Below are 56,506 nucleotides of genomic sequence, written 5' to 3'. Positions count from 1 at the left end.
ATCCGCTTCGGCTCGCGCGTCGACATCTACCTCCCCGAGGGTGTCGAGATCGCGGTCGAGGTCGGTCAGAAGACCGTGGCTGGGGTGACTCGCATTGACCGTGATTGACCCGGAGACCCAGGCAGGCTGGGTGCCCGAGGCCGACGAGGCGGACGAGGAGGAGATGCCTCTCTCCCTCCGCCTGTCGATAGCGGACACCCTGACCCTCGGCAACGCCACGTGCGGATTCATGGCGGTGTACTTCACCACCACCGGCATCCTCATCCCGCACCTCACCGGCAGCCAGGAGTCCGGCATGGCCCGCCACAGCGCGGCCACGGCGGTCATCCTCATGCTCTGCGCGGCGGTCTTCGACCTCTTCGACGGGCTGGTGGCGCGCAAGCTGCGCTCCTCCCCCATGGGCGCCGAGCTCGACAACCTGTCGGACCTGATCAGCTTCGGCCTCGCACCGGCGTACTTCGTCCTGGTCTACGGCATGGTCGCCGACGACGCGCACCAGCGGGTGGCGGCGGTCGGCGCGATCGTGGTTCTGCTGGCGGTCGTGCTGCGGCTCGCGAGATTCTCCTGCGTGACCGTCAAGGACGGCATGTTCCAGGGCATGCCCTCGCCGTTCGGCGCGCTGACGGTGGTCTCGATCGTCCTGCTGGAGCTGCCCTTCGTGGCGACGCTCCTGGCGATCCTCGGCACCGCCTGGCTGATGGTGAGCCGCGTGGAGTACCCCAAGCCGCGGGGCCGCCTCGCGGTGGCGATGCTCTCCTGGATCGTCCTGAGCATGGGACTGCTGACCGCCTGGGCCTTCGACGCCCCCAGCGGCCAGCTCCTCCTCCAGACCGGCTGCGCCCTGCAGCTCGTCATGGGCGCGGTGATCCCGCTGTTCGCCACGGCCCGCCGGGTGAACAACTTCCGCGACAACCGGCGCGAGACGCGGGCGGCGCAGCTGCCGTAGCGCACGCCGCCGTACACGGACACGCCGAAGGGCCCGAGCTCGAAACCGAGCTCGGGCCCTTCGGCGTTGCCCGCCGGACACCTCGAACAGCCCCGGGCGGCCGGGCGGCCCTGGCTCTCAGGTGACCGCGGGTGTCCCGGCCGGAATCACATGACCCCGCGGACCCTGACGGCCCCGAGCACCCCGGCGCCCCGGGCGGCCTCAGGGAACCCGGCGCCCCGGGGAAACCCGGTGCCTCAGGCAACCCCGGACAGCCGGGCGGCCCGGGGCCCGGGGGTGCCCCGGACGGAATCACATGGTCCCGGGGACCCTGGCGGCCTCAAGCATCCCGGCGGCCTCGGGGAACCCGGTGCCTCAGGCGACCCCGGACACCGGGCGGCCCTGGACGCCGGGCGGCCCGGGGCCCGGGGGTTCAGGTGACCCCAGGTGCCCCGGACGGAATCACATGGTCCCGGGGACCCTGGCGGCCTCAAGCATCCCGGCGGCCTCGGGGAACCCGGTGCCTCAGGCGACCCCGGACACCGGGCGGCCCTGGACGCCGGGCGGCCCTGGACGCCGGGCGGCCCTGGACGCCGGGCGGCCCTGGACGCCGGGCGGCCCTGGGCCCGGGGGCTCGGGTTTCCCGGACAGATTCACAGATCCCGCGGACCCGAGCGGCCTCAAGCATCCCGGACAACCCTGGCGGCCTCGGGGAACCCGGTGCCCCGGGCGGCCCGGGGGCCTCAGGTCCTCGGGGATGCCGGGGGCCTCGGGTCCTCGGGGATCTCGGGGTCTCAGGTGAGGAAGTCCCGGGCGATCGACTCGGCCACCGTCTCCAGGATCGGGCCCGCCTCCGCGATGCACCGGGCCACGTCGGGTTCGGCGTCGGTCAGGGGGTACGCCCTGCGGATACCGGCCCGGCCCAGCGCCTGAGGCGCCAGCGCGAGGCGCCCGCACACCGCGACGACCTCCTTGTCCGCGGCCCGGGCGGCCGCGGCGACACCCGCGGGCGCCTTGCCGTGCAGGGTCTGCTCGTCCAGCGAGCCCTCCCCGGTGATCACGAGGGACGCCCGCGCCAGCGCCGGCGCGAAGCCCAGCACGTCCAGCATGACCTCGATGCCCGGGCGGAACCGCGCCCCGAGGAGCAGGGCCCCGTAGCCGATGCCGCCCGCCGCGCCGGCCCCCGGCGCCTCGGCGAACTCCGCGGCCCTCGGCCCGACGGCCTCCTCCAGCACTCCGGCGAAGTGCGCCAGCGCCGCGTCCAGCGCGCGCACGTCCTCCGGCGAGGCCCCCTTCTGCGGGCCGTACACCTCGGGGGCGCCCTTCGGCCCGGTCAGCGGGTTGTCCACGTCGCTGGCGAGGACCAGCTCCACCTCGGCCAGCCGCGCGTCCAGGCCCGACAGATCGGCGGACGCCAGCGAGGCGAGCCCGCCGCCGCCCGGCGGCACCGGCACCCCGTCGGCGTCGAGGAAACGCGCCCCGAGCGCGGCCAGCATCCCGGCCCCGCCGTCGGTGGTCGCGCTGCCGCCGACACCGAACACGATCGTGCGGGCACCCTCGTCCAGCGCGGCCCGCAGCAGTTCCCCGGAGCCGTACGTGGACGCCGTGAGCGGCGCGAAGACCCCCTCGGGCAGCCGCTGGAGTCCGCTCGCCTCGGCCATCTCCACCACGGCGGTGCGCCCGCGCAGCGCGAACGCGGCCGTCACCTCGTCGCCGAGAGGCCCGGCGACCCGCACCTCATGGCGCTCGAACCCGGCCGCGACCGCCGCGGCCACCGTCCCGTCACCGCCGTCGGCGACCGGCAGCGCCTCCACCTCCAGGTCCGGCACGACCCGGCGCAGCCCCGCGGTCACCCGCTCGGCGACCTGCACCGCCGTCAACGACCCCTTGAACTTGTCCGCGGCCACGAGCACCCTGCGGGTGCCCTCCAGTGCAGCGTCAGCCACCTTGCCATCCCCTTGCTCTCCGAGCCTTGCGCACGTCAAGGCAGTCGCGCCGCTGCGACCATAACCGCAACGCGACACCGCCGTCATGCCCCCTTCCGATGCGTGGAACCGGGCCACGGCGGGCGGGACGGGCCGCGACGGGGTACACCTTCAGCCATGACCTCTGCGGGCATCGACACGACCCCGACCGCCGCGGCCCTCGCCGACCGCGTCCTCGGGGGCTGGCTCGGCCGGATCGCGGGGAACATGCTCGGCAAGCCGGTCGAGCAGGGCGAGGTGTGGACCCGCGACCGGATCGACGGCTATCTCCGCCGGGCGTCCGCCCTGCCTCTCACCGACTACCTGCCCGAGCCGCCGTCCGAGGCCGACCGGCTCGCGCTGCGCCCCGAGTGGCGTGCGTGCGTACGCGGCCGGATCCACGGCAGCTGCCGCGACGACGACGTCGACTACGCGATCCTCGGCCTGCACCTGCTGGAGCGGCACGGCTTCGCGTTCAGCACCGAGCAGGTCGGCGACCTGTGGCTGCTGTCCCTGCCGTACCTCCAGACGTTCACCGCCGAGCGGGCGGCGTACCGCAACCTGGCGAACGGGCTGCGGCCGCCGCTGACGGCGACGTACGACAATCCCTGCCAGGAGTGGATCGGCGCGCTGATCCGCGCCGACATCTACGGCTGGACCTGCCCCGGCGCGCCGCGCCGGGCGTCCTCGCTGGCCCGCCGGGACGCGGTGCTCTCGCACACGGGGAACGGGGTGTACGGCGCGATGTGGGCGGCGGCGCTGGTCTCGGCGGCGTTCACCGCGGTGTCCGTGCGCGACGCGCTCGACGAGGCGCTGTCGGTGATCCCCGGCGGCAGCAGGCTGGCCCGGACCGTGCGCCGGGTGACCGCGCTGCACGACAGCGGTCTGTCCTGGGAGGCCACGCTGGGCACGCTCGCGGAGGAGACCTCCGGGCTGAGCTGGATCCACACGGTCCCCAACGCCGCCGTGATCACCGCCGGTCTCCTCTACGGCGACGGCGACTTCACGCGCACGATCGCCCTCACCGTCCGCGGCGGTCTCGACACCGACTCCAACGGGGCCACCGCGGGTTCGGTGGCCGGCGTGCTGACGGGCGCGCGGGGGATCCCGCCGCAGTGGACGGACCCGCTGGAGGACACCGTGCGCAGCGCGGTGTTCGGCTTCGACGGCGTGCGCATCAGTGAGCTGGCCGGGCGCACCCTGCGCCTGGTGGGGTCCGGCGGCTGACGGGGCCGTCCGCCGGACCGCCGGTGCGCCCCTGTGCGCCCGTCGTCCGGGCCGGTGCCGGGCGGGCCGGGCTCGTTACCCTTCGGGGATGACCACTGCCGACTTCGCCGCGTACATCGCCGGCCTGCCGCGTGTCCTGGCCGGTGCGGCCGCCCTGTTCCGGGACGCCGAGGGGCGCGTCCTGCTCGTCGAGCCGAACTACCGCGAGGGCTGGGCCCTGCCCGGCGGCACGGTGGAGTCCGACGACGGGGAGACCCCGCGCCAGGGCGCACGGCGGGAGACGGCCGAGGAGATCGGCCTGGACCGGAAGCTCGGGCGGCTGCTCGCGGTGGACTGGGCGCACGGCACGGGACGGCCGCCGCTGGTGGCGTACCTGTACGACGGCGGAGTCCTCGGCGAGGACGACCTGAAGGCGATCCGGCTGCAGGAGACGGAGCTGCTGTCCTGGCGGCTGGTCGCCCGCGAGGACGTCACGGCCCATCTGCCGGGCGCCCTCGGTCTGCGCGTCCTGGCCGCGCTGGACGTCCTGGACTCGGGCTCGGGCACGGCCGAGCTGGAGAACGGCCGCCCGGCCGGCTGACGCCGCGGGTCCGGTTCAGCCCTCCACGTCACGGGGCCGGGCGTCGCGCTCGTGCAGTGCCTCGTCGCGCTCCAGGACCCGCGCCTCGGTGCGGTGCCCGCGCTGGATGTAGTCACGGACGACGAGCTCGACGGCGTCCTGGGGGTTGCCGACCCCGGAGAGCACCATGGCTTCCACGACGAGTTCGGCGTCGAGCGAGATGTTGACCTTGGCCATGCCCGGACGCTAGCAGGCCCGGCTCTCCCGCGGCAGCCCGGTCACTGGTCGCGGCGGTCGAGGACGTCGTAGTGCGCCGATCGCCGGTCGAAGTCCGAGAGCACGGCCCGGGCGGCCGCCGGTACGTGCGCCGTCTCGTAGTCCTCGCCCATGAACGCCTGGACGGACGCGAGGGACTCGAACCACATCAGGGTCATGAACTCCACGTCGTCGTCCCGCTCGCGCCGGACCAGGTCGATCGAGAGGAACCCGGGGATGTCCCGCTCCTCGATCCCGGGGATCACCTCCCCGCGGACGATGCGCTCGTACGCGTCGGCGTTCTCCTCGGTGGTCCAGCCCCGCCACACTCGACAGATCATGGACGGAGTCTAGGCAGGGCGCCGGGGCCGTGTCCGCCGTTCCGCGCGACGCGGCCCGGCCGCCGGCGGCTCCTCCCCCGCACCGGGGCGGCTCGCATAACCGTTCGCCCCGCGCGCGCATGCGGCCTAGGCTCGGCGCATGACCAGGCCGCTTGTCGCCGTCCTCAGCGGAGCGGGGATCTCCACCGACTCCGGCATCCCGGACTACCGCGGGCCCGACGGGCTGTGGCGGAAGGATCCCGGAGCCGAGAAGCTCGTGACGTACGAGTACTACATGGGCGACCCGGAGATCCGGCGGCGGGCGTGGCGGATGCGGCGGGAGAGCCGTGCGCTGGAGGCCGAGCCGAACGCCGCGCACCGGGCCGTGGCCGAGCTGGAGCGGTCCGGGGTGCCGGTGCGGGTGATCACGCAGAACGTGGACGGGCTGCACCAGCTCGCCGGGATGCCCGCCCGCAAGGTGTTCGAACTGCACGGCAGCGCCCGCAGCGTCGTGTGCACGGCGTGTCACGCGCGCGGCCCGATGGAGGACGCGCTCGCCCGGGTCGAGGCCGGTGAGCAGGATCCCGCGTGCCGTGGGTGCGGGGGCGTCCTGAAGCCGGCGACCGTCATGTTCGGTGAGCGGCTCGACCCCGTCGTCCTCGGCGACGCCCTCGCCGTCACCAAGGCGTGCCAGGTCTTCGTCGCCGTCGGCACCAGTCTCCAGGTGCAGCCCGCCGCCGGGCTCGCGGGCGTCGCCGCCGACCACGGGGCCCGGCTGATCATCGTCAACGCCGAGCCGACACCGTACGACGAGCGCGCCGACGAGATCGTGCGCGAGCCCATCGGCACGGCCCTGCCGAAGCTGCTGCGCGGGCTCTCGTCCCGGCCGGCCCCGACGGGTCGATACACCTAGGGTCTGATGCCGTCGCAGGTGATGCGGAGGTGGCGGGGGCCGCGCAGTACGGCGTTCTGCCGGTAGGGGGGCGGGTCCTCCAGGAGGCGGGGGTTCTCCAGCCTGCGGGCCAGTTCCGTGAGGGCGAACTGGGTCTCCAGCCGGGCCAGGGGCGCGCCGAAGCAGCTGTGGATGCCGCTGCCGAGGCCGAGGTGCTGGATGTCGGGGCGGTCCGGGTCGAAGCGGTCCGGGTTCTCGAAGCGCCGGGGGTCGCGGTTGCCGGACGCCAGGACCAGCCAGAGGGCGGATCCCTTGGGGATGGTGACGCCGCGGACCTCGATGTCGGCGAGGGTGGTCCGCTGCGGCACCAGCTGCACCGGCGGCTCGTAGCGCAGCAGTTCCTCGACGAGAGGCACGGCCAGGCGCGGCTCGGTGCGCAGCCGCTGGAGGACGTCGGGGTGGCGCAGCAGGGTCAGCATGCCGTTGGTGATGAGGTTGACCGTGGTCTCGTGTCCCGCGATCAGCAGCAGCGCGGCCGTGCTGAGCAGCTCCATCGTGGTCATCGGGCCGTCCTCGCCCTCGGCCGTCGCCAGCTGGGAGAGCATGTCCTCGCCCGGGTTCTTGCGGCGCTCCTCGATCAGACCGGCCAGGTACATGCCCAGCTGCATACGGGCGTCGTGCGCGTCCTTGCCCCGCTCGGCGGGGTCGGCGTCCGGGTCGGGGTCCAGGCTCGCGGCGAGGGTGTCCGCCCAGACGTGGAAGCGCGCCTCGTCCTCGCGCGGCACTCCGAGCAGCCGGCAGATCACCGTCACCGGGAAGGGGTACGAGAACTGCTCGACCAGGTCGATGCGGCCCGGGTCGCCGATGCCGTCGATGAGGCCGGTGACGATGCCGTGCAGTTCGGGGCGCATCTCGTCGACGCGGCGGGGCGAGTGCGGCGGGCCGAAGGGCCGGTTCGTCATACGGCGCAGCCGGTCGTGCTCCGGCGGGTCGAGCTTCAGGAAGCCCGGCGGCAGGGCGCCCTCCTCCTGGGACGCCCCGGGCAGCGGGTCGGTGGTGTGCGAGGCGAGGTTGCGCGCGTCGGAGCTGATGCGGGGGTCGTGCAGAAGGCTGCGGATCTCGTGGTACGTGCTGATCACGTACGGCCCGTCGTCCTCGTGGTGGACCGGCGTCCTGCGCAGCTCTTCGTAGATCGGGTACGGGTCGGCCCGGTTGGCGTGGTCCAGGATCCGGTGCAGCAGGGATTGCGTCATGGCAGGTCCTCGTGGCCGTGCGGGTCAGTGCGCTGGGGTGAACGTCATCCGGCGGTCGGCCGGCGAGTATCCGCTGAGGGTCACGGTGGGGCCGTGGGTGGGGACCGAGGGGTCGGGGAAGTCCGCGTCGACCGGCCGCTGTCCGTCCGGGTGCCGGTCGACGGTGGGGAACGACGGCGGGAACGGCGCGGTGGCCTCGATCAGCTCCTGGTAGAACGGCAGCCACCGGGCCTGGTCGAAACCGACGGCGCCGATGACACGCCCCTGGTACCCGTAGACGCCGACGAACCGGCGGCTCGCGAGCGACCCTTGCGCGATCAGGATCTCCGTGCCCATCGACGGCACCCCGACCGACTTGATGTTCACCCCGAACTGCGAGGACCAGAAAGCCGGCACCTCCATGTGGGGAATCCGGCCGGCGCTCTCGCTGAGCATGTTGTGCGCCGCGATCTCCGCCTGGGCGACCGCGTTGCCCCAGTGCTCCAGGGACAGGAACTGGTAGCCGAACAGGGGGTGCGGGCAGCGGGCGACGTCACCCGCGGCGTAGATGTCGTCGGTGACGATCCCCCGGATGTCGAAGGCGCGGCAGCCGGCGTCGCAGGCGATGCCCCGGGGGCCGGCCCCGAGCCCGGACCCGGCGAGCCACTCGGTGTTGCGGAGGGCACCGAGGGAGACGATCACGACGTCGGTCTCCACGGCGGAGCCGTCGGACAGATGCGCGGCGCGCACCCGTCCCGCGGCGTCGCCCTCCAGAGCGGTCACCATGACCCCGCACCGCAGGTCCACCCCGTGCTCGCGGTGCATCTCGGCGGCGACCGCGCCGACGACCCCGCCGAGCGCGCCGACCAGGGGTGACGCGCCGCGTTCGGCGACGGTGACGTCGATGCCGCGCTCACGGCAGGCGGAGGCGATCTCCGAGCCGGTGAACCCGGCCCCGATGACGAGCACCCGCCGGGGGCCCTCGGCGAGCCGCCGGGCGAGCGCGGCGCCGTCGTCGCGGGTCCGCATCACGAACACGCCGTCGAGCTCCGCCTCGGCCTCGCGCGGCCACGGCCGTGCCCGGACACCGGTGGCGATCAGCAGCCGGTCGTAGGGCACTTCGCCGCCGTCGGCCAGCCGCACCCGCCGGGCCGCCATGTCCAGGCCGGTGGCCGCCGAGCCGAGCCGCCAGGTCGCGTCGACGAAGCGCAGCCTGGGCAGCGCGGTGCGGCCGGCGTCCGCCCTGCCCAGCAGCACCTGCTTGGACAGCGGGGGCCGGTCGTACGGTTCGTACGGTTCGTCGCCGATCATGGTCAGGGACCCGGTGAAGCCCTTGGCCCGCAGCGTCTCGGCGGCCCGAAGGCCGGCCAGTGAGGCGCCGACGACGACGATCCGGCCGTCCCGCCTGAGCTGCTCCAGCGATCCGTCACCGGGCATCGGACACCGCCTCGGCCGGTACGTCCACGGCGTCCACGAGGATGGCCTGGACGGGGCACGCCGCAGCGGCCTGGGCCAGCTTCTCGCGCTGTGCCTCGTCGGCCTCAGGGTCGTACAGCAGCGCCTCTTCGCCGTGCATGGCGAAGACGTCGGGGGCGAGGAACGCGCACTGGGCGTAGCCCTGACAGCGGTTCAGGTCGACGGCAATCCTTACCACGGGATGGGTCCTCTCCTACGGCCCGGTCAGCCCTCCTGCGCCCACTCTCGGCGGCCGCACGGCATGCGGCGACGAGAAGGAGACCGTTCGGGTGAGCGGTGAGCGGTGCACGATGCGTGGTGGGGGCGGCGGGCGACGAGCCCTGCGGCGCGGCAGGTTCAGGCCGGGGCGGGACGCCGGCCCCGCAGGATGTGCACGCCGAGGACGAGCGCCCATGCCGGCAGGACCAGTTCGGACCAGGGCACGTTCGCCCCCGCCACGAGCAGGGTCAGGCCCGTCAGATAGCCGAGGACGACGAGGGGGCGCGGCAGCACGCCGAGCCGGCGGCCGATGGTCGAGGCCGTGAGGACGAACACCGCCGCCATCCGCATGGCGTACGTGGTCAGCAGGGTGTAGGCGAGATGGCGGCCGAAGGACGAGCCCTGCTGGCCGTCGGCGAACACGCTCCCGGCCGCCGCGCCCGCGGCGAACAGGGTGGCCACGAAGACCAGGCCGCTGCCCAGGAACACGGTGGCGACGAACCGGTCCTCGCCCTCGCCGGCCTGGGCGCGCAGAGCGCCCATGAACCACAGGAACGCGATCCCGGCGAACGGCAGCAGCTCCAGCGCGGTCCGTACGGCGCCGCGCTGTGCGGCGCCGACGGTCGCGTCGCCCCCGTCGGCGCCGCCGGGCAGGGCGATGCGCATCAGGACGATCGCCGCGGCCGTCAGGAGCGCGAACGCCACCCCGGCCACTCCGGCGGCCCGGGGGGTGGCGAGACGCTCGTACCTGCGCCTCATGGTCGCTCGTTCTCCGCCGAAGCGGCCGGCCGCCGGGGCCGGGCCGGGGTGGCCACGGGCTCAGCCGAGGAGGCGGCGCTTCTGCTCCGCGAACTCCTCTTCCGTCAGCACCCCCTGTGCCTTCAGTTCGCCCAGTTCCTTGAGCTGCGACAGCTTGCTCGACATGTCGTCCGCCGCGGGGGCCGCGGGCGCGGGGGCCGGCTGCTGCTGCTCGTACTGCTGCTGCTGTTCGTAGCTCTGCTGCGCCCAGCGGCCGGCCTGGCGGCGTGACACTCGGTTCGACACCGCGGTGGCGGTGCCGGCGACGACGGCGGTGCGCGCGACACCGCGAAGCAGTCCGGGCATGTCCCTCATCTCCTCGTGACGACCTGGTGGTGTGTCCGCCGGTCAGGCGGCCGCGGGTCCGGCACCGGGCGGCGTGGACTCGGCGGCCTCCAGAGAGGCCAGAAGGGCCTGGACCGGGATGCGGCCGCCGGCCACCATCTGGGCCCCGCCGCGGCGCAGCTCACGGGCGAGCGGGGCGGCCCACAGGTTCTCGTAGACCAGGAGGGCCGCGGAGTTGCCCGGCTCGATCGCCGCTCCGGCCTCGTCGAGGTCGTCCCCGCCCATGAGGCCGGAGGAGGCTCCCTCGAAGACGGACAGGTCCACCTCGCCGCCCACGTCGGTCAGCTCCAGGACGGTGACGGTGCCGTCCTCGTCCTTGCGGATGAAGAGGAGGTCGAGGACGCGGATGATGCCGCGGTCCACGAGGTCGACGAGCAGTGGGAGTCCCTTCCCCGTCATCCGGTTCCCCGGGAACTCGACGACCAGGTAGTCGACGGGCCCCATCTCTTCCACGTCGTCACTCATGGTCTCTCCTCATGGGCGGACGTCATCGGGTTCCGGCGTCGTCGCCGGACCACCACCCATTCCACCACCGGGCGGTGGGGCCCGCATGTCGTCGGGCGTGCCGCGGGCGTCAGAAGAGCGCGGCCCCCTGTTCGAAGTCCAGCAGGCGCTGTTTGCGGTCGAGGCCGCCGCCGTAGCCGGTGAGGCTGCCGTCGGAGCCGACGACGCGGTGGCAGGGGACGATGATGCCGACGGGGTTCTTGCCGTTGGCGAGGCCGACCGCTCGGGAGGCCCCCGGGTTGCCGAGGGCGTCGGCGAGTTGGCCGTAGCTGCGGGTCTCTCCGTAGGGGATCCGGGTGAGCTGGTCCCAGACGGCGCGCTGGAACGGGGTCCCCCGGAGGCGGAGTTCAAGGGTGAACTCCTTCAGCTCGCCCGCGAAGTAGGCCCGCAGCTGCTCCGCGGGCTCGTCGAAGAGCGGGTCGTCCTCGCGGGGCCCGAAGGTCTCCTCGGCGGGACGGTGGCGCTGGCCGGCCATGTAGAGGCCGCACAGGACGCCGTCGTCGGCGACGAGGGTGAGCGGACCGTAGGGGCTGTCGACGACCGTGTGCTGCTTCATGGTGTACGTCCTCATACCGGAAGGATGTTGATCGGGTGGCTGTCGGTCGCCCACAGGTACTGCACGGCGTAGGCACGCCACGGCCGCCAGGCCGCCGCGCGGGCGGTGAGGGCGGCCGGGGTGGAGGGCAGCCCCAGTTCCTGCGCGGCGCGGCGGACGCCCAGGTCGGTGGGGAGGAAGGCGTCGGGGTCGCCCAGGGCGCGCATGGCGATGACGTCGGCGGTCCACGGGCCGAAGCCGGGCAGCGCGAGGAGCTGGGCGCGGGCGGCGGCCCAGTCGCTCTCCACGCCCAGGTGCAGGCTGTGGTCGGCGAGCCGGCCCACCAGCGTGGTGAGGGTCGTACGGCGGGTGCGGGGCATCGCGAGCGACTCGGGGTCGACGGCGGCGAGCGCCTCGGGGGTGGGGAACAGATGGGTGAGGCCGCCCTCGGGGTCCTCGACGGGGTCGCCGTGGGCGGTGACCAGCCGGGCGGCGTGGGTGCGGGCGGCGGCCGTGGAGACCTGCTGGCCCAGGACGGCCCGTACGGCGAACTCGGCCTCGTCCACCGTGCGCGGCACCCGGCGGCCGGGCGCCTTGTCCACCAGGGGCGCGAGCAGCGGGTCGGCGCGCAGCTGGTCGTCGACGGCGGCCGGGTCGGCGTCCAGGTCGAGCAGGCGGCGGCAGCGGCTGATGGCGACGGTGAGGTCGCGCAGGTCGCTGAGGGTGAGCCGGCAGGCGATGTGGTCGGGCGCCGGTGTCAGGGCCACGATGCCGTGTCCGTAGGGGAGGCGCAGGGTGCGGCGGTAGGCGCCGTCGCGCCACTCCTCCACGCCGGGGACCGCGGTCGCGGCGAGGTGTCCGAAGAGGTTGTCGGGGTTGAGCGGGGCGCGGAACGGCAGGCGCAGGCTCAGGGCGCCGTTGTGGACGCTCCTGCGGGGCGCGCGGGCGCGCAGCTCGGTGGGGGTGAGGGCGAAGACCTCGCGGACGGTGTCGTTGAAGGTGCGGATCGAGGAGAACCCGGCGGCGAACGCGATGTCCGCCATGGGCAGTCCGGTCGTCTCGATGAGCAACCGCGCGGTCTGGGCGCGCTGGGCGCGGGCCAGGGCCTGGGGTCCCGCGCCCAGCTCGGCGAGGAGCTGGCGTTCGATCTGCCGGGTGCTGTACCCGAGCCGGGCGGCGAGGCCGGGGACGCCCTCGCGGTCCACGGTGCCGTCGGCGATGAGCCGCATGGCGCGGGCCACGAGGTCGGCCCGCCGGTTCCACTCCGGGGAGCCGGGGCTGGTGTCGGGGCGGCAGCGCTTGCAGGCCCGGAACCCTGCCTGCTGGCAGGCGGCGGCGCTCGGCAGGAACGTCATGTTCTCCGGCTTGGGCGGCACCCCCGGGCAGCTCGGCCGGCAGTAGATCCGGGTGGTCAGGACCGCGGTGAAGAACCAGCCGTCGAAGCGTGCGTCCTTGGACTGCACTGCGCGCACGCAGTGCTCCCGGTCGGTGTGCATCCCCTTCTGCATGCGTCCAGCATCCGGTACCGGCGCGGGCGGGGCTGGCGAGAATCCGACATGGACGTCGGCTGTCCTGCACCCACCCGGATCGACCCGGACCGGACCGCCCTCCGGACCGGACCGGGAACCGGAAGCCACGGGGCCGACGGCCGGGACCGCCCTCCGGACGAAGCGAGGCCCGGTCCAACACCGGACCGGGCGAGAAACCGGCCGCACCCCGGGCAGGGACCAGCCGGGACCCGGGCCGGATCAGCCGACCGACCCCGAGCAGGGCCGGAAACCGGCACCGGACGAAGCGAGGCCCGGTCCAACACCGGACCGGGCAAAAAGCCGGCCGCACCCCGGGCGGGGCCGGGTGCCGGACGGGCACGGCCGCCGGGCACCGGAGCCCGGCCGGGGGTCCGCCGGGCTCCGGGCCGGGTCAGGGTCCGCCGGGCTCCGGGCGGTGGCTCGACAGGGCCCAGATGATGAACACGTAGATCGCCATCATGATCACGGACCATACGGGCGCGTACGGCAGGAACAGGAACTGGGCGATCAGGCCGAGGGCGGCGAAGAAGATGCCCGCGAACCTCGCCCACGGGGCCGCCTTGAGCAGGCCCCCTCCGGTGACGGCGACGAGGACGCCCAGGACGACGTGGACCCAGCCCCAGCCGGTGAGGTCCAGCTCGTAGACGTACCTGCCGACACGGGCGTACACGTCGTCGTCCGCGATGGCCGCGATGCCCTGGAGGACGGCGAGGATGCCGCTGCAGAGCATGAGCACCCCGGCGAAGAGGACACCGCTGGAGACCCACGGGTCGGGCTGTCCGGGGCCCGCGGCCGGCTGCCGCCGGTGCTCCGCGCTCCACGCGTTGCCGATGTCGCCCTCGGGGTTCCCTCCGGGCTGCGCCGTCTGCCCGCTCATGGTGCCGTCCCTTCTGTCGCCCCCGGTCCCGATACCGGTCCCTGCGACACCGGTCCCTCCGGTCGTGGTCCCTCCGGTCCTGGTCCCCCTGGCCGCGGTCCTCCCGGAGTGGTCCCGGTCTCCTCCGGCTCCCGGTCCTCGGCCAGGAAGTCGACGACGGTCAGCGCGAACAGCAGGCCGAGTGCCAGGCCGAAGATGACCCAGCCCGTCGGGTACGACCACAGGACGAAGGCGAGCACGGCGGCCGCGACGAGGATCCAGGTGATCCAGGTGCGGTAGCGGTGCACGAACGGACCCACGGGGCCGGTGCGCATGCCCAGCCGGTCGGCGCTGGAGCGGACCGCGCCGATCCCGGAGTGCCACATCTGCCGCAGCCCGGTCGCCCAGCGGCCCGGCCCGGACAGCCAGGCGGCGAGCGCGACGACCACGCCCAGCGTCACCACCATCCGCACCCCGGCCCGTAGATAGCGGATCAGCGTGTCGTACACCGACCCGGCGGCCGGCTGGTTCACCCCGGACGGCAGGGCGTCGAGGTACACGCCCCGGAAGACCGTCAGGGCGATGCCGAGCACCAGTGCCGCGAAGGCGAAGCAGAGGGACGCGGCGACCAGGACCTTGCGGCGGTGGGTGGAGAGGAACACACCGGCCGCGATCAGCAGCACCGAGACGACGGGCAGCCAGAAACCGAGCAGCTGGAGCAGCCGGAAATATGTCTTGATCTTGCCGATGTCGTCGGACTTCACGACGGTGATGCTGGTGTGGATCTCGGGGATCTTCGAGGCGACCGTCAGGCCCGAGTCGACCAGCCGCTGTTTGACCTGCTCCACGACCGGTCCGAGGTCCACCGTGACGGTGTCGTCGTTCAGCTTCACGGTGCCGTCGCCGCCGCCGGTCAGCGCCTCGTCCACGGCGCCGTGGATACGGCGGTTGGCCTCGGTCCAGATCCGCTCGAAGGCGTCGGAGGCGACCACCGCCTCCGCCTTGTCGTGCACGAAGCTCTTGACCGCGCTCTGAAGCGAGTCGCCCACCTTGCCGAGGGCCTTGTCGACCAGCGGCCGGTCCGGCGGAGCCACGTCCGACAGCAGAGCGGGCAGGTCCAGGTGCTGCATCACCGCGTCCGTGACCCGGTTCGCGACCGCGTTCTGCACGTCCTTGTCGGAGGCGAGCGGGGCGACGGTGTCGACGTAGCGGTCGGTGTCGCCGACGATGCTGGAGGTCCAGGCGGCCACCAGGCTCAACGGGGCGAGGACGCAGCCGAGGAAGATGAGCACCACGGAGAAGAAGGCCCGCACACGGTGGTGCTGCGGACGTGCCCGCTCCGCCTCCAGCGCCGCGATGCGGGCGTGCAGACGCTCCAGTTCACTCTCGCTGCGGCCCGCCGGGGCCTCGCCGTCCGCCATGGCGGCTCCCTCCTGTGCGCCGGAGTGATCCGACGCAAGAAGGACAACCCGCCCGGGCGGAGGCGGCGAGCGCTGCCGGGCCGTTCGGGTGAGCGGCCCCGCCCGGTCTCACATGTTGATCATGTGTCCCGCGAGGCCGTGGACGGCCTCCTTGACGGCCTCGCCCAGGGTCGGGTGGGCGTGGACGTTGCGGGCGACCTCGTGGACGGTGAGGTCCCACTGCTGGGCCAGGGTCAGCTCCGGCAGCAGCTCGGTGACGTCCGGGCCGATGAGGTGGCCGCCGATCAGCTCGCCGTACTTCGCGTCGCTGATCAGCTTGACGAAGCCGGTGGTGTCGCCGAGGCCGTGGGACTTGCCGTTGGCGGTGAAGGGGAACTTGGCGACCTTCACGTCGTAGCCCAGCTCGCGGGCCTGGGCCTCGGTGTAGCCGAAGCTGGCGATCTGGGGCTGGCAGTAGGTGGCGCGCGGGATCATCGCGTAGTCGAGCTCCATCGTCTCGGCGTCCGCGAGCGTCTCGGCGGCGATCACGCCCATGGCCTCGGCGGTGTGCGCGAGCATCAGCTTCGCGGTGACGTCGCCGATGGCGTAGATGTGCGGCACGGAGGTACGGCAGCGGCCGTCGACGTCGATCGCCCCGCGCTCGGTGAGGCGTACGCCGGTCTTGTCCAGGCCGTAGCCCTCCACGTTCGGCGCGAAGCCGATGGCCTGGAGCACCTTGTCGGCCTCCAGCACCTGCTGGGAACCGTCCTTGCCGGCCACGGTGACCCGCACCTTGGGGCCGGACTCGTCGATGGCCTCCACACGGGTGGAGGTCAGCACGTCGATGCCCAGCTTGCGGTACTGCTTGGCCAGCTCGGCGGAGACCTCGGCGTCCTCCAGCGGGGCCATGCGGTCCAGGAACTCGACGACCGTGACCTTCACCCCGTAGTTGTGCAGGACGTAGGCGAACTCGATGCCGATCGCGCCCGCGCCCGCGATCACGACCGACTCGGGCAGGTCCTCGGCGAGGATCTGCTCCTCGTAGGTCACCACGCGCGCGCTGCGCTTGGTGCCCGGCAGCAGCTTCGGGGTGGCGCCGGTGGCGATGATGCAGTCCGTGAAGCCGATCGTGCGGGTGTCGCCGTCGTAGCCCGCCACCTGGAGGGTGTTCGCGTCGAGGAAGGTGCCCCGGCCGTCGAACTCCGTGATCTTGTTCTTCTTCATCAGGTAGTGGACGCCCTTGACCCGGCCGTCGGCGACCTTGCGGCTGCGCCGGAACGCCTCGCCGTAGTCGAAGGAGACCGTGCCGTCCACCTTGATGCCGAAGGTCTTCGCCTCGCGCGTGACGATGTGCGCCAGCTCGGCGTTGCGCAGCAGGGCCTTCGTGGGGATGCAGCCGACGTTCAGACAGACGCCGCCCCAGTACTTCTCCTCCACGACGGCGACTTTCTTCCCGAGCTGCGCGGCGCGCACGGCGGCGACGTAACCGCCCGGGCCGGCGCCGAGTACGACTACGTCGAAGTGCTCGTCCTGCTCGTCCATGGTGGTCCTCTTCGGTGACGTGGGAGCGGTTGACCGTTTGGTGCGCAACAGATTGTTTCGCCCGGTCCTGCTCGCCGCCACCGAGCCCCGTCAAAGGTGATCACCCTCTCACCGGTTCGGGGCGGCCCTGCCGATACCGGCGAGCGCGGAGTGCGGGGCGTCGCCGACGGCGAGGTCGCCCACGGTGACCACACCGACCGGACAGCCGCCGCGCTCCACGACGGGCAGTCTGCGCACGGCGTGCGCGCGCATCAGCTCGACGGCGCGGTCGGTGGTGTCGTCGGGGGCGAGTGTGACGACCGGCGGGCGGGTGCACACCGAGCCGACGGCGGTGGCCTCCGGGTCGCGGCCCTCGGCGACGACCCGGACCGCGATGTCGCGGTCGGTCAGCACACCGAACAGGTCGCAGTCGTACGCCACCAGCACGTCGCCGATGTCCTGCTCACGCATCACCTGCGCGGCCCGCGCCACCGTGGTCATCGGTTCGACGGCGGTCGCGCCGGGCGACATCACGTCACGTATCTGCCGGGTCATGGGTGCCTCCCGGGTGGGTGCGGCTGCGGCGGACGGACCGGGGCCGTCTCTCTTCCGGCCCGGGTTTCCCCGGTGCGCGAGGTCACACCGTGTCCCGCCGGGCCGCCCCGCGGCCGCCTCCCGCGGACCGCCCACGCCCGTGCGGTGAGCGCCACGGTGCCGTCCGCGCGGACCGGTGCGGCCGCGGCGAGCGCGTCGCGCACCCGGGCCCGGCCGGCCGGGCCCAGGGAGGCGGCATAGGCCGGTGCCGGGCCCTGGCCGGCGAGGAACGGCTCCCACAGGTCGGCGAAGTCCGTGAACACCGTCGGGATCTCGATGCCGGTGACCGCCACGTCGGCGAGCCCGGCCCCGAGCCATGTCCGCCGGAGGTCCTCGGGGCGGCACGCGCGGAAGCGTCCGCCCTCGTGCAGGGCGTGCGCCGCCGGGTCCGCGCGTACGGCGGCGTCCCAGAAGAGGCGCAGGAAACCCATGCCGTCGGCGTAGTCCCACACATACGCGGCGACCGTGCCGCCCGGCTGCACGGAGCGGGTCATTCCGGCCGCCGCGGCCACCGGGTCGGGGAGGAAGTTCAGCACCAGCGCGGCCACCGCCATGTCGAACGTCCCTGCGCGCACCGGCAGCGCCGTCGCGTCCGCCACGGCGAAGCGGACCGGACCGTGCACCCCCGCACGGGCCGCGGCGACGAACGTCTCCGACCGGTCCGCGCCGAGCACCAGCCGGGGACGGGCCGACTCGGCCACGACCTGCGACAGCACCCCCGTACCGCAGCCCACGTCCAGCCAGCGCAGCCCCTCCCCGGCGGCGCACCAGGGCACGAACTCCCGGGCCACCGGTCTGCTCCAGCGGCCCATGTACCGCTCGTAGGCGGACGCGCCCGCCCATACGTCGAAACGCCGCTCCGGCGTGGCCATGCCTCCACGATCCTCCGCCGCGCACGCCCGCGCAGGGCGGACGCGCCGGAAAGACGGGACGGGGCGGGCGGGCAGGGGCCGCTGTCAGCGGGCCCGGGCCTCGAACGCCCGGTACGCGGTCTCGTCGAACAGCACGAAGCGCACCTCCTCGACCGCGGTGTCCGTGGCACGGACCGTCTCCACGGCGATGCGGGCGGCGTCGTCCATCGGCCAGCCGTAGATCCCGGCGGACACGGCGGGGAACGCGACGGTGCGGGCGCCGAGCTCGTCGGCGACGCGCAGGGACTCGCGGTAGCAGGAGGCGAGCAGCGCGGAGCGGTCCTCGTCGCGGCTGTACACCGGGCCGACGGTGTGGATGACCCACCGGGCGTCGAGGTCCCCGGCGGTGGTGGCGACGGCCTGTCCGGTGGGGAGTCCCTTGCCGTAGTGGCCGGCACGCAGCCGGCGGCAGTCCTCCAGGACGGCGGGGCCGCCGCGGCGGTGGATGGCCCCGTCGACGCCTCCGCCGCCGAGGAGGGAGGAGTTGGCGGCGTTGACGATGGCGTCGGCGGTCTGCCGGGTGATGTCGCCCTGGACGAGCGTGACGGTGGTCATGGCTGCATCGGTCCTCTCTTTCGCCGGCCCTCTCGCCGGCCCTCTCGCCGGATCCGTCTCAGCCCTGTCTCAGGCGTCGCCACACGGCCTTCGCCGCGTTGTGTCCCGACATGCCGTGCACTCCGGGGCCCGGCGGGGTGGCGGACGAGCAGAGGAACACCGCCGGGTGCGGGGTGCGGTACGGCGACAGGGACAGCCGCGGCCGCAGCAGTGCCTGGAGCCCGGTGAACGCGCCGCAGGCGATGTCGCCGCCGACGTAGTTGGCGTTGCGTGCGGCGAGTTCGGGCGGTCCGGCGGTGGCGCGGGCGAGGATGCGGTCGCGGAACCCCGGGGCGAACCGCTCCAGTTGGCGTTCGACGGCGTCGGTGAGGTCCCCGGTCCAGCCGTTCGGCACATGGCCGTACGCCCAGAAGACGTGCTTCCCGGCGGGGGCGCGGGTGGGGTCGACGACGCTGGGCTGCACGGTGATCAGGAACGGCGCCTCGGGGGCGCGGCCCTGGCGGGACGCGGCGCGCAGGGCGGTGTCGATCTCGGCGGCGCTCCCGCCGACCTGGACGGTGCCCGCGCCGCGGGCCTCCTCCGCGGTCCAGGGCACGGGCCCGTCGAGGGCGTAGTCGACCTTGAAGACGGAGGCGCCGTAGCGGTAGCGGTCGTAGCGGTCGCCGAGGCCCGCGATGCGGGCGAGGGCGGTGGGCGAGGTGTCGAAGACGTAGGCGCGCGCGGGCGGCAGGTCGTCGAGGCGCTTGACCTCGTAGCCGGTGTGCAGGACGCCGCCGTGTGCGCGGAGGAGGGAGGCGAGCGCGTCCGAGACGGACTGGGAACCGCCCTCGGCGACGGGCCAGCCCCTCGCGTGCGCGGCGAGCGCGAAGACCAGGCCGATCGCGCCGGTCGCGAGGCCGTCGAGCGGGGCGATGACATGGGCGACGAGCCCGGCGAACAGGGCCTTGGCGCGCTCGTCGTGGAAGCGGCGGGTCAGCCAGGTGGACGGCGGCAGGCCCAGCAGTCCGAAGCGGGCGAGGGTGACCGGGTCGCGAGGCAGCGCGGTCAGCGGCAGGGACATGAAGTCGCGCACGAGGGTGTCCCAGCGCGGCAGGAACGGCTGGACGAGCCTGCGGTAGGCGCCCGCGTCGCGCGGCCCGAACGAGGCGGCCGTCTCGGCGACGGACCGGGACAGGACGGCGGCCGTGCCGTCCGCGAAGGGGTGGGCCATGGGCACGTCGGCGTGCAGCCAGCGCAGTCCGTGGTCCTCCAGCGGCAGGGCACGGAACGCGGGCGAGTTGATGCCGAGGGGGTGGGCGGCCGAGCACGGGTCGTGCCGGAAGCCGGGCAGGGTGAGCTCCTCGGTGCGGGCTCCCCCGCCGACGGTGTCGCACGCCTCGAACAGGGCCACGGAGAAACCCCGGCGGGCCAGCTCGACGGCGGCCGTGAGCCCGTTGGGCCCCGCTCCCACCACGACCGCATCGAACATGGTCGGCACCTTCGGACTCCTTCGTCAGCCGGCGGCCTCGGAGGTTCAGGATATGCCGGAGGCCCTCGCGCCGGGCCGGACCTGCGGGCAGCGGGGCGGACAGCCGGAGGTCGGGCCGGACCGTCGCGGCCCCGTCCGCCCCCGGCGGCGCGGGCCGCTCAGGCGGTGCCCGACAGCAGGCCCCGTACACGCCGGGCGGTGGCGGCGTCCCTGGCCGCCGTGAACGGCAGGGAGTTGCCGCCCGTGACCCGGAACGGCTCGCCGCTCAGGGTGAGATGGGCACCGCCCGCCTCCTCGACCAGCAGCAGACCCGCCGCGTGGTCCCAGGCGGCCTCCCAGGAGAAGGCCGTGGCGTCCGACTCGCCGCGGGCGACGGCGAGATACTCCAGGCCCGCCGACCCGCACGCGCGGGGTGCGACGCCCTCGGTCCACAGGCCGAGCAGGGCCCGCTTCTGCTCGTCCGTCGTGTAGTCCGGGTGCGAGGTGGCGATCCGCAGGTCGCGGCCGGGGGCGGGCGCTCCCGCGTGCAGCCGCTCACCGTCGAGAAAGGCGCCCCGGCCCCTGACGGCGGTGGCCAGTTGGCCGCGGGCGGGCGCGTACGTCCAGGAGGCGAGCGGCACGCCGTGCCGGACGAGGGCGACCAGGGTGCAGAATCCGTCCTCGCCGTGCACGAACTGCCGCGTTCCGTCGACCGGGTCGACGATCCAGACCGGCGCGTCCCCTCTGATCGCGTCGTACGTCGCCGGGTCGGCGTGGACCGCCTCCTCGCCGACGACGACGGAGCCGGGCAGCAGGGCGGCCAGCGCCTTGGTGAGATACAGCTCGGCACGCCGGTCGGCGTCGGTCACCAGATCGTGCGGGCCGCTCTTCTGGTCGATCTCGTGCGCGGCGAGCTGCCGGAAGCGAGGCATGATCTCGGCCTCGGCGGCCTCGCGGACCGCCTCCTCCACGTCGGCCGAGCGGCGGGCGAGAAACTCGTCGATGGTTTCCGTGTCTTCGATCATGCCTCCATGAGAGCACGCGCCACTGACATTCCCCGCCCTGCCCCCGTACGCCGGGTGGACCACGGATGAACTCCGGGTGGCGCCGTTCAGCGTCCCACCGCGTACCCCTGCATCCCGCGCGGGTTCGCCGCCGCCGACAGCACCCCGGTCCGCGGGTCCCGGGCCACCGCGCACAGCCGGCCCTCCGACCAGGCGGCGCCGACGGTGACGTCGTGGCCGCGCCGCCGCAGCCCGGCCACGGTCTCCGCCGGGGTCCGTGACTCCACGGTCACGCTCCCCGGGCGCATCCCGCGCGGGAAGAAGGAGCCGGGGAAGGAGTCGTTGTGCCAGTTCGGGGCGTCGATCGCGCCCTGGAGGTCGAGGCCGCCGCGCACCGGCGGGAGCAGCACGGCGGCGAGGAAGAAGTGCAGCTGCCACTGGTCCTGCTGGTCCCCGCCGGGGGTGCCGAAGGCCAGCACCGGCACCCCGTCGCGCAGCGCGAGGGACGGGGTGAGGGTGGTGCGGGGGCGGCGGCCGGGCGTCAGCGAGTTCGGCAGGCCCTCCTCCAGCCAGGTCATCTGGAGCCGGGTGCCGAGCGGGAAGCCCAGTTCGGGCACGACGGGGTTGGACTGGAGCCAGCCGCCGCTGGGGGTGGCCGAGATCATGTTCCCCCAGCGGTCGACGACGTCGAGGTGGCAGGTGTCGCCCCGGGTGCCTCCGTCGGCGTCCACCCGGGGCTCCCCGGGCACGGGTGATCCGCCCGGACCGGCGTGGGCGGGTCCGGAGACCGTGGGCTCGCCCACGCCGGGCGCGGCCGGGGCCCCCGGACCGGCCGCGGCCGCAGCGCGCGCGTGGGCGGGCAGCCGCGGGGTGCGCCCGCCGGGGCTGCCCGGCCGCAGCCCGTAGGACGCCCGGTCGTCGATCAGTGCGCGCCGTCCGGCGTTGTAGGCGTCCGACAGCAGGTCGGCGACGGGCACCTCGGCGGCGTCCCCGTACCATGCCTCCCGGTCGGCCATGGCGAGCTTGCAGCCTTCGACCAGCAGATGGACGTACTCGGCGGACCCGTACGGCGGCAGCTCCGGCGGCAGCAGGGCGAGCTGCTGGAGCAGGACGGGGCCCTGGCTCCAGGGGCCGGCCTTGCACAGGGTCCAGCCGTCCCGGTCGTAGGTCACCGGGTCCTCGTAGGAGGCGGACCAGCCGGCGAGGTCGGCGGCCGTGAGGGTGCCGCGGTGGTGCTCGCCGCTGGTGTCCAGGGTGGGGCGGGCGGCCTGCCGTACGAGGGCCTCGGCGACGAAGCCGGTGCGCCACACCTCCCGCGCGGCCTCGATCCGCGCCTCCCGGTCCCCGGCCCCGGCGGTCTCGGCCAGCAGCCGTCTCCAGGTGGCGGCGAGGGCGGGGTTGCGCAGCAGCCGGCCGGGCCGGGGCGGGGCGCCGTCCGGCAGATAGACCTCGGCCGACGAGGTCCACTCGGTCTCGAACAGGGCGCGTACGGTCTCCACGGTCGCGCCGACGTTCTCCACGGGCGCGTGTCCGTGCTCGGCGTACCCGACGGCGTACTTCAGGACGTCGGCGAGGTCCTTGGTGCCGTGGTCGCGCAGCAGCAGCATCCAGGCGTCGAAGGCTCCGGGCACGGCGGCGGCGAGCGGGCCGGTGCCGGGCACGAGGCCGAGGCCGAGCCCGCGGTAGCGGGCGACGCTCGCGCCGGCCGGGGCGACTCCCTGCCCGCACAGCACGCGCACCTCGCCGCCCGCGGGGGCGAGCAGGATCGGCACCTCGCCGGCGGGCCCGTTGAGATGCGGCTCGACGACGTGCAGCACGAAAGCGCCCGCCACGGCCGCGTCGAAGGCGTTGCCGCCGTCCTCCAGCACGGCCATCGCCGACTGCGAGGCGAGCCAGTGCGTGGAGGAGACCATGCCGAAGGTGCCCTGGAGGGTGGGACGCGTGGTGAACACGGGCGGACTCCCCTGCGGTGCGGTGACGGCTCGGGTGATCGTATGTGCCGGCGGACCGGTGGCGGCAGACTCTCCACGGGGACATAAACGGACACAAAGGGCGGCGGCCGTTCGTCCCCGTCACCGCCTGCGTACGGAGCGAGTTGGCACTTCCGCCCCACTGCCAGTCGTGTGACACTGGCGTCCCCCCGTCCGCGATGCGGATCGTTTCTGCCGTCCCCCACGAAAAGTGCGCCCGTGCGTTCACTTCCTCTGCCGCTCGCCCTCATCGCACGTCTGACCCCCGTCGCCGTCCTCGCCTGCGCCGGCTGGGCCCTCACCTCCGGCCCCGGGGCCACCCCGTCGGCCGCCCAGGACGCGCCCGGCCGGGACACCGCCGCCCGGTCGTCGTCCGCGCCGTCGTCGACGGCCGTGCCGAAGACGTACGCCGCCGCGCCCGCGCCCTGCACGAGCCTGGCGAAGAAGACGATCACGTCGCTGGTGCCCGGCGCCAAGACCGGCGGCAAGGAGATCCCGTCCTCGGACTCCGACGCGCGGCGCACCTGTTCGTGGAACGCGCTGGAGGGCTACGACTACCGGTGGCTCGACGTGTCCTTCGAGGTGATGGACTCCGAGGAGCAGGCGGGGAGGTCCTACCAGGGCCGGGTCGAGGAGAGGAAGGGCGGCGGCGCGGTCCCGGGCCTCGGTGACGCGGCCTACTCCGTCGTGAACCTCACCACCGAGGACGGCCAGAAGACCCGCGAGGGCGTGGTGCTGGCGCGGGCCGACAACGCGCTGGTGGTCGTCACGTACAACGGCAGCGACTTCGAGTCGAAGGACGCGCCCGGGACGGACGAGATCAACAAGGGAGCCATCAAGGCGGCCAAGGAGGCGGTGGCCGCGCTGGAGGACGGCGGCGCCTGACCGTCCTCCGACGCGCCCCGGTGCGGGCCGGGTTCAGCCGGCGCCGCGGCTGCGGTCCGTCGTCACGGTCAGCAGCAGGTACAGCAGCAGGGACGTGCCGAGGCCGACGGCCCAGCCGTAGTCGGCGAGGGGTTCCAGCGCCGGGACGGGCCGGCCGTCCAGCAGCGGCTCGAAGGAGGCGCCTCCGATCGCGAGGACCCCTCCGGTCAGGAAGGCCACGACGGCACGCCAGTTCCAGCCGCGGTCGTACCAGTAACGGCCGCCCTCGCGGTACAGGTCCACGAGGTCCAGCCGGGTGCGGCGCAGGATCCAGTAGTCGGCGATGAGGATGCCCGCGACCGTGCCGAGCAGTCCGCCGACCAGTCCGAGCCAGGTGAAGATGTAGCCCTGCGGGTCGGAGTACAGCTTCCACGGGAAGATCAGCACGCCGAGGACGCAGGTGGCGAGCGCCCCGGCGCGGAAACTGATCCTCCTGGGCGCGAGGTTGGAGAAGTCGAAGGCCGGGGAGACCAGGTTGGCGGCCACGTTGACCGACAGTGTCGCCACCAGCACGGTCACCAGCGCGTACAGCAGGCCCACCTCGTTGTCGGTGCGGGCCGCCAACTGCACCGGGTCCCAGACGGGTTCGCCGTAGACCGCCTGGGAGCCGGAGGTGACGAGCACCGACAGGAACGCGAACAGTGTCATCGTGGTGGGCAGTCCCAGAGCCTGTCCCCAGGTCTGTGCCTTCTGGCTCCTGCCGTAGCGGGTGAAGTCGGGGATGTTCAGCGACAGGGTGGACCAGAAGCCGATCATGCCCATCAGGGCGGGCCAGAACAGCTTCCAGAAGTCGCCGCCCCAGCCGAGCGCCGAGGGTTGGTCGAACAGCGGGCCGAGGCCGCCGGCCTTGTCGCTCATCCACCACAGCATCACGAACGCGCCGACGAGCACGAAGGGCGCGGCCCAGTTCTCGAAGCGGCGGATGGTCTCCATGCCCCGGTAGATGATGGCGATCTGGATCGCCCAGAAGATCGCGAAGGACAGCCACATGGTCCAGGCGTGTCCGCCGACCTCTCCGGCGTCCGTCCAGCCCGAGCCGATCAGCTTGCCGGCCAGGAAGTAGATCGCCTCGCCGCCGATCCAGGTCTGGATGCCGAACCAGCCGCAGGCCACCAACGCCCTTACGACGGCGGGCAGGTTGGCGCCGCGGATGCCGAACGAGGCGCGGGCGAAGACCGGGAAGGGGATGCCGTACTTGGGCCCGGCGTGCCCGGTCAGCAGCATCGGCACCAGCACGATCACATTGGCGAGGGCGATGGTGAGCACCGCCTGCTTCCAGTCCATGCCGACGGCGATCAGACCGGAGGCCAGCGTCCAGGAGGCGGTGTTGTGGGCCATGCCGACCCACAGGGCGGAGAAGTTGTACGTCGTCCAGGTGCGCCCCGACACGGGGACCGGGAGCAGGTCCTCGTTGGCGTAGGGACCGCTCGGCTGCGGGGAGTCCGGCGCGATCTCCACGCGCCCGTCGGCGAGGGTGACTTGGGTGGTCGGCGGTATGGCCGTGGGAGCGGGGTCGGTCATGGGCAGGCCAATCGGACGAGGGGGACGGGAGAGGCCGTGCGGGCGAAGCCGAGGGGGGTGCGCACCGGGGGTGCGTCCTGGGGCGGGCTGCTGCGCCCGCCGGGCGCGAGGCGCCCTGGCCCCCTCCCCGGGACGGCGGGAAGGGGGAGTTCGCAGGAGAGGGTGGTCAGCCGTTGACGGCCGGGATGATCCGGGAGCCGTAGGCGTCGATCACGGCCTCCTGCGCGTCGTGCATGTTGTACACCGCGAACTGGTCGACGCCCAGCTCGCGCAGCGCGTTCAGCTTCTCGATGTGCTTCTCGGCCGGTCCGATCAGGCAGAACCGGTCGACGATCTCGTCGGGCACGAACTGGGTGTCGGGGTTCCCGGCGCGTCCGTGGTGGGAGTAGTCGTAGCCCTGGCGGGCCTTGATGTACTCGGTGAGTTCGTCGGGGACCTGCGCGGAGTGCTCGCCGTACCGGGAGACCAGGTCGGCCACGTGGTTGCCGACCATCCCCCCGAACCAGCGGCACTGCTCGCGGGCGTGGGCGAGCGCCTCGGGCGAGTCGTCCTCGGTGACGTAGGCGGGGGCGGCGACGCAGACCGTCACCGCGTCCGGGTCGCGTCCGGCGTCCGCCGCGGCGGTCTTCACGGCCTTGACCATGTACTCGGTGAGGTAGAGGTCGGCGAGCTGGAGGATGAACCCGTCGGCCTCCTCGCCGGTCATCTTCAGCGCCTTCGGCCCGTACGCGGCCATCCACACCGGCAGTTCGGCGCCGGGCCTGATCCACGGGAAGCTGACGACCGTGCCGCCGCCGAGGTCGGCCTCCTCTCCGCGGCCCAGTGCCCGGATGACCTTCATGGCGTCGCTGATGCGGGCGAGGGTGTTGGGCTTGCGGCCGGCCACCCGCATCGCGGAGTCGCCGCGGCCGATGCCGCAGACCGTGCGGTTGCCGAACATGTCGTTGAGGGTGGCGAAGGTGGAGGCGGTGACCTCCCAGGTGCGGGTGCCCGGGTTGGTCACCATGGGCCCGACCTTCAGCCGGGTGGTGTTGGCCAGGATCTGGCTGTGGATGACGAACGGCTCCTGCCAGAGCACGGCGGAGTCGAAGGTCCAGCCGTAGCCGAAGCCGTTGCGCTCGGCGCGTTTCATCAGGCTGATCACCCGCGACGCGGGCGGGTCCGTCTGGAGGACGAGTCCGAAGTCCATGGCACCGCTCCTAGGTGAGGTACTGGCAGGTGGAGCGCGGGGTGTAGACGCCGTGTCCGGCACGGCCCGTGTACTCCCGCTCGGTGATGACGGGGACGCCGCGCGAGAGCACCGTCTCGACCCGGCCGGTGAGCCGCTTTCCCTCGTACGCCGAGTAGTCGACGTTCATGTGGTGCGTCTCGGCGGAGACGACCTGCTCGGCCCGCGGGTCGTAGATCACCACGTCGGCGTCCGCGCCCGGCGCGATCGTGCCCTTCTTCGGGTACATGCCGAACATCCGGGCCGGGGTCGCGCAGGCGATCTCGATCCAGCGGCGGCGGGAGATGTGCCCGTCCACGACGGCCTGGTGGAGCAGGTCCATACGGTTCTCCACGCCCGGCAGCCCATTGGGGATCTTGGAGAAGTCGCCGCGGCCCAGGTCCTTCTGGCCGACGAAACAGAAGGGGCAGTGGTCGGTGGAGACGACCTGGAGGTCGTTGGTGCGCAGTCCCTGCCACAGTTTCGCCTGGTGCTCGCGCGGTCTGAGCGGGGTGCTGCACACGTACTTGGCGCCCTCGAAGTCCGGCTCGGCAAGATTGTCGGTGGACAGGAACAGATACTGCGGGCAGGTCTCGCCGAAGACGTTCAGGCCCTCGTCGCGGGCCCGGGTGAGCTCCGCGACCGCCTCCGCCGCCGAGACGTGCACGACGTACAGGGGTGCTCCGGCGACCTGGGCGAGCCTGATCGCCCGGTGGGTGGCCTCGGCCTCCAGCAGCGCCTTGCGGACCTCGCCGTGGAAACGCGGGTCGGTCTCGCCGCGGGCCAGGGCCTGCTCCACCAGGACGTCGATCGCGATGCCGTTCTCTGCGTGCATCATGATCAGGCCGCCGTTCTCGGCGGAGCGCTGCATGGCGCGCAGGATCTGGCCGTCGTCGCTGTAGAAGACACCCGGATAGGCCATGAACTGCTTGAAGGAGGTGACGCCCTCCTCCACGAGGTGGTCCATCTCCTTGAGCGTCTCCTGGTTCACATCGGAGACGATCATGTGGAAGCCGTAGTCGATCGCGCAGTTGCCCTCGGCCTTGGCGTGCCAGGTGTCCAGGCCCTCGCGCAGCCCGTGGCCCACGCTCTGCACGGCGAAGTCGACGATCGTGGTCGTGCCGCCGTGCGCCGCCGCGCGGGTGCCGGTCTCGAAGGTGTCCGAGGCGAAGGTGCCGCCGAAGGGCAGCTCCATGTGGGTGTGGACGTCGACGCCGCCGGGGATGACGTACTTCCCCGTGGCGTCGAACGTCGTGTCCGCGGTGAAGGACTCCGCGGCGGGGGTGCCGGAGGCGGCGAGGGCGGCGACACGGCCGTCCTCTATCAGGACGTCTGCATGGATTTCGTCGGAGGCCGTGATGACTAGGCCGCCGCGGATCACTGTACGGCTCATGGGTCGCTCCTCGCCGATTGCGTCTGCGGGTTGTCCGTGGCTTGTCGCGCGGTTCCCCGCGCCCCTGGGTGCGCCGCCCTCGGGGCGTCCCTCAGGGCGCGGTCAGCGGTCCGTACGTTCCGGGCGCCCGGTCCCGGTAGAACTGCCAGCGGTCCCTCACCTCCCTGAGCTTGGCCATGTCCAGGTCGCGGACGACCAGTTCGGGCTCCTTGTCGCTGGCCGGCTCGCCGACGAACCCGGCCTCCGGGTCGACGAAGTACGACGTCCCGTAGAAGTCGTTGTCGCCGTACTCCTCCACCCCGACCCGGTTGATCGCGCCGACGAAGTACTCGTTCGCCACGGCCGCCGCGGGCTGCTCCAGCTGCCACAGGTAGCCGGACAGGCCGCGCGAGGTGGCGGAGGGGTTGAAGACGATCTCGGCGCCCGCGAGCCCGAGGGCACGCCAGCCCTCGGGGAAGTGGCGGTCGTAGCAGATGTAGACGCCGACCTTGCCGACAGCCGTGTCGAAGACGGGCCAGCCGCTGTTGCCGGGGCGGAAGTAGAACTTCTCCCAGAAGCCGCGGACCTGCGGGATGTGGGTCTTGCGGTACTTGCCGAGGTAGGAGCCGTCCGCGTCGATCACGGCCGCGGTGTTGTAGAGGACGCCCGGCTGCTCCTCCTCGTACATCGGCAGCACGAGCACGATGCCCAGTTCCTTCGCGAGGGCCTGGAAGCGGCGGACGACCGGCCCCTCGGGGATCTGCTCGGCGTACGCGTAGAAGGCGGGGTCCTGGACCTGGCAGAAGTACGGTCCGTAGAACAGCTCCTGGAAGCAGAGGACTTGGGCGCCCTGCGCGGCGGCGTCGCGGGCCGCCTGCTCGTGGACCTGGATCATCGACTCCTTGTCGCCGGTCCAGGCGGTCTGGAAGACGGCGGCGCGGATCACTCGGCTCATCGGGACCTCCGGTAGCTCGGTGTGCGGTGAGCCTAGAAAGTCCGCGCGGCCGAGGTGAGTTGCACCGTGTCACGTCCGCGCAGGTGCGGCGTGGCACCGTGTCACCCTGGCCCGACCTCATGTTTCCTCACCGTTCTCCCAGGTCGTCGCGTGTTTCACCCCTGTTGCACATCGTGCGCGAGGAGCGCGATGTGCACCGAGGCGGCCTGCTCGAAGTCGTCGAGGTCGACGCCGAGCCGGGTCTGTATCGCCTCCAGACGCCGGTAGAGCGCGGGCCGGGAGACATGATGGAGCTGTGCGGTACGGGACTTGTTGCGTCCCGTCGCCAGATACGTGCGCAGCACGGCGAGCAGATCGTCGTCCGCCGCGCGCAGCAGTCCGTCCAGCTCCCGTTCGGCGAAGGACTGCACATGCGGGTCGTCGCGCAGCAGCCGGACCAGCCCGCGCAGACGGACGTCCTTCAGGCGGACCACCGCAGGCAGTTCGAGCGCGTCCGAGGAGTCGGCCACGGCGTCCGCGACGTGCCGGGCCTCGCGCAGTCCCGCCGGTACGGCGTCCCAGTCGGGGCGGGCCGCGGCGGCGGCCACGACCGGTGCCGGGCCCTCCTGCCGCAGCCGGGCCGCGAAGTGCCGGGCGAGGGCGTCGGCGTCCTGGTCGCGGGCCAGACTGAGCAGGACGGCTGTCGTGCCGTCGGCGAGTCCGGCGACCAGTCCGGGCAGGCCGACCAGGCGCAGCACCCGGTCGAGCCGCTGCGGCCCCGCCCCGCGCACCACGAGCGGCACGAACGTGCGCCGGTTGACGGGGAGTCCGGCGGCGCGCGCCCGCGGCAGCAGCTGCCTCGCGGGGACGGCACCGCGGACCAGGTCGGTCAGCAGGCTCTGCGCGGACTGCTCCTCCCAGGAGGCCGCGGAGCCGCCGCCGAGCATGCGGTGCAGGACGAGGGCCTCGGCGGCGCGGTCGGCGAGGAGGCGTCCGGCGGCGGTGTCGCCGCGGAACCCGCACAGCACGATCCGGCCCCACCGCTCCCCGCGTCCGCCCAGTTCGGCGCGGATCCAGCCGTCGCCCTGCCGCCCGCCGGCCTGGCGGGCGATGCGCTCCCAGTCGCGCAGGACGTCGTCCACGGCCGGCCGCTCCCCCGCCGTGGCCAGCACGCGGTGCGCGAGGTTGGTGACGACGACGGGGCAGCCGCTGTGCTGGGCGACCTCGTCGAGAAGCGCCTGGAGGGGGGCGCCGCCCGTGATGAGGCCGGTGAGGGCGGTACGGACGGACTCGGACAGACTGACGGCGGCGAACTTGCGCCGTACCAGCCGGGACTGGACCTCCTCGGTCAGCTCGGCGAAGGGAAAGGGCCGGTGCAGTACGACCAGGGGCAGACCGCACCGCTCGGCCGTACGGCGCATCACGGCCGGCGGGGCCGGGAAGGCCCGGCCGAGTCCGAGGACGACGGCCGCGGCCTCCGCACGGTGCAGGGAGCGGATGTACTCGGCCTGCTTGTGCTCGTCCCCGGCGAGCAGCACGCCGGTGGTCAGGACCATCTCGCCGCCGCTGAGCATCACCCCGACGTCGGCGGCCTCGGCGACGTGCACCCAGCGCACGGGCCGGTCGAGGTGGTCCGCCCCGGCCACCACCTCGGGCTCCCCGGCGAGCACCCGTTCCAGACCGAGGACCTGACGGACCGACAGCGCGGGCTCCAGGGACTCCAGGGCGGTGGTCATGGCGGCGCTCCCTCGTTCACTCGGTGCTACCGGATGCTCCTCAGAGCGCTGTCGAGGATCGCGGCGCCCTCCTCGGCCTCCGCGACGGTCAGGGAGAGCGGTGGGGCGATCCGCAGGGCGCTGGTGCTGTGGCCGCCGCCCTTGCCGATCAGCAGGCCGCCCTCGCGGGCCGCCTCCAGCACGGCGGCCGCGGCCCCGGGGTCGGCCTCGTCGGTGCCGGGCCGGGTCAGCTCGACGCCGATCATCAGTCCGCGGCCGCGTACCTCCCGTACGGCCGGGACCTGCGCGGCGACGGCCCGCAACCGCTCGACGAGCAGTCCGCCGACCCGGCGGGCGTTGCCCTGGAGGTCGTGCTCCAGCAGGTAGTTGAGATTGGCGAGGCCGGCGGCCATGGTGACCTGGGTGCCGCCGAAGGTGGAGATGCTGTTGGCGTCCAGGCAGTTCATGATCTCGGAGCGGGCGATCACCCCGCCGACGGACATGCCGTTGCCGATGCCCTTGGCGAAGGTGACGATGTCCGGCGGGCCGGACCGTGCGTGCGCCTGCCAGCCCCAGAAGTGCTCGCCGGTGCGGCCCCAGCCGGTCTGCACCTCGTCGGCGATCCACAGCACGCCCTGCTCGGCGAGCACCTCGCGGAAGGCGGCGTAGAGGCCGTCGGGCGGTGAGGTGAAGCCGCCGACGCCCTGGATCGGCTCGGCGATCAGCGCGGCGGGCGGACGGGTGTGGCCGAGCAGGTCCTTGAGGTCCTCGACGCACGCGGCGACGAAGTCGCCGTCGGACAGAGCCGCGTACGGGCCCCGGGTGCGCACCCCGCCGTGGACGTACAGCGTCTGCAGCGGGGACAGCGTGGTCGGGGACCAGCCGCGGTTCCCGGTGATGCCGACCGCGCTGAAGGAGCGGCCGTGGTAGCTGTTGCGCATCGCCAGGACGGTGTTGCTGCGCCGGTACGTCGTGGCGAGCAGCAGGGCGGTGTCGTTGGCCTCGGTGCCGGAGGTGGTGAAGAACACCCGGGCGTCCGGGATGCCGCTCAACTGGGCGATGCGTTCGGCCAGTTCGACCATCGGCCGGTTGAGGTAGAGCGTGGAGGAGTGGATGATCCGCCCGGCCTGCTCGCTCACGGCCTTGGTGACCTCGGGCAGGGCGTGGGCGGTCATGGTGGTGAGGATGCCGCCGAAGAAGTCCAGGTAGCGGTTGCCGTCCGCGTCCCAGACGTACCGGCCCTCGCCGTGGGTGATCTCCAGCGGGTCCTCGTAGTAGAGGGCGAGCCAGTCGGGGAGCACGGCGCGGTGGCGGCCCAGCAGGTCGTCGGTCACGGCTGCACCAGCCCTTCGTAGGCGTCGGGCCGGCGGTCGCGGTAGAAGGCCCACTGCTGCCGGACCTCGTCGATCACGTCGAGGTCGAGGTCCCTGACGACGAGTTCCTCCTTGGTGTCGCTCGCGGTGTCGCCGACGAACTGTCCGCGCGGGTCGACGAAGTACGACGTGCCGTAGAAGTCGTTGTCGCCGTACTCCTCCCGGCCGACGCGGTTGATCGCGGCGACGAAGTACTCGTTGGCGACGGCGGCGGCGGGCTGTTCGAGGCGCCACAGGTACGACGACAGGCCGCGGTGGGTGGCGGAGGGGTTGTAGACGAGCTGGGCGCCGTTCAGGCCCAGCTGGCGCCAGCCCTCCGGGAAGTGGCGGTCGTAGCAGATGTAGACGCCGACCTTGCCCACGGCGGTGTCGAAGACGGGCCAGCCGAGGTTTCCGGGTTTGAAGTAGTACTTCTCCCAGAAGCCCTTCACCTGGGGGATGTGGTGCTTGCGGTACTTGCCGAGGTAGGTGCCGTCGGCGTCGATCACGGCCGCGGTGTTGTAGTAGAAACCGGACTGCTCGACCTCGAACACCGGCACGACCACGACCATGCCGGTCTCGCGGGCCAGGTCCTGCATACGGCGGGCGGTCGGGCCGTCGGGGACCGGCTCGGCCCAGCGGTAGTGCTCGGGTTCCTGGACCTGGCAGAAGTAGGGGCTGTTGAAGACCTCCTGGAAGCCGATGACCTTGGCTCCCTGCCGGGCCGCCTCGCGGGCGTGCTCCTCGTGTTTCGCCACCATGGACTCGGTGTCGCCGGTCCAGGTGGCCTGGACCAGAGCGGCACGGACGACGTTCGCCATGAGCTGCTCCTTCGACGGGACGTCAGCGCCTCTACGCCCGTAGAACAGGGCGTAGAGGGATGAACGTATGCCTACCCGAGGGCCTTGCCAAGACCATTGTCGTCAACCCGCGCGGTCGGCACCGTTTGCCACTCCCGTGGGTGAGTCGCGCGTGCGCGGGGCGGCGGGCCGGGTGCGCGCCGCCGGCCTTCCGGCCCGGCGCCCGCCCTCAGGCCGCGAGGCCGGCGACGCGCAGGGCGTGCAGCAGGTCCCGGTAGCGCGGGCCGGACACGCCCTCGGCGGCCTCCAGCAGCAGCGGCACCAGGGTGGGCGGGTCCTCGGCGGCGCTGCGGGCGGCCTCCTCGGGGGTTCGGACGCGGACGTAGGCGTCGAGCAGCGCGCGGACGTCGCGGTGCCGTCCGTCGGCCTCCAGCGCCACGACGGCCCGTCCGACCTCGCCGGCCGGCCGGACCACGCCCTGCCGCAGGATCTGCTGCCCGTCGGCGTCCCGGCCGGCCCCGGCCAGCGCGTCCGCCGCGTCGACCAGCCGGTCGGCGGGCAGCGAGGCCGCCTCCCACAGCAGGGTCGCCCAGTCCGCTCCGAGTCCGGCCCGCTCCAGCTCTCCGGCGAGCGCCGGCAGCCGGGCGGCGGGCCAGTGCGCGGCCTCGGCCAGCAGCGCGTGCGCCTCGCCGCTGCGGCCCTCGCCGCGCAGGTGCGCCAGCGTCCGGACGACCCCGGCGATCTCGGCCCGGGGCTCGCCGCCGCCGGCCCGGGCCTCGCCGCCCTCCGCCCGCGGCGGGGCGGCCGTGTGCCGCGGCTCCTGCGCGACCCCCGCGAACCTGGCTCCCCGGGGCGTACGCCTTCCGTTCCCGTCGCGCCCCGGCATCTCGGGCACCACCACCTCCGGCACGGCCCCTGCCCCCTCCTCCTCGCCCGCCCCGGCGAACCGGGCCCCGCCACGACGCCGCTTGCGCGGTCCGGGGACGGGGAGTTCCGGGGTCTCCGGACCGGAGGGCGCACGCCAGACCGCCCGCCCCGGCCGACCCCGGCCGGACTCGGGAACGCCGGAACCGGAAGGCATGCCCTCGGCCGCCTCCCACGACCGCGTCCCGCCCGGTTCGGACAGGCCGGAGCCGGAAGGCGTGCCCTCGTCTCCTCGTCCCGGCCGCATCCCGGCCTGCGCGGACGGGCCCGGGCCGGAGGGCGCGCTCCCGGTCGCCCGTCCCGGCTGTGCCCCGCCCGGGCCGGGCAGGGCGCCGGCCCCCTCCTCCGGCGCCCCGTCACCGCCTCTCGGGGTACGGCCGTCGTCGTCCCCCGGCGCCCGGCCGTACCCGGTCCGCGGGCCCCGGCCCCGGCCGCCCTGCGGGGTCCGGCCCTCGGGAAGCCGCGCGTACGGGGTGTCCGGGCCCCGGGCGAGGTCCAGCGCGGCCGTCCGGCGGCGCAGCTCCGCGCACCGGGCCGTCGCGCGGGCGTGGTCGTCATGGGCCCAGGCGAGGTCGACACGCAGGGACTCGGACCGCTCGCCCGTCGCCGTGGCGAGGGCGTGGGTGAGGGCGGCCACGCGTTCGGCGGCGTACTTCTGTTCGCGGAGCATCACGTCGAGACGGTCGCCCAGGGCCTCGCGGCCGCCGGGGAGACGGTCGTGGGCGATCAGCGCGGCCGCGTGCAGGGCGCGGGCCCGTTCCTCCTCCCCGGCCGCGGCGGCGGGGCCGTGCTCCGCGGCGACGTCCTGGAGCAGTGCCTCCACCACGTCCCAGGGCGGCACCTCACGCCCGTCGAGGCAGGCCCGCATGCCGTCGGGGTCGCGCTGCCAGAACACCCCGTACCAGCCACCGCCGTCGAGGCGGGCCAGCAGGCCGTCCAGGTAGTCCGCGAACTCCCGTACCTGATCCGGGAGTTGATCCACTGTCATCGTACGACCCCCGCTAGACCGGAGCATTCCGGGTCGCTAGCGAACACCAGCCGTGTTACGTCCCGGCTACAGGGAGTTTTCAACGGGGGCGCAGGGACCTCAGACCGGCACGAGCTCGCAGCTCACCACGAGTTCGTCCATCGACAGTCCGAGCACACGCGCCAGCGCGGCCACGGTGAAGAAGGCCGGCGTCGGCGCCCGCCCCGTCTCGATCTTGCGGAGCGTCTCGGCGGAGAGGCCGGCCTGCGCCGCCACCTCCGCCATGCTGCGGCCGCCGCGGGCCTCACGCAGCAGCCGGCCGAGGCGTTCGCCGCGTTCGCGTTCTTCCGGGGTCAGGGGGGTGCGCACCATGACACCATTCTAATACCGGTATAGTAATTGGCATGATGGAGCTCAAGACGGACTCTTCGATCGACGCGATGCACGCCGCCGGCCAGGTCGTCGCACGTGCCCTGACGGCCGTGCGGGAGGCCGCCGACGTGGGCGTCTCCCTGCTGGACCTGGACGAGGTGGCGCGCGGGGTGCTGCGGGAGAGCGGGGCGACCTCCCCCTTCCTCGGCTACCGGCCCTCCTTCGCCACGACCCCGTTCCCCGCGGTGATCTGCGCCTCGGTCAACGACGCGATCGTGCACGGCATCCCGACCGGCTACCGCCTGCGCGACGGCGACCTCCTCTCCGTCGACTGCGGCGCCCAACTCGACGGCTGGGCGGGCGACTCGGCGATCAGCTTCACGGTGGGCCACCCCCGCCCGGAGGACGTGCTGCTGATCGAGACCGCCGAGCGGGCCCTCGCCGCGGGGATCGAGGCCGCCGTCGTCGGCAACCGTGTCGGCGACATCGCGCACGCCGTCGGCTCGGTCTGCCGCGCGGCGGGCTACGGCGTCCCCCAGGGCTTCGGCGGCCACGGCATCGGGCGGCGGATGCACGAGGACCCGCCGGTCCCCAACGAGGGCCGCCCCGGCCGCGGTCCGCGGCTGCGGCACGGCATGGCCCTCGCCATCGAGCCGATGCTCATCGCCTCCGGCCGCGACGGCTACCACGAGGCCGGCGACGGCTGGACACTGCGCACGAACGACGGCTCCCGCGCGGCCCACGCGGAGCACTCGGTGGCGATCACCGACTCCGGACCACGGATCCTGACGGCCCGCTGACCCCACCGGCGCCCCTCGCCGCCGGCCCGACCGGCCCGCCGGCCCCACCGGTGCGCCCTCCACCACCGGTGCGCCCTCCACCGTCGGCCGCTGTCACCGCCCCGTCACCCCGCCGCCCACCCGTGTCGCCGCCCCGTGGGCCCCCGTCGGCCGCCCGTGCCGTCGGCTCCCGAACGCGTCCCCCGGCGCCGCCGGGCTGAAGGTGCCCCCGGTCCCCGTTCGTGCGAAGGTGTTCTACGAACGCGGCCAGGTGTAACCGGCTTTCGCCCGGGTTACCCGTTTCCGGCACGTCGATCAGCGAGGGCGACCCTGCCCGCGCAGGGACGCCGGATGGGAACGCCATGACCAGCGGATTCAGCGGACCGGAGGGGTACGACGCCTTCGGCGAGTTCCTCGCCCGCTTCTTCGGCGGACCCCGCCCCGGGCCCCGTCAGATCAACATCGGCCAGCTGCTCAGCCAGCCCGCGCGGGAGCTGGTGCGCGGTGCCGCCCAGTACGCGGCCGAGCACGGCAGCCGTGACCTGGACACCCAGCACCTGCTGCGCGCGGCACTGTCGGCCGAGCCGACACGGACCCTGCTGAGCCGGGCCGGAGCCGATCCCGACTCGCTGGCCTCGGAGATCGACGAACGCTCCGGCCCGGTCGTGCATCAGCCGGCCGAGGCCCCGCCGCCGACCTCGCTGTCGCTGACCCCGGCCGCCAAGCGCGCGCTGCTCGACGCCCACGAGCTGGCCCGCGCGCGGGGCGCCGGGTACATCGGCCCGGAGCACGTCCTCAGCGCGCTCGCCGCCAACCCCGACTCGGCCGCCGGGCACATCCTCAACGCGGCCCACTTCTCCCCCGGCCCCCTGCCGCCCGAGACCCCGGAGGCGACGGCGCCGCCGCGCGCCGAGGGACGGCCGGGCGGCACGACGCCGACCCTCGACAAGTACGGCCGTGACCTGACAGAACAGGCACGCCAGGGCCGGATCGACCCGGTGATCGGCCGGGACACGGAGATCGAGCAGACCGTCGAGGTGCTGTCCCGGCGGGGCAAGAACAACCCCGTGCTGATCGGCGACGCGGGCGTCGGCAAGACCGCCATCGTCGAGGGCCTCGCCCAGCGGATCGCCGACGGCGACGTGCCGGACATCCTGGCCGGCCGGCGGGTCGTGGCGCTGGACCTGACCGGCGTGGTGGCGGGCACCCGCTACCGGGGCGACTTCGAGGAGCGGCTGAACTCCATCGTCGAGGAGATCCGTGCCCACTCCGACCAGCTGATCGTCTTCATCGACGAGCTGCACACCGTCGTCGGCGCGGGCGGCGGCGGGGAGGGCGGCTCGATGGACGCGGGCAACATCCTCAAGCCCGCGCTGGCCCGCGGCGAGCTGCACGTGGTGGGCGCGACCACGCTGGAGGAGTTCCGGCGCATCGAGAAGGACGCGGCGCTCGCCCGCCGTTTCCAGCCGATCCTGGTGCCCGAGCCGAGCCCCGAGGACGCGCTGGAGATCCTGCGCGGCCTGCGCGACCGCTACGAGGCCCACCACCAGGTCCGCTACACCGACGAGGCGCTGGACGCGGCCGTGGAGCTGTCCGACCGCTATCTCACCGACCGCAGGCTGCCGGACAAGGCGATCGACCTGATCGACCAGGCGGGCGCCCGGGTCCGGCTCCGTTCCCGCACCAAGGGCACCGACGTACGGGCCATGGAACGCGAGGCCGAGCAGCTGACCCGGGACAAGGACCAGGCCGTCGCGGACGAGAGCTACGAGGAGGCCATGCGGCTGCGCGACCGGATCGGCGAGCTGAAGCGGCGGATCGACGAGGCCACCGGCAGCGAGGCGGCCGACGAGGGCCGGCATCTGGAGGTCACCGCGGAGGCCGTCGCCGAGGTCGTGTCCCGGCAGACCGGCATCCCGGTCAGCCGGCTCACCGAGGAGGAGAAGGACCGGCTGCTGGGCCTGGAGGAGCATCTGCACGAGCGGGTGATCGGCCAGGAGGAGGCCGTCCGGGTGGTCTCCGACGCGGTGCTGCGCTCACGGGCGGGCCTGGCCAGCCCCGACCGCCCCATCGGCAGCTTCCTCTTCCTCGGCCCGACCGGCGTCGGCAAGACCGAACTGGCACGGGCGCTGGCGGAGACGCTGTTCGGCAGCGAGGACCGTATGGTGCGCCTGGACATGAGCGAGTACCAGGAACGGCACACCGTCTCCCGGCTGGTGGGCGCCCCGCCCGGATACGTCGGTCACGAGGAGGCCGGGCAGCTCACCGAGGTCGTGCGCCGCCATCCGTACTCGCTGCTGCTCCTGGACGAGGTGGAGAAGGCCCACCCGGACGTCTTCAACATCCTGCTCCAGGTCCTCGACGACGGCCGGCTCACCGACTCCCAGGGGCGCACGGTCGACTTCACCAACACCGTGATCGTGATGACCAGCAACCTCGGCTCCGAGGCGATCACCCGGGGCGGCGGCGGCATCGGCTTCGGGCCGGGCGGCGAGGCCGACGAGGAGGCGCGTCGCGAGCGGATCCTGCGCCCGCTGCGCGACCACTTCCGGCCCGAGTTCCTCAACCGCATCGACGAGATCGTCGTCTTCCACCGGCTGACCTCCGAGCAGCTGCACCGGATCACCGATCTGCTGCTGGAGCGGACCCAGCGGCTGGTGAACGCGCAGGGCATCTCGGTCGCCTTCACCGACGCGGCCGTCGACTGGCTGTCCCGGCAGGGCTTCCAGCCCGAGTACGGCGCCCGCCCGCTGCGCCGCACCATCCAGCGCGAGGTCGACAACCGGCTGTCGCGGCTGCTGCTCGACGGCAAGGTCGCCGAGGGCGACCGGGTGACGGTGGACGTGGCGGACGGACACCTGGACTTCCGCACGGACCCGGACACCGCGCAGACGACGGCCGGCAGCGCCTAGCGCCGCGACCGGAGAGGTTCACCGGCTCGCGGCACCCGGCACGGGCCTCCCCCGGCCTTCGGCCGGGGGCACCCCCACGCCGCGTCGTCGCATCACCCGAGTGCATCCGGTACGCGGGCGATGCTCCGCCTTGCGATGCTCCCCCACTGCCCGAAAGGCGTGGGGGTACCCCCGGCACCGGACGCCGCGAGCCTTCCGGCAGACCTTTCCGGCCACAGCCCTGGCGCCGCGACCGGCGAGGGCCGGGTGCACGGGCACCCGGCCCGGAACCGGTCAGGGGGCCGGGGCGACCACCATCGCCGAGCCTCCGCCCCGGCGGGTCCGCTCCGCGGCGGCGAGCCACCTGCCGTCCGGCAGCCGCTGCACACCGGTCGCCGCGCCGATCTCCGGGTTGAGCCGGAAGCCGTGCCCGATCGCCTCCAGTTCGGCCCGCAACGGACTGTCGTACAGGCCGGGTTCGAGTTCGGTGGTGACCTGGTTGCGCTGGCTGGCCCGCGGCGCGGCGATGGCGTCGACGAGCGGCAGCCCGCGGTCGAGGAACCCGGTCAGGGTCTGGAGCACGGTGGTGACGATGGTGGCCCCGCCGGGCGAGCCGACCGCGACGACCGGCCGGTCGTGCCGGTCGAGCACGATGGTCGGCGAGATGGACGACCGCGGCCGCTTCCCGGGTCCGGGCAGGTTCGGGTCGTGCACGGCCGGGCTCGCGGGCGCGAAGGAGAAGTCCGTCAGCTCGTTGTTGAGCAGGAAGCCCCGGCCGGGGACGGTGATGCCGCTGCCGCCGGTCTGTTCGATGGTGAGGGTGTAGGCGACGACGTTGCCCCATTTGTCGGCGACCGTCAGATGGGTGGTGTTCTCGCCCTCGTACGTCGTCGGCGCCGCGGTGCCGGGGGAGGCGCAGTCGGCCGGGTGGCGCGGGTCGCCGGGCGCGAGCGGGCTGGTGAGGGCGGTGTCGTCCTTGATCAGGCACGCCCGCGAGTCGGCGTACCGCTGGGAGAGCAGTTCCCTCGCCGGTACGTCCTCGAAGGCGGGGTCGCCGACCCAGCGTCCGCGGTCGGCGAAGGCGATCCGGCTCGCCTCGATGAAGCGGTGCAGGTAGCGGGCCTCGCCCGCTTTCGAGAGGTCGGTGTTCTCCAGGATGTTGAGGGCCTCGCCGACCGTGGTGCCGCCCGAGGAGGAGGGGGCGATGGAGTAGACGCCGAGTCCCCGGTAGGTCGTCCTGGTCGGCGCCTGGACCTTGGCGCGGTAGGCCCTCAGATCCTCGGCGGTGAGCCTGCCCGGGCGGGCGTTCCAGCCGGAGGCCGGGTCCACGGGCGGGTGGTTGACCGTGTCGAGGACGTCACGGCCGAGGCGGCCGCGGTAGAGGGCGTCGACGCCCTTGCGGCCCAGCTCGGCGTAGGTGCGGGCGAGGTCGGGGTTCTTGAACGTGGAGCCCACGGCGGGAAGCTGTCCGCCGGGCAGGAACAGCCCGGCGGTGTCGGGGAAGGCGCGGAAGCGGGTCTCGTTGGCGGCGGTCTGCGCGCGGAAGGTGGCGTCGACGGCGAAGCCGTCACGGGCGAGGCGCTCGGCGGGCCGCAGCAGCGGCGCGAGCGGGCGGCTGCCCCACTTGTCCAGCGCCTTCTGCCAGGTGGCGGGTGTGCCCGGGACGCCGACGCCGAGGCCGCTGGTGACGGCCTCGGCGAAGGCGATCGGCCTGCCGTTCTCCAGGAACAGATCGGTTCCGGCACTCAGCGGGGCGGTCTCGCGGCCGTCGACGGTGTGCACGGTGCGGGACTTCGCGTCGTAGTGGACGAAGTAGCCGCCTCCGCCGATGCCCGCGGAGTAGGGCTCGGTGACCCCGAGCGCGGCGGCGGTGGCGACGGCCGCGTCGACCGCGTTGCCGCCCTTGCGCAGGATCTCGATGCCCGCCGCGGAGGCGTCCGCGTCGACGCTGGCGACCGCTCCTCCGTACCCGGTGGCGACGGGGACCTTCTGGGCCTCCGGGCGGGGGGTGCCCGGCGGCGCCGTCGCTCCCACCGACACGACGGCGGCCGAGACCGCCAGGACCGTCAGTTTCCGTGCGACAGGGCGACGCATCCGCACCTCCAGTCGGGGAGCCGTCCGCGCAGCCTAATCGACACTTCCGTCCCCGTCAGGACCGCGCCCGCGGGGCGGGGCGCGGTCCACCGAACGCGAGTTCGGCCGAAACCGCTAGCATGCGCGCCCATGAGTGACGACCTGCGCAACATCGTTCTGGGCGTGATCGCCGCCGGCCTCAGCGCGGCGCTCGGCTGGCTGGCCCGCACCTATCTGTGGCGCCGGAAGCTGCGCCGCAAGCAGGCGTTCTTCGGACTGCCCGACAACTCCGAGTCGCTGCTGGTGGTCAACCGCGGGGCGGCGGGTCCGGACCTGACGGTGATGCGCTACGACGTGTTCGCTCTGCTCGAACTGGCCGCGCTGATCAAGGACTGCAACGCCCACGCCCAGGTCGTGCCGCACGACACGGCCCGTCAGGGGTTCGGCGAGCGCACCGAGTTCTGCGTCGGCGGTCCGGCCTCCAACCGCCGTATGGCGGCGCATCTGTCCTCGCTGCTGCCGGGGGTGCGGGTGAACGTGGAAGCCGAGCCGACGCCGGACCGCGGCGCCTTCCAGATCGGTTCGGAGCGCTATCGCGCCGAAGCCGGCCGGACGGAGCACGTCCTGCTGGCCCGCCTGACGGTCAGTCAGAGCAACGGCGACCGGCCGGTCTTCCTCTTCTGCGGCCAGACCCCCATCACCAACCAGGCCGCCACCCGCTACCTCGCCCGCCACCACGAACGCCTCGCCCGCAAGCACGGCACGGGCTCGTTCGTCCTGCTGCTGAAGGTCGTCAACTCGGAGGCGTACGGGCCCGACGTGGTCGAACTGGTCGCGGACGTGAGCCGCGCGGCACAGGAGGAACTGCCGGCCCCGGCCCCGAGGTCGTCCCGCCGGGCCGGCTGAGCGGGCCTCAACAGGCCCGCGGGCAAAGATCGTTACTCGTACGTAACTTACCGACGGGTTACCCGTGGTATCCGGCCAAGGTTACCGTCAGGTCACTTTTGCACTGACACGAGTGAGGAGTGACCCGTGCGACCCCACCGCAAGGGACTGCTGCGCATCACCGCTGTCGGCGCCGTCTCCGCGACCCTGATCGCGGGCAGTGCCGTCTGTACCGCCCCCGCCGCCCAGGCGGCCCCGAACCCCGTCCGGTTCGTCGACATCACCGGTGACGGCGGCACCGTGCTGAAGGCCAACGTCGTCATGCCCGCGGGCGCGGACGGCAGCCGCCGCCACCCGCTCCTCGTGCTGCCCACCAGCTGGGGGCTGCCGCAGGCCGAGTACCTCGCCCCGGCCCAGAGGCTCGCCGACTCCGGCTACGTGGTCGTCACCTACAACGTGCGCGGCTTCTGGCAGTCGGGCGGCGAGATCGAGGTCGCCGGGCCGCCGGACCTGGCCGACGCCTCCCGGGTCATCGACTGGGCGCTCGCCCACACCCCCGCCGACCCCGGCCGCATCGGGATGGCCGGCGTCTCCTACGGCGCCGGGATCAGCCTGCTCGCGGCCGCGCACGACCCGCGCGTCAAGGCGGTGGCCGCGCTCAGCGGCTGGGCCGATCTGATCGACTCGATCTACTCCGGCCGGACCCAGCACGTCCAGGCCGGTGCCGTGCTCGACGGAGCCGGCATCGTCACCGGCAGGCCCGGCCCGGAACTCCGCAGCATCTTCAAGGACTTCTACGCCTCGAACCTGGAGAAGGAGCCGGAGCTGATCGCCTGGGGGAAGAAACGTTCCCCCGCGACCTACGTCGACCGTCTCAACAAGAACGGCACCGCGGTGATGCTCGCCAACGCCTGGGGCGACACCGTCTTCCCGCCCGGCCAGTACACCGACTTCTACGAGAGGCTGACGGGCCCCAAGCGGCTCCAGCTGCGACCCGGTGACCATGCCACCGCCGAGATGACGGGCCTGTTCGGGCTGCCCAACGACGTGTGGACCGACACGGGCCGCTGGTTCGACCACCACCTCAAGGGCGCCGGCAACGGGGTCGACCGCGAGCAGCCCGTCCGGCTGAAGCCCCGTACGGGCGGCGCCTACGAGGGCTATCCGGACTGGAAGTCGGTGGCCGCGACACACCGCAAGATCGCCCTCACCGGTACCAGGACCATCCGCGCGAACGTCGACTCGGGCGCCGACGGCGGCATCGTCTTCCTGTCCAGCATCCTCGACCAGGTCGCCCAGCTCCCGCCGATGGCGTACGTGCCCCTGCTCCCCCGGCGCTGGGCCGCCGTATGGCAGTCGGAGAGATACGCCACGGACCGGCACATCCGCGGCACGGCCCGGCTGCACACCACCCTGACGCCGACCGAGGAGAGCGGAACCCTCGTCGCACACCTGTACGACGTGGGCCCGCTCGGCCTCGGCAAGCTGGTCGGCCACGCCCCGTACACCTTCCACGGGCGCACCCCCGGGAAGCCGTTCGGTGTCGACCTGGAGGTGTTCTCCACGGCCTACGACGTCCCGGCAGGGCATCGGCTGGCCCTGGTGGTCGACACGGTCGACCCGCTCTACATCGAGCACAACCCGTCCGGCGCGCAGCTGACCTTCTCCTCGCCGGCGAGCGATCCGTCCTATCTGACGGTCCCGCTGCGCGAGCAGTGATCTCCGGCTGCCGCCGGCCGGGTATGGCTCTGTGTCTGCTGCCCCCCGCGGTCGAGGGGCCGTGGGGGGATTCCCCACCCGGCAGCAGCGTCCCTGGTCCGGCGGCGGCGACCGCGACCGCCTTCACCGAAGGGCCGAAGGTCCGATCGTAGTCGAGGACCGGCCCGGGGCAACGCCCGGTGCGCGTCATCCGGCACCGGGCGGGACGCGCGGACGTGAGGGAGCGCACACCGCCTCAGTGCTTGAGGATCTTCGAAAGGAAGTCCTTGGCGCGGTCGCTGCGCGGGGTGTCGAAGAACTCGTCCGGGCTGCGGTCCTCCACGATGCGGCCGTCCGCCATGAACACCACGCGGTTGGCGGCGGAGCGGGCGAAGCCCATCTCGTGCGTGACGACGACCATCGTCATACCGTCACGGGCCAGTTGCCGCATGACCTCCAGGACCTCGTTGATCATCTCGGGGTCGAGGGCGGAGGTGGGCTCGTCGAAGAGCAGCGCCTTGGGCTCCATGGCGAGGGCGCGGGCGATGGCCACGCGCTGCTGCTGGCCGCCGGAGAGCTGAGCGGGGTACTTGTCGGCCTGGTCGGCGACACCGACCCGGTCGAGCAGTTCGTGCGAACGTTTGTCGGCGTCCTCTTTCTTGCGCTTCCTGACCTTGATCTGACCGAGCGACACATTCTGCAGGACCGTCTTGTGCGCGAAGAGGTTGAAGGACTGGAAGACCATGCCGACATCGGCGCGCAGCGCCGCGAGCGCCTTGCCCTCCGCGGGCAGCGGCCGGCCGTCGAGGGTGATGGTGCCGGACTGGATCGGCTCCAGCCGGTTGATCGCTCTGCACAGGGTCGACTTGCCCGATCCCGACGGGCCGATGACCACCACCACCTCCCCCTTGCCGACCGTGAGGTCGACGTCCTGAAGGACATGCAGTTCCCCGTAGTACTTGTTGACTTCACGCAGCTCGATCAACGGATCGACGACCATGCTCAGCCCCACTCGCTTCCAGCTGTGTCGTGGCTGCCGCAACCTATCCACCGGCGAAGGGGGCCGACCGGCGACACGCACCTCCCGGGTATTAGCCGTATTACCCCACACCCGGCGCGTGCCGGCCGTTCACGCCTCCGCGACCTCCCCGTACAGCTGGGACAGCTCGGGTACGCCGCTGGCCGCCCACTCGTGCCCCGCCGTCACCACGTCGACCTCACGGCCCGAGGCCAGCCGCACCACCGGCCGCCCGTGGGGCCACAGGCCCCAGGCCGCGCCGGGCACGGTCCGCACGATCACCGTGCCCAGGTACAGCCCGGCGTCGTTGCCGAGCCAGGGCAGGACCTCCTCGTCGTCCCGCCAGCGCGGCACCAGCTGGTCCAGCGCCTCCAGCGAGGCCGCCGTGTCGTCGAGCCCCACCCCCGCCTCGGCCGCCTGGGAGCGCAGCAGCTCGCACTCGGACAGCAGCGCGGCGATCCCCTCGGGGTCGGGAGCGCCTCCGTCGGCGGAGAGCACCGCCGCACCGCTCTTCTTCTGCCGGTGGCCGAGAAAAGGGATGTTCATACCTCCAGCGTGGCATTCCCACCGCCATGGGCACCACAGGCGCGCGGGGCACCACTTCCGGGTGATTTCCCGCGGCCCGCACACGGTCGGATTGACGAACACGCAGCGTGTTCGTAGCTTCACTGTGCGCCGCTCCACCGTACAGCGGCCGGTTCGTCTCGTGAGGGAGAGGGAGGATCGGTTGGTACGCCGGAGCCGCCGGATCTCAGCCGCTGCCGTCCTCGTCATGGCCCTCTCGGCCGCGCCGACGACCGCACCGGACGCCACCGCCGATCAGCTCGCACAGCCGCTGGAGCAGCTGTTCGACAACACCGCCGTCAGCGACGACACGGCTCCGTCCGCCGCCGACTTCGACGGCTCGGGATCCTCGCTGTCGGCCCAGGACCTCGCCGCCGCGGGCTGGTCCCCCGGTGCCACCCTCACCGTGCAGGGCGCCGAACTGAGCTGGCCCCGCAAGGTGCCCGGCAGGCCGGACAACGTACGGGCCGCCGGACAGCCGGTGCATGTCACCGGCCGCGGGGACGCCCTCGCCTTCCTGGTCGCCGGAACGGGCGAGGACACCTCCGGCACCGGCACGGTCGCCTACGCCGACGGCACCACCACCGACTACCGCCTCACCGCCCCCGACTGGCGCACCGGCCCGCTCCCCACCAAGGCCGTCGCCCTGCCGCACATCAACACCCCCGGCGGCCAACTCGCTGAGCAGGCACGGCTGTACGTGCTGACCGTGCCGCTCGCGCCGGGCCGCGAGGTCGTCTCCGTACGCCTGCCGTACGCCGGTGACCTGCATGTCTTCGCCCTGTCGGTGCGGTCCGGGTCGCCGGGCTGGACCGGCACCTGGGCGGCCGGCACCTCCGGGCACCCGGCGGTGGGGCCGTGGACCGACGCCACCCTGCGGCTGGTGGTGCACACCTCGGCGGGCGGGCCCCGGGTGCGGCTGCGGTTCGACAACACCTTCGCGGGGGCACCGGTGCGGATCGGCTCCGCGACGGTCGCCGTACAGGCGGAGGGTGCCGGTGCCCGGACCGCTCCGGTGCCGGTGACCTTCCGGGGTGCCGCGGGCGTCTCGCTCCCCGCCGGCGCCCAGGCGTACAGTGATCCCGTCGACTTCGACGTGCCCGCCGACACCAATCTGCTGGTCAGCTTCCGGCTGGCCGGCACCGTGACCGCGCTGCCCGTGCACCGTCTCGCGATGCAGCGCTCCTACGTCAGCGGGCCCGGCGACCACACGGCCGACGTCTCGGGGGCGGCGTTCCCGGCGTCGATCACCTACTGGCCGCTGCTGACCGGTGTGGACGTCGGAGGCGGGCCGGGGTCCGTGGTGCTGCTCGGCGACTCGATCACCGACGGCGGCCGCTCCACCGCCGACACCAACCGGCGCTGGCCGGACGCCCTGTCCGACCTGCTGCGGTCGCGGTCCTCGGCTCTCCGCTACGGAGTGCTCAACCAGGGGATCTCGGCCAACCGCCTCGTCCTCGACATCTATCCCGGCGACGGGACCACCACGGTCCAGGGCGGGGTGAGCGCCCTCAACCGGCTCGACCGTGACGTGTTCGCCCAGACCTCGGTGCGTACGGTCGTCGTCTTCGAGGGCATCAACGACCTTCTGGCGGGCGTCGGCGCCGAGCAGGTGGCCGCCGGGCTGACCGAGGTCGCGGACCGCGCCCGCGCACGGGGGCTGCGGGTGCTCGCGGCGACGCTCCTGCCCTGCGGGGGCGAACCCCGCTGCACACCCGCCCTCCAGGCCGAGCGGGGCGAGCTGAACACCTGGCTGCGGGGCGGAGGCGGCGGGTTCGACGCGCTGCTCGACTTCGACGCCGTGCTGCGCGACCCCGCCGACCCCGGCCGGATGCTGCCGGCCTACGACAGCGGTGACCATCTGCACCCGGGGGACGCCGGGATGGCGGCCCTGGGGGGCTCGGTGGATCCGCTGCTGCTGTGACGCGAGCCCCGGAGGCGCCGCGCGGGCCGCCGCGGGGCGCGGACGCTACCGGACGTCCAGGTCCACGACCACCGGCGCGTGGTCCGAGGCGCCCTTGCCCTTGCGTTCCTCACGGTCCACGTAGGCGTCGGTGACGGCCTTGGCGAACGGCTCGTTGCCGTAGACCAGGTCGATGCGCATGCCCCGGTTCTTGGGGAAGCCGAGCTGGCGGTAGTCCCAGTAGGTGTACGGGTGGTCGTACTTCAGGGGCCGGGGCACCACGTCGGACAGGCCGGTCTCGCGCAGGGAGGCGAGGGCGGCACGCTCGGCGGGGGTGACATGGGTGAGGCCCTCGAAGGCGGCCACGTCGTAGACGTCGTCGTCCGTCGGCGCCACGTTGTAGTCGCCGAGGACCGCGAACGGGCGGTCGCCCGCGGCGTCGCCCGCGACGGTCGCCTTCAGGGCCTCGAACCACTGGAGCTTGTAGGCGTAGTGGGGGTGGTCCACCTCACGGCCGTTGGGCACGTACACCGACCAGATCCGCACCGGTCCGCAGGTCGCCGAGATCGCCCGGGGCTCGACCGAGCCGTCGTAGCCGGGGTCGCCCGGCAGACCCTTGACCACGTCCTCGATGCCGACGCGGGAGAGCACCGCCACGCCGTTCCACCTGCCGGTGGCGTGGACCGCCGACTCGTAGCCCAGCTCGCGCAGCTGGTCGGACGGGAACTGCTCCTCGGAGACCTTGGCCTCCTGGAGGCAGAGCACGTCGGTGCCGCTGCTCTCCAGCCAGGCCAGCAGCCTCGGCAGGCGGGCGGTGATCGAGTTCACGTTCCAGGTCGCGATGCGCATGTCCCACAACCTACCGGGCGGGTACGACAACGCCCGTCAGACGTCCGCGGAGGTCCCGGGCGCGAGCCGGAGGTGCTCGGCACCGCCGAGGGACCCGATCTGACGGTCGTAGATCGGGCGGGCCAGGTCGGTGAGCAGGGCGTCGTGGATGTCGTACGCCCGCTGCGGCCGGACCTCGCGGACGTAGTCGATGACCTCGGAGATCTTGTTCCAGGGCGCCATCACCGGGAGCATCAGCGTCTCCACCGCCCGGCCGGGCACGGTCAGCGCGTCGCCGGGGTGGAAGACCCGGCCGCCGTCGACCAGATAGCCGACGTTGGTGATGCGCGGGATGTCCGGGTGGATCACCGCGTGCAGTTCGCCGTGCACCTCCACCTCGAAGCCGGCCGCGGTGAAGGTGTCACCGTGCCCGACGGTGTGCACCCGGCCGGGGAACGCCGCGGAGATCTGGTCCGCGACCGACTTCAGCGTCCAGATCTCGGCGGCCGGGTTCGCCTCCAGCGCGGCCCGCAGCCGTCCCTCGTCGAAGTGGTCGGGGTGCTCGTGCGTGACGAGGAGGGCGTCCGCGCCGAGCGCCGCGTCCTCCTCGGTGAACCCGCCCGGGTCCAGGACCAGCGTGCGGCCCTCCTTCTCCAGGCGGACACAGGCGTGCGACATCTTGGTCAGCTTCATGACCACCATCCTCCCGCCCGGGCCCGGGGCCCGCTCACTCCTGGGGGGTGGTCTCCTCCCGGATGACCTGCTGGGCCACCCGGAACGCGCTGTTCGCGGCGGGCATCCCGCAGTAGACCGCCGCCTGCATCAGGACCTCCTTGATCTCCGGCGGGGTCAGGCCGTTGCGGAGCGCGGCGCGGGTGTGGACGGCCAGTTCCTCCAGGTGGCCGCCCGCGACGAGCGCGGTGAGGGCGACGCAGCTGCGTGCCCTGCGGTCCAGGCCCGGACGGTCCCAGATCTCGCCCCAGGTGTAACGGGTGAGGAAGTCCTGGAACTCGGCCGAGAAGTCGTCCGCGTACCCGAGGACGGTGTCGACGTGGGCGTCGCCGAGCACCTCGCGGCGGACCTTGAGCCCCACGTCGTACGCGTCCGCCCGGCCGTCCGCCTCCGGCTGTGCCGCGGGCGGGGCGATCTCGGCGATGGGCGCGACCTGCGGGGGCGCCACGGCGACCGGCTGGGCGGGGGCCGCCAGGACCGGCATCTGGCCGGTGGCGGAGTCGGGAGCGGGCTGCCACGCGGTGGAGAAGTGCCGCACCAGCAGGTCGGTGACGGCCGCGGGCTGCTCCACCGGCACCAGGTGCGAGGCGCCCGGGACGACGGCCAGGCGGGCGTCCGGGATCCCGGCGACGAGCGTACGCGCCTCCGCCGGGCCCGTGACCTGGTCCTCCGAGCCCACCAGCACCAGGGTCGGCACCCCGACCCGGGTCAGCTCCGGGCGCACGTCGAACGCGGCCAGCGCCTCGCAGGCCGCGATGTAGCAGCCGGGGTCGGTGGTGCGCACCATCTGCACCGCCCAGTCGGTGATCGCGGGCTGCGAGGCCGCGAACCCGGCGGTGAACCAGCGGTCGGGCGAGGTACGGGCGATGGGGTCGAGCCCGTTCGTCCGGACGATCACCCCGCGCTGGCGGAACTCGTCGGCCGTGCCGAACCGGGGCGAGGCCGCGATCAGCGCCAGCGAGGCGAGGCGCTCGGGGTGCCTCAGGGCCAGCTCGATGCCGACGGCGCCGCCGAGCGCGCAGCCCGCGTAGCCGAACCGCTGCACGCCGAGCCCGTCGAGCGTGGCGAGCAGCCGCCCGGTGATGTCGGCGACCGAGCCCGCCGGGTAGGCGGGGGCGCCGCCGTGCCCGGGCAGGTCGAACCGGAACACCCGCCACTGCCGCGTCAGTTCCGGAACCTGCCGATCCCACATGTGCCACGTCGTCCCGAGGGAGGGGGCCAGGATCAGGACGGGGGCGTCCTCGGGGCCGTCGAAGCGGTACTGCAGGGCAGGGGTATGCGTCTCACTCACTGCTCCACGCTAACCGCAGCCCCCGTCGGCCGGGGCGCGGGCCCCCTTCTCGCGCAAGGAGCTGTGTGCCGTCACCGGGGATCCTCACCTTCCGTTCATGACCGCGGGTGACGGATCGCTCGGACGTACGAAGGGTTCCTGTGCCGTGCCGGTGCCGGTGAGCGCGCCGACCGGGTCGTGGTCGGGGGTGCCGCGGGGCCACCAGTCGTCGGCGCCGGGTTCGGACTCGTAGGCGTACCACAGGCCGTCGCGGCCGAAGCGGAGCTGGACATGACCGCGGGGATGCGTGAGGCGGTTGCCGGTGGGACGGAAGGCGGGGAAGCCGGCAGCGAGGAGCAGGGGGCGGGCGCGGTCGAAGCGGCCGGCCGGCGGGTCCCAGGGCTCCTCCAGGACGGCGAGCGCCTCCGGGCCGCCCTGGCGCCAGGCGGCGACCGCGCGGGCCAGGTCGGCCGGGGTGCGGCCGGTCACGGAGGCGAGCGAGGCGTACAGGGCGCGGCCGGCGGCGGTCAGTCCGGAGCCGGGGCGGGCCGCGGCGAGCCGCACCGCGTCCTGCCACAGGGTCAGTTCACCGACCGGGTCGTGGCCGGTGGCGAGGAGGGCGTGGGCCCGGGCGGCGGCGTCGGTGGCCAGTTGGTCCAGCGCGAGGGGGTCCGGTCCGCCGGGTGCGGCCGGGTACGCGGGGGGCTGCTCGGGGTGCGCGAGGGGCGGCAACGGGGCGGGCAGCGGCGGCCGTTGACGCCGGGCCAGCACCTCGGTGGCGCGGACGCCGGGCGGTCCGGCCGGTTCCCGCTCCTGGGCGGCGCGGGCCGCGGCGGTGGCGTTGCGGCGGGACAGCGCGTCCAGCAGCGCGCGTTCGCCCCGGCCGCGCAGCAGAAGCAGCACGAACGGGTCGGCGTCGAGCAGCCGGGCCGTCTGGTAGCAGAGCGCCGCGGCGTGCTTGCAGGGGTGGCCGCGGTCGGGGCAGCTGCAGTGCGGCTCCAGCTCGCCCGGGCCGGGGAGCAGCGGCACCGCGCCGTCCGCGAGGGAGGGCGGCAGCTCCTTGTCGAGCAGCGCGGCGATGTGCGCGGGGCGCTCGGCGGCGGCGTCCAGGAACCGGTCCCAGTCGGTGTCCTCCAGCGTGCGCAGCCGTACCTGGACGCGGTAGGGGCGCGGGCGGCTGCCCTGGACGTAGGCCAGCACCAGCCCGGGGGTGACCGTGATGGCGTCCACGTGTCCCCCGGTCGCGTACCCCCTGCCCCGCACCAGCCGCCCGACGTCCAGCGCCCCTTCCTCCAGCGCGGCCACCCATGCGTTGCCCCACCAGGTCTCGGCGAGGGGGGCGTCCTCGGCGGGGCCGCCGCCGGGCGGTGCGGGGCGGGTGCGGTCGCGGTCGCGGTCTCGGAACGGGGGGAAGGTGCGGCGCAGGTCGGTGTCGCGGTGGGGGGCGGCCATGGACGGGGCGACGGGGTGCGGGGCGGTGGGGTGCGGGGCCTCCTGTGCGGGCACGGCGGGACCGGGCTCCGGGGCGTGCCCGGCCGTCGGCCCCTGCGCGAGCCCGGAGATCGGCCCCGGACCGAGCCCGGAAACCGGCTCCGGAACGGAACCGGGCCGACGGACGACCGCCGGATCCCGAGGAGAGACGGCCTCCTGCCCGAGCCCGGAAGCCGACTGCGGAACGGGCCCGGGCCGGCGGACGACCGTCAGGTCCCGGAGAGAACCAGCCCCCTGCCCAGCCCCGGAAGCCGACTCCGGAACAGGCCCGGAAACCGGATCCGGAACGGAACCAGGCCGGCGGACGACCGCCGGGTCCCGGAGAGAACCGGTCTCCTGCCCAGCCCCGGAAGCCGACCGCGGAACAGGCCCGGAAACCGGATCCGGAACGGAACCAGGCCGGCGGACGACCGCCGGGTCCCGGAGAGAACCGGTCTCCGGGGTGCCGCGTCGGCGGAGCGCGGCCGTGCGGGCGGGTGCCTCGCGCCGGGGCGGCTCGGTGTCCGGGCGGTCGTCCGTGGCCGGGGCGTCGGTCCGACACGCTTCGTCGCGGGCGGCCAGGGCGGCACGCAGCGCCGCGCGGGCCGCGTCGCCGGGCCGCGAGCCGGCCTGCGCGCCGTGTCCGCCGGTTCCGGTCGGCCCGGCCGGAGCGGAAGTCGTTGTGGGAGTCGCTGTGGGCGGTGTGCCGGCGGCCTCGGCCTCCGGTGCCGGTGTCCCGCGCCGCAGCGCCGCCCTGGCGGCGTCACCGGGACGGGGCGGGCCGCCCTCGGGCCGCACCCGGACCGCCGGGGTCCGCCGGAGCGGCTTCACGGCCTCCGGCTCGGGCGCCGCCCGGCCCCGCGCGGCCCGCAGGGCACGGCGGACCTCCTCGGCGGGGCGGGGCTGTGCACCGGACGAGTCGGGGGGCGTCCGCGGAGCCGCGGTGGTCTGCGGGGAGGGAGCAGGCTGCGGGGAGGAGACCTGGTCCGTCCCCTGGCGCTCCTCGCCGGGCTGTCCCGCCGTCATGGCGTCCTCCGCAGGGAGACGAGGTCGGCCAGCTCACGGTCGGTGAGTTCGGTGAGGGCCGATTCGCCGACGCCGAGGACGGCGTCGGCGAGGGCGCGCTTGGCGGCGAGCATGTCGGCGATGCGGTCCTCGACGGTGCCCTCCGTGATGAGGCGGTGGACCTGGACGGGCTGGGTCTGGCCGATGCGGTAGGCCCGGTCGGTGGCCTGTTCCTCGACGGCCGGGTTCCACCAGCGGTCGAAGTGGACGACATGGCCCGCGCGGGTGAGGTTCAGGCCGGTGCCGGCCGCCTTGAGGGAGAGCACGAGCACCGGGGTGGCGCCGCTCTGGAAGCGGTCGACCATGCGCTCCCGCTCCGGTACCGGGGTGCCTCCGTGCAGCAGGTCCACCGGGATCGCGCGGCCTGCCAGATGGGAGGTGATCAGGCGGGCCATGCCCACGTACTGGGTGAAGACCAGTGCCGAGCCGTCCTCGGACAGCAGCGTGTCCAACAGCTCGTCCAGGAGGGCGAGTTTGCCGGAGCGCGCGGCCTGCCGGGCCGTGTTCGTGGGCCCGGGCTCCTCCTTGAGGTAGAGCGCCGGGTGGTCGCAGATCTGCTTCAGCGCGCCGAGGAGCTTGAGGACCAGTCCGCGCCGGGCGATGCCCTGCGCGGTCTCGATGGCCGCCATCGACTCGCGCACCACCGCCTCGTACAGCGCGGCCTGTTCGCGGGTGAGCGGGACGGGATGGTCGGTCTCGGTCTTCGGCGGCAGCTCCGGCACGATGCCCGGGTCGGACTTCCTGCGGCGCAGCAGGAAGGGGCGGACCAGGCGGGCCAGCCGCTGCGCCGCCTCCTCGTCCTCGCCGGTCTCGACCGCGCGGGCGTGCCGTGCCCGGAAGGACTTGAGGGGGCCGAGCAGGCCCGGAGTGGTCCAGTCGAGCAGGGCCCACAGCTCGGAGAGGTTGTTCTCCACGGGGGTGCCCGTGAGGGCCACGCGCGCGGGGGTGGGGAGGGTGCGCAGCGCCTTGGCGGTGGCGGAGTACGGGTTCTTCACATGCTGGGCCTCGTCGGCGACGACCATGCCCCAGGGCTGTTCGGCCAGGGCCGGGGCGGCGGAGCGCAGGGTGCCGTAGGTGGTGAGGACGAAGCCGCCGTCGAGGCCGGCCAGGCTGCGCTCGGAGCCGTGGAAGCGGCGGACCGGGACGCCGGGCGCGAAGCGGGTGATCTCCCGCTGCCAGTTGCCGAGCAGCGAGGCGGGGCAGACCACCAGGGTCGGTTCGGTGCGGGCCCGCTTGAGGTGCAGGGCGATGACGGTGACGGTCTTGCCGAGGCCCATGTCGTCGGCGAGGCAGCCGCCGAGGCCGAGGGAGGTCATCAGGTCGAGCCAGGCCAGGCCGCGGAGCTGGTAGTCGCGGAGGGTGGCGGCGAGTCCGGCGGGCGGTTCGGCGGGGCTCAGGCCGGCCGTCAGCCGGTCGCGCACGGCGGCGAGCGCCCCGAGCGGCACCGCCTCGACCGTCTCGCCGTCGACCTCGGCGCTGCCGGTGAGCGCGACCGAGAGCGCGTCGACCGGGTCGAGCAGGCCCAGCTCGCGCCTGCGGGCCTTGCGGACGAGGGCGGGGTCCACGAGCACCCACTGACCGCGCAGCCGGACGATCGGGCGGTGGGCCTCGGCGAGCGTGTCCATCTCGGCGTCGCTGAGCGGATCGCCGCCGAGCGCGAGCTGCCAGCGGAACCTCAGCAGTTCCTCGCTCTCGAAGAACCCGGTGCCGTCGGTCGCCGAGCCGGGCGCGGGCCGTACGACGGCGAGCGCGGTGAGGTCGCGGGCCAGGTCGCGGGGCCAGTGGACGGCTACGCCCGCCGCCGCGAGCCGGGTGGCGGCCACCCCGAGGAGGTCGGCGAGCTCCTCCTCGGACAGGGCGAGGACGTCCGGCACGTCCTGCTCGGCGAGCCGGTCCAGCGGCGGCCAGACGCGGGCCGCGCGGCGGACGGCGAGCGCGGCGTCCACGCGGGCGCGCGGGCCGAACGCCGTGTCGGCCTCCCCCGCCCACAGGGCGGCCGCGTCGGCGACGAGAGTGGGGTCGGAGAGGCTGTGGACCTGGACGATCGCGGCGCCCGCGCGACGGCCGTCCGCGTCGTCGTCCGTGTCGAAGACGTCGGACGCGGACAGGTCCAGACGCAGGGAGACGCGCACGCCCGCGTCCGTGCCGGCGGCGACCTCGGCGGCCCAGTCGTGGGCCGCGGGCAGGTACTGGGGGGTGTGGTCGGCGAAGGGCCGGCCGCAGGCGTGCGGGGCGGCGGGGGTGCGGGGCAGGGTGTCGGCGACCGCGTCGAGGAAGGCGCGCATCAGCGCCTCGGGGTCGGGCAGCCGCAAGGGGCCGGGGCCGGGCAGCGGGACGGCGTGGCCCTCGTAGGGCAGGGCGGCGGCGACCGCGCGCAGGTGCGCGATGTCGTCGGGGTCGAGGGGGCCGGCACGCCAGGCGTCGTGGCCCGACGGGGTGAGGCCGGGGAGCAGGCGGCCGCGGGCGGCGAGGCGCAGCGCGTGGACGGCGGCGGCGCCCCAGCAGGCGGTGGCGGGGTGGGCGGCGGGGTCGCGGCGGGCCCGTACCAGCAGCGGCAGGGCCCGGTCGAGCGGCAGGGTGAGCGCGGGGGTCCGGCCGCGGCGGACGCCCTTGCCGTGGGGCCGGACCACCGTCAGCTCGGTGTGCCGGCCGGGTGTCCGCGCGGTGCCCTCCGGGTCCCCGGACGGGGCCGGGTCCCAGAACGCGATCCGGCTGTCGCGCGGGAGGGGGGCGGGCAGGAAGACGGCCGCGAGGCGCACCGGGACGGCCGGCTCCCGGGGTGTGCCCGCGGCAGGCGCCGTCACCCTGTCGCTCATACGTCCTGTCACCTCCCGCCCGTCGTGTCGGATCAGATGTCTTCGACTCTACGGGCGGGGTCTGACAATCGGCCCCGGCGGCCGTCCGGGGCCGTGCGCTCAGGGAACCGTGCGGGAGACGACGTACACGAACGGGTTGTTCGGCTCCGCGAGGTTCACCATCACGTCCTGGGTGGGTGCGGGCTTCTTCTGCTCGTGGACGAGGCCGTACCAGAGGCCGGATCCGCCGAAGTCCCAGCCGGTGATCTTCTGGTCGCGGGCGCTGATGGTGATGTCGCCGCGCTTGAGCTGGGTCCTGCTGGCACCCATGCTGCGCAGGAACTCGTCCAGGTTCGCGTTGGGTGCCTGGAACTGGACGTAGAGACGGCTGGTCTTCCAGTTGTTCGTCTCGTAGTAGGCGACCTTGCCGGACGGGTGCGGGATGGGCACCTGGTAGAGGCGCAGCTGGATCTTCGACGGCCAGTCCTCGGTGAGGCCGCGCGCCGAGTAGCGCTCCTCCTTGTCCTTGCCGCTGGCACGGCTCTGGGCGGCGGAGATCACCAGGTAGCCGGCGGGGATGCCGATGAGCAGCACGATGGTGAGCAGGGTGAGGGCCCGGCGGCGGCGCCGGTGGCGGCGGTCCTCGGTGTCCGTGTCCGGCCGGTCGGCCGGTCCGGACTGGCGTGGCAGGGTTCCCGTCACAGCGACTCCTCCGGGCGGCGGGTCGCCGCGAACCGTTCGTAGCGTTCGTACCGCTCGACGCGGCGGCGCTTGGCGCGGCGGAAGCGGCGGGCGACCAGCCGGGCGAGGTCGGCCGCGCCGACCATGCCGGCCTCGGGGCCGAGCTGGGCGCGGACGATGCGGGCCTCGGGGCGGTAGCCGCGGCCGGTGAGGTGCCGCTTGAACGCGTCCCGCGCGGGGCCGATCAGCAGGTCGTCGGCGGCCGAGACACCGCCGCCGATGACGAAGCAGGAGGGGTCGAGGGCGGCCGCGAGGTTGGCGATGCCGACGCCGAGCCACTGGCCGATGTCCTGGAGCAGCTCGATGCACATGGCGTCGCCCTCGCGGGCCAGCTCGGTGATCATCGGGCCGGTGATGTCGCCGACCTGCCCCTTGACGTGCTCGATGATCCCGTACGCCACCGGGGAGTCGGCCGCGGCCAGCTCCTTGGCCTCGCGCACGAGGGCGTTGCCGGAGCTGTACTGCTCCCAGCAGCCGCGGTTGCCGCACGGGCAGCGGTGGCCGCCGGGCACGACCTGCATATGGCCGAACTCGCCCGCGACGCCGTACTTTCCGCGCTTGACCCGGCCGTCCTCCAGGATCGCGCCGCCGATGCCGGTGCCGAGCGTGATCATCACCAGATGGTCCTCGTCGCGGCCGGCTCCGAAGCGCCACTCCGCCCACGCGGCCGTGTTGGCGTCGTTGTCGAC

The 56,506-nt window shown here is 73.7% G+C and carries 50 protein-coding genes (2 of these 50 only partly in view); 11 read left to right on the top strand and 39 right to left on the bottom strand.

The genetic code is table 11. The features are described from left to right. Window positions 1-108: the final stretch of a phosphatidylserine decarboxylase gene (locus ACIQGV_RS02190; protein ID WP_402489140.1), read on the top strand. The gene continues 549 nt to the left of window position 1, outside the view; the window shows 108 of its 657 coding nt (coding positions 550-657); the start codon falls outside the window, past its left edge; its stop codon occupies window positions 106-108. Between the two features lie 22 nt (window positions 109-130). Beyond that, a complete protein-coding gene (gene pssA, locus ACIQGV_RS02185) occupies window positions 131-946 on the top strand; it encodes a CDP-diacylglycerol--serine O-phosphatidyltransferase (RefSeq protein ID WP_402489506.1) in 816 nt (271 codons plus the stop codon). A 773-nt stretch (window positions 947-1,719) separates the two neighbouring features. Here pssA and ACIQGV_RS02180 read toward each other — a convergent pair. Continuing rightward, window positions 1,720-2,856, bottom strand: coding sequence for a glycerate kinase (locus ACIQGV_RS02180; RefSeq protein ID WP_402489503.1), 1,137 nt, complete (start codon window positions 2,854-2,856; stop codon window positions 1,720-1,722). Window positions 2,857-3,027: 171 nt separating this feature from the next. Here ACIQGV_RS02180 and ACIQGV_RS02175 point away from each other — a divergent pair, with 171 nt between their 5' ends. Beyond that, complete coding sequence (locus tag ACIQGV_RS02175) at window positions 3,028-4,116, top strand: ADP-ribosylglycohydrolase family protein (RefSeq protein WP_402489137.1); 1,089 nt, start codon at window positions 3,028-3,030, stop codon at window positions 4,114-4,116. An 88-nt stretch (window positions 4,117-4,204) separates the two neighbouring features. After that, window positions 4,205-4,696 carry an NUDIX domain-containing protein gene (locus tag ACIQGV_RS02170; protein WP_402489135.1) on the top strand — a complete coding sequence of 164 codons (492 nt, stop codon included), beginning with the start codon at window positions 4,205-4,207 and terminating at the stop codon, window positions 4,694-4,696. A gap of 15 nt (window positions 4,697-4,711) precedes the next feature. Here the strand turns inward: ACIQGV_RS02170 and ACIQGV_RS02165 are convergent, their stop codons facing one another. Then, on the bottom strand, window positions 4,712-4,912 hold the full coding sequence (locus tag ACIQGV_RS02165) for a type II toxin-antitoxin system VapB family antitoxin (RefSeq protein WP_402489133.1): 201 nt from the start codon (window positions 4,910-4,912) through the stop codon (window positions 4,712-4,714). A gap of 41 nt (window positions 4,913-4,953) precedes the next feature. Next, window positions 4,954-5,271 carry an antibiotic biosynthesis monooxygenase family protein gene (locus tag ACIQGV_RS02160; RefSeq protein ID WP_402489131.1) on the bottom strand — a complete coding sequence of 106 codons (318 nt, stop codon included), beginning with the start codon at window positions 5,269-5,271 and terminating at the stop codon, window positions 4,954-4,956. Between the two features lie 139 nt (window positions 5,272-5,410). Between ACIQGV_RS02160 and ACIQGV_RS02155 the strand changes: the two genes are divergently transcribed. Beyond that, a complete protein-coding gene (locus ACIQGV_RS02155) occupies window positions 5,411-6,163 on the top strand; it encodes an SIR2 family NAD-dependent protein deacylase (protein ID WP_402489129.1) in 753 nt (250 codons plus the stop codon). Here the strand turns inward: ACIQGV_RS02155 and ACIQGV_RS02150 are convergent. The 17 genes from ACIQGV_RS02150 to ACIQGV_RS02070 form a co-directional block, all read right to left on the bottom strand. Next, complete coding sequence (locus tag ACIQGV_RS02150; protein ID WP_402489126.1) at window positions 6,160-7,395, bottom strand: cytochrome P450; 1,236 nt, start codon at window positions 7,393-7,395, stop codon at window positions 6,160-6,162. The genes ACIQGV_RS02155 and ACIQGV_RS02150 overlap by 4 nt on opposite strands. 24 nt (window positions 7,396-7,419) lie before the next feature. After that, window positions 7,420-8,811 carry an NAD(P)/FAD-dependent oxidoreductase gene (locus ACIQGV_RS02145; protein WP_402489124.1) on the bottom strand — a complete coding sequence of 464 codons (1,392 nt, stop codon included), beginning with the start codon at window positions 8,809-8,811 and terminating at the stop codon, window positions 7,420-7,422. Beyond that, on the bottom strand, window positions 8,801-9,028 hold the full coding sequence (locus ACIQGV_RS02140) for a ferredoxin (RefSeq protein WP_402489122.1): 228 nt from the start codon (window positions 9,026-9,028) through the stop codon (window positions 8,801-8,803). Before ACIQGV_RS02140 ends, ACIQGV_RS02145 begins: the two co-directional genes overlap by 11 nt. A gap of 158 nt (window positions 9,029-9,186) precedes the next feature. After that, window positions 9,187-9,807: a hypothetical protein gene (locus tag ACIQGV_RS02135; protein ID WP_402489119.1), complete on the bottom strand. Its 621-nt coding sequence runs from the start codon at window positions 9,805-9,807 to the stop codon at window positions 9,187-9,189. A gap of 60 nt (window positions 9,808-9,867) precedes the next feature. Next, a complete protein-coding gene (locus ACIQGV_RS02130; RefSeq protein ID WP_402489116.1) occupies window positions 9,868-10,152 on the bottom strand; it encodes an SHOCT domain-containing protein in 285 nt (94 codons plus the stop codon). A 42-nt stretch (window positions 10,153-10,194) separates the two neighbouring features. After that, the gene (locus ACIQGV_RS02125) at window positions 10,195-10,656 is read right to left on the bottom strand and encodes a DUF6325 family protein (protein ID WP_402489114.1); all 462 of its coding nucleotides are present in this window, start codon (window positions 10,654-10,656) and stop codon (window positions 10,195-10,197) included. 109 nt (window positions 10,657-10,765) lie between these two features. Then, window positions 10,766-11,251 carry a methylated-DNA--[protein]-cysteine S-methyltransferase gene (locus ACIQGV_RS02120; RefSeq protein ID WP_402489500.1) on the bottom strand — a complete coding sequence of 162 codons (486 nt, stop codon included), beginning with the start codon at window positions 11,249-11,251 and terminating at the stop codon, window positions 10,766-10,768. 11 nt (window positions 11,252-11,262) lie between these two features. Next, window positions 11,263-12,738 (bottom strand): AlkA N-terminal domain-containing protein, encoded by a 1,476-nt coding sequence (locus ACIQGV_RS02115; protein WP_402489111.1) that lies wholly within the window; start codon window positions 12,736-12,738, stop codon window positions 11,263-11,265. A gap of 412 nt (window positions 12,739-13,150) precedes the next feature. Continuing rightward, a complete protein-coding gene (locus tag ACIQGV_RS02110; RefSeq protein ID WP_402489108.1) occupies window positions 13,151-13,636 on the bottom strand; it encodes a hypothetical protein in 486 nt (161 codons plus the stop codon). Further along, entirely contained in the window at window positions 13,633-15,036 is a 1,404-nt protein-coding gene (locus tag ACIQGV_RS02105) for a hypothetical protein (RefSeq protein ID WP_402489106.1), read from the bottom strand. Before ACIQGV_RS02105 ends, ACIQGV_RS02110 begins: the two co-directional genes overlap by 4 nt. 108 nt (window positions 15,037-15,144) lie before the next feature. Continuing rightward, window positions 15,145-16,557 carry a dihydrolipoyl dehydrogenase gene (lpdA, locus tag ACIQGV_RS02100; RefSeq protein WP_402489103.1) on the bottom strand — a complete coding sequence of 471 codons (1,413 nt, stop codon included), beginning with the start codon at window positions 16,555-16,557 and terminating at the stop codon, window positions 15,145-15,147. A 108-nt stretch (window positions 16,558-16,665) separates the two neighbouring features. After that, complete coding sequence (locus ACIQGV_RS02095) at window positions 16,666-17,091, bottom strand: CBS domain-containing protein (protein WP_402489100.1); 426 nt, start codon at window positions 17,089-17,091, stop codon at window positions 16,666-16,668. Continuing rightward, the gene (locus ACIQGV_RS02090; RefSeq protein ID WP_402489098.1) at window positions 17,088-18,002 is read right to left on the bottom strand and encodes a class I SAM-dependent methyltransferase; all 915 of its coding nucleotides are present in this window, start codon (window positions 18,000-18,002) and stop codon (window positions 17,088-17,090) included. The genes ACIQGV_RS02095 and ACIQGV_RS02090 overlap by 4 nt, the downstream gene beginning before the upstream one ends. An 84-nt stretch (window positions 18,003-18,086) precedes the next feature. Further along, window positions 18,087-18,596 (bottom strand): O-acetyl-ADP-ribose deacetylase, encoded by a 510-nt coding sequence (locus ACIQGV_RS02085; protein ID WP_402489096.1) that lies wholly within the window; start codon window positions 18,594-18,596, stop codon window positions 18,087-18,089. 58 nt (window positions 18,597-18,654) lie between these two features. Beyond that, window positions 18,655-20,064: a phytoene desaturase family protein gene (locus ACIQGV_RS02080; RefSeq protein ID WP_402489093.1), complete on the bottom strand. Its 1,410-nt coding sequence runs from the start codon at window positions 20,062-20,064 to the stop codon at window positions 18,655-18,657. A gap of 158 nt (window positions 20,065-20,222) precedes the next feature. Further along, entirely contained in the window at window positions 20,223-21,068 is an 846-nt protein-coding gene (locus ACIQGV_RS02075; RefSeq protein WP_402489090.1) for an inositol monophosphatase family protein, read from the bottom strand. 86 nt (window positions 21,069-21,154) lie between these two features. Continuing rightward, window positions 21,155-22,999, bottom strand: coding sequence for a gamma-glutamyltransferase family protein (locus ACIQGV_RS02070; protein WP_402489087.1), 1,845 nt, complete (start codon window positions 22,997-22,999; stop codon window positions 21,155-21,157). A gap of 237 nt (window positions 23,000-23,236) precedes the next feature. On the opposite strand from ACIQGV_RS02070, the gene ACIQGV_RS02065 reads away from it, so the two are divergent. Beyond that, window positions 23,237-23,902 (top strand): hypothetical protein, encoded by a 666-nt coding sequence (locus tag ACIQGV_RS02065; protein ID WP_402489084.1) that lies wholly within the window; start codon window positions 23,237-23,239, stop codon window positions 23,900-23,902. Between the two features lie 33 nt (window positions 23,903-23,935). On the opposite strand, the gene ACIQGV_RS02060 is transcribed toward ACIQGV_RS02065, so the two are convergent. From ACIQGV_RS02060 to ACIQGV_RS02020, 9 genes are all read right to left on the bottom strand, one after another. Beyond that, complete coding sequence (locus ACIQGV_RS02060) at window positions 23,936-25,462, bottom strand: NCS1 family nucleobase:cation symporter-1 (protein ID WP_402489082.1); 1,527 nt, start codon at window positions 25,460-25,462, stop codon at window positions 23,936-23,938. A gap of 166 nt (window positions 25,463-25,628) precedes the next feature. Continuing rightward, entirely contained in the window at window positions 25,629-26,651 is a 1,023-nt protein-coding gene (locus tag ACIQGV_RS02055; RefSeq protein ID WP_402489079.1) for a TIGR03842 family LLM class F420-dependent oxidoreductase, read from the bottom strand. A 10-nt stretch (window positions 26,652-26,661) separates the two neighbouring features. Further along, on the bottom strand, window positions 26,662-28,062 hold the full coding sequence (hydA, locus tag ACIQGV_RS02050; RefSeq protein WP_402489076.1) for a dihydropyrimidinase: 1,401 nt from the start codon (window positions 28,060-28,062) through the stop codon (window positions 26,662-26,664). A 91-nt stretch (window positions 28,063-28,153) separates the two neighbouring features. Beyond that, a complete protein-coding gene (locus ACIQGV_RS02045) occupies window positions 28,154-28,996 on the bottom strand; it encodes a nitrilase-related carbon-nitrogen hydrolase (protein WP_402489073.1) in 843 nt (280 codons plus the stop codon). 155 nt (window positions 28,997-29,151) lie between these two features. Continuing rightward, on the bottom strand, window positions 29,152-30,711 hold the full coding sequence (locus ACIQGV_RS02040; protein ID WP_402489071.1) for a PucR family transcriptional regulator: 1,560 nt from the start codon (window positions 30,709-30,711) through the stop codon (window positions 29,152-29,154). A gap of 26 nt (window positions 30,712-30,737) precedes the next feature. Beyond that, window positions 30,738-32,024 carry an aspartate aminotransferase family protein gene (locus ACIQGV_RS02035; protein ID WP_402489068.1) on the bottom strand — a complete coding sequence of 429 codons (1,287 nt, stop codon included), beginning with the start codon at window positions 32,022-32,024 and terminating at the stop codon, window positions 30,738-30,740. Next, window positions 32,021-32,863, bottom strand: a complete 843-nt coding sequence (locus tag ACIQGV_RS02030) for a nitrilase-related carbon-nitrogen hydrolase (RefSeq protein ID WP_402489065.1) — start codon at window positions 32,861-32,863, stop codon at window positions 32,021-32,023. Before ACIQGV_RS02030 ends, ACIQGV_RS02035 begins: the two co-directional genes overlap by 4 nt. Before the next feature lie 208 nt (window positions 32,864-33,071). Beyond that, window positions 33,072-34,754: a hypothetical protein gene (locus tag ACIQGV_RS02025; RefSeq protein ID WP_402489063.1), complete on the bottom strand. Its 1,683-nt coding sequence runs from the start codon at window positions 34,752-34,754 to the stop codon at window positions 33,072-33,074. A gap of 99 nt (window positions 34,755-34,853) precedes the next feature. Continuing rightward, on the bottom strand, window positions 34,854-35,105 hold the full coding sequence (locus ACIQGV_RS02020) for a helix-turn-helix domain-containing protein (protein ID WP_402489060.1): 252 nt from the start codon (window positions 35,103-35,105) through the stop codon (window positions 34,854-34,856). A 32-nt stretch (window positions 35,106-35,137) separates the two neighbouring features. On the opposite strand from ACIQGV_RS02020, the gene map reads away from it, so the two are divergent. Then, the gene (map, locus tag ACIQGV_RS02015; protein WP_402489058.1) at window positions 35,138-35,905 is read left to right on the top strand and encodes a type I methionyl aminopeptidase; all 768 of its coding nucleotides are present in this window, start codon (window positions 35,138-35,140) and stop codon (window positions 35,903-35,905) included. A gap of 341 nt (window positions 35,906-36,246) precedes the next feature. After that, a complete protein-coding gene (locus ACIQGV_RS02010) occupies window positions 36,247-38,796 on the top strand; it encodes an ATP-dependent Clp protease ATP-binding subunit (protein WP_402489055.1) in 2,550 nt (849 codons plus the stop codon). A 273-nt stretch (window positions 38,797-39,069) separates the two neighbouring features. Here ACIQGV_RS02010 and ggt read toward each other — a convergent pair whose 3' ends face one another. Beyond that, on the bottom strand, window positions 39,070-40,869 hold the full coding sequence (ggt, locus tag ACIQGV_RS02005) for a gamma-glutamyltransferase (protein WP_402489052.1): 1,800 nt from the start codon (window positions 40,867-40,869) through the stop codon (window positions 39,070-39,072). 129 nt (window positions 40,870-40,998) lie between these two features. Between ggt and ACIQGV_RS02000 the strand changes: the two genes are divergently transcribed. Together ACIQGV_RS02000 and ACIQGV_RS01995 are read left to right on the top strand one after the other, a co-directional pair. After that, a complete protein-coding gene (locus tag ACIQGV_RS02000; protein ID WP_402489050.1) occupies window positions 40,999-41,754 on the top strand; it encodes a hypothetical protein in 756 nt (251 codons plus the stop codon). Between the two features lie 126 nt (window positions 41,755-41,880). Further along, window positions 41,881-43,452, top strand: a complete 1,572-nt coding sequence (locus ACIQGV_RS01995) for an alpha/beta fold hydrolase (RefSeq protein ID WP_402489047.1) — start codon at window positions 41,881-41,883, stop codon at window positions 43,450-43,452. A gap of 235 nt (window positions 43,453-43,687) precedes the next feature. Here ACIQGV_RS01995 and ACIQGV_RS01990 read toward each other — a convergent pair whose 3' ends face one another. Both ACIQGV_RS01990 and ACIQGV_RS01985 read right to left on the bottom strand, forming a co-directional pair. Continuing rightward, window positions 43,688-44,431 (bottom strand): amino acid ABC transporter ATP-binding protein, encoded by a 744-nt coding sequence (locus tag ACIQGV_RS01990; protein WP_402489044.1) that lies wholly within the window; start codon window positions 44,429-44,431, stop codon window positions 43,688-43,690. Window positions 44,432-44,560: 129 nt separating this feature from the next. Continuing rightward, window positions 44,561-44,995 (bottom strand): DUF6278 family protein, encoded by a 435-nt coding sequence (locus tag ACIQGV_RS01985; RefSeq protein WP_402489042.1) that lies wholly within the window; start codon window positions 44,993-44,995, stop codon window positions 44,561-44,563. A 226-nt stretch (window positions 44,996-45,221) separates the two neighbouring features. Between ACIQGV_RS01985 and ACIQGV_RS01980 the strand changes: the two genes are divergently transcribed. Further along, complete coding sequence (locus ACIQGV_RS01980) at window positions 45,222-46,937, top strand: GDSL-type esterase/lipase family protein (RefSeq protein WP_402489039.1); 1,716 nt, start codon at window positions 45,222-45,224, stop codon at window positions 46,935-46,937. 45 nt (window positions 46,938-46,982) lie between these two features. Here the strand turns inward: ACIQGV_RS01980 and ACIQGV_RS01975 are convergent, their stop codons facing one another. From ACIQGV_RS01975 to ACIQGV_RS01945, 7 genes are all read right to left on the bottom strand, one after another. Further along, complete coding sequence (locus ACIQGV_RS01975; protein ID WP_402489036.1) at window positions 46,983-47,765, bottom strand: exodeoxyribonuclease III; 783 nt, start codon at window positions 47,763-47,765, stop codon at window positions 46,983-46,985. A gap of 36 nt (window positions 47,766-47,801) precedes the next feature. Continuing rightward, window positions 47,802-48,437: an MBL fold metallo-hydrolase gene (locus ACIQGV_RS01970; RefSeq protein ID WP_402489033.1), complete on the bottom strand. Its 636-nt coding sequence runs from the start codon at window positions 48,435-48,437 to the stop codon at window positions 47,802-47,804. Between the two features lie 34 nt (window positions 48,438-48,471). Then, complete coding sequence (locus ACIQGV_RS01965) at window positions 48,472-49,767, bottom strand: alpha/beta fold hydrolase (protein WP_402489030.1); 1,296 nt, start codon at window positions 49,765-49,767, stop codon at window positions 48,472-48,474. 84 nt (window positions 49,768-49,851) lie between these two features. Continuing rightward, entirely contained in the window at window positions 49,852-52,014 is a 2,163-nt protein-coding gene (locus ACIQGV_RS01960; protein ID WP_402489498.1) for an SWIM zinc finger family protein, read from the bottom strand. Window positions 52,015-52,238: 224 nt separating this feature from the next. Then, a complete protein-coding gene (locus tag ACIQGV_RS01955; RefSeq protein WP_402489028.1) occupies window positions 52,239-55,097 on the bottom strand; it encodes an SNF2-related protein in 2,859 nt (952 codons plus the stop codon). 99 nt (window positions 55,098-55,196) lie between these two features. Further along, window positions 55,197-55,778 carry a sugar kinase gene (locus tag ACIQGV_RS01950; protein WP_402489025.1) on the bottom strand — a complete coding sequence of 194 codons (582 nt, stop codon included), beginning with the start codon at window positions 55,776-55,778 and terminating at the stop codon, window positions 55,197-55,199. Next, on the bottom strand, window positions 55,775-56,506 hold the 3' portion of the coding sequence (locus ACIQGV_RS01945) for an ROK family glucokinase (RefSeq protein WP_402489023.1). Its footprint extends 414 nt past the window's final position; 732 of the gene's 1,146 nt are visible here — the last part of the coding sequence; the start codon falls outside the window, past its right edge; the stop codon is at window positions 55,775-55,777. Before ACIQGV_RS01945 ends, ACIQGV_RS01950 begins: the two co-directional genes overlap by 4 nt.

The sequence above is a fragment of the Streptomyces sp. NPDC093094 genome (assembly GCF_044754345.1).
Taxonomy (GTDB): Bacteria; Actinomycetota; Actinomycetes; order Streptomycetales; family Streptomycetaceae; genus Streptomyces.
Note: the sequence above shows the minus strand (reverse complement) of the source record. Positions and strands in the feature narration are given on the sequence as shown.

Coding starts and splice junctions, on each gene's coding strand:
- ACIQGV_RS02175 (WP_402489137.1), top strand. CDS start 3,028: ATGACCTCTGCGGGCATCGACACGACCCCGACCGCCGCGGCCCTCGCC.
- ACIQGV_RS02030 (WP_402489065.1), bottom strand. CDS start 32,863: ATGGCGAACGTCGTCCGTGCCGCTCTGGTCCAGGCCACCTGGACCGGC.
- ACIQGV_RS01980 (WP_402489039.1), top strand. CDS start 45,222: ATGGCCCTCTCGGCCGCGCCGACGACCGCACCGGACGCCACCGCCGAT.
- ACIQGV_RS02105 (WP_402489106.1), bottom strand. CDS start 15,036: ATGGCGGACGGCGAGGCCCCGGCGGGCCGCAGCGAGAGTGAACTGGAG.
- ACIQGV_RS02045 (WP_402489073.1), bottom strand. CDS start 28,996: ATGAGCCGAGTGATCCGCGCCGCCGTCTTCCAGACCGCCTGGACCGGC.
- ACIQGV_RS01990 (WP_402489044.1), bottom strand. CDS start 44,431: ATGGTCGTCGATCCGTTGATCGAGCTGCGTGAAGTCAACAAGTACTAC.
- hydA (WP_402489076.1), bottom strand. CDS start 28,062: ATGAGCCGTACAGTGATCCGCGGCGGCCTAGTCATCACGGCCTCCGAC.
- ACIQGV_RS01955 (WP_402489028.1), bottom strand. CDS start 55,097: ATGAGCGACAGGGTGACGGCGCCTGCCGCGGGCACACCCCGGGAGCCG.
- ACIQGV_RS02095 (WP_402489100.1), bottom strand. CDS start 17,091: ATGACCCGGCAGATACGTGACGTGATGTCGCCCGGCGCGACCGCCGTC.
- ACIQGV_RS02075 (WP_402489090.1), bottom strand. CDS start 21,068: ATGATCGAAGACACGGAAACCATCGACGAGTTTCTCGCCCGCCGCTCG.
- ACIQGV_RS01975 (WP_402489036.1), bottom strand. CDS start 47,765: ATGCGCATCGCGACCTGGAACGTGAACTCGATCACCGCCCGCCTGCCG.
- ACIQGV_RS02170 (WP_402489135.1), top strand. CDS start 4,205: ATGACCACTGCCGACTTCGCCGCGTACATCGCCGGCCTGCCGCGTGTC.
- ACIQGV_RS02160 (WP_402489131.1), bottom strand. CDS start 5,271: ATGATCTGTCGAGTGTGGCGGGGCTGGACCACCGAGGAGAACGCCGAC.
- ACIQGV_RS02080 (WP_402489093.1), bottom strand. CDS start 20,064: ATGTTCGATGCGGTCGTGGTGGGAGCGGGGCCCAACGGGCTCACGGCC.
- ACIQGV_RS02090 (WP_402489098.1), bottom strand. CDS start 18,002: ATGGCCACGCCGGAGCGGCGTTTCGACGTATGGGCGGGCGCGTCCGCC.
- ACIQGV_RS01970 (WP_402489033.1), bottom strand. CDS start 48,437: ATGAAGCTGACCAAGATGTCGCACGCCTGTGTCCGCCTGGAGAAGGAG.
- ACIQGV_RS02025 (WP_402489063.1), bottom strand. CDS start 34,754: ATGACAGTGGATCAACTCCCGGATCAGGTACGGGAGTTCGCGGACTAC.
- ACIQGV_RS02150 (WP_402489126.1), bottom strand. CDS start 7,395: ATGACGCAATCCCTGCTGCACCGGATCCTGGACCACGCCAACCGGGCC.
- ACIQGV_RS02115 (WP_402489111.1), bottom strand. CDS start 12,738: ATGCAGAAGGGGATGCACACCGACCGGGAGCACTGCGTGCGCGCAGTG.
- ACIQGV_RS02085 (WP_402489096.1), bottom strand. CDS start 18,596: ATGACCACCGTCACGCTCGTCCAGGGCGACATCACCCGGCAGACCGCC.
- ggt (WP_402489052.1), bottom strand. CDS start 40,869: ATGCGTCGCCCTGTCGCACGGAAACTGACGGTCCTGGCGGTCTCGGCC.
- ACIQGV_RS02165 (WP_402489133.1), bottom strand. CDS start 4,912: ATGGCCAAGGTCAACATCTCGCTCGACGCCGAACTCGTCGTGGAAGCC.
- ACIQGV_RS02010 (WP_402489055.1), top strand. CDS start 36,247: ATGACCAGCGGATTCAGCGGACCGGAGGGGTACGACGCCTTCGGCGAG.
- ACIQGV_RS02020 (WP_402489060.1), bottom strand. CDS start 35,105: ATGGTGCGCACCCCCCTGACCCCGGAAGAACGCGAACGCGGCGAACGC.
- ACIQGV_RS02055 (WP_402489079.1), bottom strand. CDS start 26,651: ATGGACTTCGGACTCGTCCTCCAGACGGACCCGCCCGCGTCGCGGGTG.
- lpdA (WP_402489103.1), bottom strand. CDS start 16,557: ATGGACGAGCAGGACGAGCACTTCGACGTAGTCGTACTCGGCGCCGGC.
- ACIQGV_RS02125 (WP_402489114.1), bottom strand. CDS start 10,656: ATGAGTGACGACGTGGAAGAGATGGGGCCCGTCGACTACCTGGTCGTC.
- ACIQGV_RS01985 (WP_402489042.1), bottom strand. CDS start 44,995: ATGAACATCCCTTTTCTCGGCCACCGGCAGAAGAAGAGCGGTGCGGCG.
- ACIQGV_RS02110 (WP_402489108.1), bottom strand. CDS start 13,636: ATGAGCGGGCAGACGGCGCAGCCCGGAGGGAACCCCGAGGGCGACATC.
- ACIQGV_RS02000 (WP_402489050.1), top strand. CDS start 40,999: ATGAGTGACGACCTGCGCAACATCGTTCTGGGCGTGATCGCCGCCGGC.
- ACIQGV_RS02120 (WP_402489500.1), bottom strand. CDS start 11,251: ATGAAGCAGCACACGGTCGTCGACAGCCCCTACGGTCCGCTCACCCTC.
- ACIQGV_RS02040 (WP_402489071.1), bottom strand. CDS start 30,711: ATGACCACCGCCCTGGAGTCCCTGGAGCCCGCGCTGTCGGTCCGTCAG.
- ACIQGV_RS02145 (WP_402489124.1), bottom strand. CDS start 8,811: ATGCCCGGTGACGGATCGCTGGAGCAGCTCAGGCGGGACGGCCGGATC.
- ACIQGV_RS02060 (WP_402489082.1), bottom strand. CDS start 25,462: ATGACCGACCCCGCTCCCACGGCCATACCGCCGACCACCCAAGTCACC.
- ACIQGV_RS02135 (WP_402489119.1), bottom strand. CDS start 9,807: ATGAGGCGCAGGTACGAGCGTCTCGCCACCCCCCGGGCCGCCGGAGTG.
- ACIQGV_RS02130 (WP_402489116.1), bottom strand. CDS start 10,152: ATGCCCGGACTGCTTCGCGGTGTCGCGCGCACCGCCGTCGTCGCCGGC.
- map (WP_402489058.1), top strand. CDS start 35,138: ATGATGGAGCTCAAGACGGACTCTTCGATCGACGCGATGCACGCCGCC.
- ACIQGV_RS02155 (WP_402489129.1), top strand. CDS start 5,411: ATGACCAGGCCGCTTGTCGCCGTCCTCAGCGGAGCGGGGATCTCCACC.